This is a genomic window from Roseovarius ramblicola (assembly GCF_042430665.1).
Classification (GTDB): Bacteria; Pseudomonadota; Alphaproteobacteria; order Rhodobacterales; family Rhodobacteraceae; genus Roseovarius; species Roseovarius ramblicola.
The window spans coordinates 556,798-604,811 of the sequence record NZ_JBHMEC010000017.1 but is presented as its reverse complement, the minus strand read 5'-3'; the positions used below and the strand labels follow the sequence as shown (position 1 = coordinate 604,811).

51 protein-coding genes (1 of these 51 running past the window's edge) are annotated in these 48,014 nt (G+C 66.9%); 39 read left to right on the top strand and 12 right to left on the bottom strand.

Annotation, left to right across the window (positions count from 1 at the left end):
- The first annotated feature begins 166 nt into the window (after positions 1 to 166).
- From ACFFU4_RS13660 to ACFFU4_RS13650, 3 genes are read left to right on the top strand one after another with little or no spacing between them, the layout of a single operon-like run.
- Complete coding sequence (locus ACFFU4_RS13660; protein ID WP_377070325.1) at positions 167 to 1,330, top strand: isovaleryl-CoA dehydrogenase; 1,164 nt, start codon at positions 167 to 169, stop codon at positions 1,328 to 1,330.
- A gap of 4 nt (positions 1,331 to 1,334) precedes the next feature.
- Positions 1,335 to 1,619: a hypothetical protein gene (locus ACFFU4_RS13655; RefSeq protein ID WP_377070324.1), complete on the top strand. Its 285-nt coding sequence runs from the start codon at positions 1,335 to 1,337 to the stop codon at positions 1,617 to 1,619.
- On the top strand, positions 1,616 to 3,184 hold the full coding sequence (locus ACFFU4_RS13650; protein ID WP_377070323.1) for an AMP-binding protein: 1,569 nt from the start codon (positions 1,616 to 1,618) through the stop codon (positions 3,182 to 3,184). The genes ACFFU4_RS13655 and ACFFU4_RS13650 overlap by 4 nt, the downstream gene beginning before the upstream one ends.
- A gap of 71 nt (positions 3,185 to 3,255) precedes the next feature.
- Here ACFFU4_RS13650 and ACFFU4_RS13645 read toward each other — a convergent pair whose 3' ends face one another.
- Positions 3,256 to 3,861, bottom strand: a complete 606-nt coding sequence (locus ACFFU4_RS13645) for an OmpW/AlkL family protein (RefSeq protein WP_377070322.1) — start codon at positions 3,859 to 3,861, stop codon at positions 3,256 to 3,258.
- Positions 3,862 to 3,998: 137 nt separating this feature from the next.
- Here ACFFU4_RS13645 and ACFFU4_RS13640 point away from each other — a divergent pair, with 137 nt between their 5' ends.
- From ACFFU4_RS13640 to rnd, 34 genes are all read left to right on the top strand, one after another.
- Positions 3,999 to 5,603 carry a carboxyl transferase domain-containing protein gene (locus ACFFU4_RS13640; RefSeq protein ID WP_377070321.1) on the top strand — a complete coding sequence of 535 codons (1,605 nt, stop codon included), beginning with the start codon at positions 3,999 to 4,001 and terminating at the stop codon, positions 5,601 to 5,603.
- A 57-nt stretch (positions 5,604 to 5,660) separates the two neighbouring features.
- Positions 5,661 to 7,598: an acetyl/propionyl/methylcrotonyl-CoA carboxylase subunit alpha gene (locus ACFFU4_RS13635; protein ID WP_377070320.1), complete on the top strand. Its 1,938-nt coding sequence runs from the start codon at positions 5,661 to 5,663 to the stop codon at positions 7,596 to 7,598.
- Complete coding sequence (locus tag ACFFU4_RS13630; RefSeq protein WP_377070319.1) at positions 7,595 to 8,251, top strand: glutathione S-transferase family protein; 657 nt, start codon at positions 7,595 to 7,597, stop codon at positions 8,249 to 8,251. Before ACFFU4_RS13635 ends, ACFFU4_RS13630 begins: the two co-directional genes overlap by 4 nt.
- Before the next feature lie 2 nt (positions 8,252 to 8,253).
- On the top strand, positions 8,254 to 9,120 hold the full coding sequence (locus ACFFU4_RS13625; protein WP_377070318.1) for a hydroxymethylglutaryl-CoA lyase: 867 nt from the start codon (positions 8,254 to 8,256) through the stop codon (positions 9,118 to 9,120).
- A gap of 53 nt (positions 9,121 to 9,173) precedes the next feature.
- Positions 9,174 to 9,959, top strand: a complete 786-nt coding sequence (locus tag ACFFU4_RS13620) for a crotonase/enoyl-CoA hydratase family protein (protein ID WP_377070317.1) — start codon at positions 9,174 to 9,176, stop codon at positions 9,957 to 9,959.
- Between the two features lie 218 nt (positions 9,960 to 10,177).
- Positions 10,178 to 10,543 (top strand): NADH-quinone oxidoreductase subunit A, encoded by a 366-nt coding sequence (locus ACFFU4_RS13615; protein ID WP_104018769.1) that lies wholly within the window; start codon positions 10,178 to 10,180, stop codon positions 10,541 to 10,543.
- Positions 10,534 to 11,154: a NuoB/complex I 20 kDa subunit family protein gene (locus ACFFU4_RS13610; protein WP_377070316.1), complete on the top strand. Its 621-nt coding sequence runs from the start codon at positions 10,534 to 10,536 to the stop codon at positions 11,152 to 11,154. The genes ACFFU4_RS13615 and ACFFU4_RS13610 overlap by 10 nt, the downstream gene beginning before the upstream one ends.
- A complete protein-coding gene (locus ACFFU4_RS13605) occupies positions 11,151 to 11,756 on the top strand; it encodes an NADH-quinone oxidoreductase subunit C (protein WP_377070315.1) in 606 nt (201 codons plus the stop codon). The genes ACFFU4_RS13610 and ACFFU4_RS13605 overlap by 4 nt, the downstream gene beginning before the upstream one ends.
- On the top strand, positions 11,753 to 11,959 hold the full coding sequence (locus ACFFU4_RS13600) for a hypothetical protein (RefSeq protein ID WP_377070314.1): 207 nt from the start codon (positions 11,753 to 11,755) through the stop codon (positions 11,957 to 11,959). Before ACFFU4_RS13605 ends, ACFFU4_RS13600 begins: the two co-directional genes overlap by 4 nt.
- Positions 11,959 to 13,176 (top strand): NADH-quinone oxidoreductase subunit D, encoded by a 1,218-nt coding sequence (locus tag ACFFU4_RS13595; protein ID WP_377070344.1) that lies wholly within the window; start codon positions 11,959 to 11,961, stop codon positions 13,174 to 13,176. Before ACFFU4_RS13600 ends, ACFFU4_RS13595 begins: the two co-directional genes overlap by 1 nt.
- Positions 13,173 to 13,538, top strand: a complete 366-nt coding sequence (locus tag ACFFU4_RS13590) for a hypothetical protein (protein WP_377070312.1) — start codon at positions 13,173 to 13,175, stop codon at positions 13,536 to 13,538. The genes ACFFU4_RS13595 and ACFFU4_RS13590 overlap by 4 nt, the downstream gene beginning before the upstream one ends.
- Positions 13,539 to 13,540: 2 nt before the next feature.
- On the top strand, positions 13,541 to 13,819 hold the full coding sequence (locus ACFFU4_RS13585) for a hypothetical protein (protein WP_377070311.1): 279 nt from the start codon (positions 13,541 to 13,543) through the stop codon (positions 13,817 to 13,819).
- A 1-nt stretch (position 13,820) separates the two neighbouring features.
- Entirely contained in the window at positions 13,821 to 14,975 is a 1,155-nt protein-coding gene (locus ACFFU4_RS13580) for an NADH-quinone oxidoreductase subunit E (RefSeq protein WP_377070310.1), read from the top strand.
- Between the two features lie 36 nt (positions 14,976 to 15,011).
- Entirely contained in the window at positions 15,012 to 15,794 is a 783-nt protein-coding gene (locus ACFFU4_RS13575) for a helix-hairpin-helix domain-containing protein (protein WP_377070308.1), read from the top strand.
- A 12-nt stretch (positions 15,795 to 15,806) separates the two neighbouring features.
- Complete coding sequence (locus ACFFU4_RS13570) at positions 15,807 to 16,028, top strand: DUF5337 domain-containing protein (protein ID WP_377070307.1); 222 nt, start codon at positions 15,807 to 15,809, stop codon at positions 16,026 to 16,028.
- A 4-nt stretch (positions 16,029 to 16,032) separates the two neighbouring features.
- Positions 16,033 to 17,331: an NADH-quinone oxidoreductase subunit NuoF gene (gene nuoF / locus ACFFU4_RS13565; RefSeq protein WP_377070306.1), complete on the top strand. Its 1,299-nt coding sequence runs from the start codon at positions 16,033 to 16,035 to the stop codon at positions 17,329 to 17,331.
- A 32-nt stretch (positions 17,332 to 17,363) separates the two neighbouring features.
- Complete coding sequence (locus ACFFU4_RS13560) at positions 17,364 to 17,684, top strand: hypothetical protein (protein ID WP_377070305.1); 321 nt, start codon at positions 17,364 to 17,366, stop codon at positions 17,682 to 17,684.
- Positions 17,681 to 18,109 carry a DUF5333 domain-containing protein gene (locus tag ACFFU4_RS13555; protein ID WP_377070304.1) on the top strand — a complete coding sequence of 143 codons (429 nt, stop codon included), beginning with the start codon at positions 17,681 to 17,683 and terminating at the stop codon, positions 18,107 to 18,109. The genes ACFFU4_RS13560 and ACFFU4_RS13555 overlap by 4 nt, the downstream gene beginning before the upstream one ends.
- A 6-nt stretch (positions 18,110 to 18,115) precedes the next feature.
- Positions 18,116 to 20,128 (top strand): NADH-quinone oxidoreductase subunit NuoG, encoded by a 2,013-nt coding sequence (gene nuoG, locus ACFFU4_RS13550; RefSeq protein WP_377070303.1) that lies wholly within the window; start codon positions 18,116 to 18,118, stop codon positions 20,126 to 20,128.
- Positions 20,129 to 20,130: 2 nt separating this feature from the next.
- Complete coding sequence (locus ACFFU4_RS13545; protein ID WP_377070302.1) at positions 20,131 to 20,508, top strand: YNQ4 family lipoprotein; 378 nt, start codon at positions 20,131 to 20,133, stop codon at positions 20,506 to 20,508.
- 13 nt (positions 20,509 to 20,521) lie between these two features.
- The gene (gene nuoH, locus ACFFU4_RS13540; protein ID WP_377070301.1) at positions 20,522 to 21,559 is read left to right on the top strand and encodes an NADH-quinone oxidoreductase subunit NuoH; all 1,038 of its coding nucleotides are present in this window, start codon (positions 20,522 to 20,524) and stop codon (positions 21,557 to 21,559) included.
- Positions 21,560 to 21,562: 3 nt separating this feature from the next.
- Positions 21,563 to 22,057 carry an NADH-quinone oxidoreductase subunit NuoI gene (nuoI, locus tag ACFFU4_RS13535; RefSeq protein ID WP_377070300.1) on the top strand — a complete coding sequence of 165 codons (495 nt, stop codon included), beginning with the start codon at positions 21,563 to 21,565 and terminating at the stop codon, positions 22,055 to 22,057.
- Positions 22,054 to 22,467, top strand: coding sequence for a carboxymuconolactone decarboxylase family protein (locus ACFFU4_RS13530; protein WP_377070299.1), 414 nt, complete (start codon positions 22,054 to 22,056; stop codon positions 22,465 to 22,467). Before nuoI ends, ACFFU4_RS13530 begins: the two co-directional genes overlap by 4 nt.
- Positions 22,464 to 23,072: an NADH-quinone oxidoreductase subunit J gene (locus ACFFU4_RS13525; protein WP_377070298.1), complete on the top strand. Its 609-nt coding sequence runs from the start codon at positions 22,464 to 22,466 to the stop codon at positions 23,070 to 23,072. The genes ACFFU4_RS13530 and ACFFU4_RS13525 overlap by 4 nt, the downstream gene beginning before the upstream one ends.
- A gap of 89 nt (positions 23,073 to 23,161) precedes the next feature.
- The gene (nuoK, locus tag ACFFU4_RS13520) at positions 23,162 to 23,467 is read left to right on the top strand and encodes an NADH-quinone oxidoreductase subunit NuoK (RefSeq protein WP_129433354.1); all 306 of its coding nucleotides are present in this window, start codon (positions 23,162 to 23,164) and stop codon (positions 23,465 to 23,467) included.
- A 5-nt stretch (positions 23,468 to 23,472) separates the two neighbouring features.
- Entirely contained in the window at positions 23,473 to 25,545 is a 2,073-nt protein-coding gene (gene nuoL, locus ACFFU4_RS13515; RefSeq protein WP_377070297.1) for an NADH-quinone oxidoreductase subunit L, read from the top strand.
- Entirely contained in the window at positions 25,545 to 27,092 is a 1,548-nt protein-coding gene (locus tag ACFFU4_RS13510; protein WP_377070296.1) for an NADH-quinone oxidoreductase subunit M, read from the top strand. The genes nuoL and ACFFU4_RS13510 overlap by 1 nt, the downstream gene beginning before the upstream one ends.
- Before the next feature lie 17 nt (positions 27,093 to 27,109).
- The gene (gene nuoN, locus ACFFU4_RS13505) at positions 27,110 to 28,543 is read left to right on the top strand and encodes an NADH-quinone oxidoreductase subunit NuoN (RefSeq protein WP_377070295.1); all 1,434 of its coding nucleotides are present in this window, start codon (positions 27,110 to 27,112) and stop codon (positions 28,541 to 28,543) included.
- A gap of 37 nt (positions 28,544 to 28,580) precedes the next feature.
- Positions 28,581 to 29,339: a biotin--[acetyl-CoA-carboxylase] ligase gene (locus ACFFU4_RS13500; protein WP_377070343.1), complete on the top strand. Its 759-nt coding sequence runs from the start codon at positions 28,581 to 28,583 to the stop codon at positions 29,337 to 29,339.
- A 14-nt stretch (positions 29,340 to 29,353) separates the two neighbouring features.
- Positions 29,354 to 30,124: a type III pantothenate kinase gene (locus ACFFU4_RS13495; RefSeq protein ID WP_377070294.1), complete on the top strand. Its 771-nt coding sequence runs from the start codon at positions 29,354 to 29,356 to the stop codon at positions 30,122 to 30,124.
- 6 nt (positions 30,125 to 30,130) lie between these two features.
- A complete protein-coding gene (locus tag ACFFU4_RS13490; protein WP_377070293.1) occupies positions 30,131 to 31,798 on the top strand; it encodes a ribonuclease J in 1,668 nt (555 codons plus the stop codon).
- 97 nt (positions 31,799 to 31,895) lie between these two features.
- Positions 31,896 to 32,951, top strand: a complete 1,056-nt coding sequence (purM, locus tag ACFFU4_RS13485) for a phosphoribosylformylglycinamidine cyclo-ligase (RefSeq protein WP_377070292.1) — start codon at positions 31,896 to 31,898, stop codon at positions 32,949 to 32,951.
- Complete coding sequence (gene purN / locus ACFFU4_RS13480; protein WP_377070291.1) at positions 32,948 to 33,541, top strand: phosphoribosylglycinamide formyltransferase; 594 nt, start codon at positions 32,948 to 32,950, stop codon at positions 33,539 to 33,541. The genes purM and purN overlap by 4 nt, the downstream gene beginning before the upstream one ends.
- Positions 33,542 to 33,621: 80 nt before the next feature.
- A complete protein-coding gene (rnd, locus tag ACFFU4_RS13475; RefSeq protein WP_377070290.1) occupies positions 33,622 to 34,788 on the top strand; it encodes a ribonuclease D in 1,167 nt (388 codons plus the stop codon).
- A gap of 7 nt (positions 34,789 to 34,795) precedes the next feature.
- Here the strand turns inward: rnd and ACFFU4_RS13470 are convergent, their stop codons facing one another.
- The 6 genes from ACFFU4_RS13470 to ACFFU4_RS13445 all read right to left on the bottom strand — a co-directional run bounded on the left by ACFFU4_RS13470 (position 34,796) and on the right by ACFFU4_RS13445 (position 40,847).
- Positions 34,796 to 36,334, bottom strand: a complete 1,539-nt coding sequence (locus ACFFU4_RS13470) for a trimethylamine methyltransferase family protein (protein ID WP_377070289.1) — start codon at positions 36,332 to 36,334, stop codon at positions 34,796 to 34,798.
- 461 nt (positions 36,335 to 36,795) lie between these two features.
- Complete coding sequence (locus tag ACFFU4_RS13465; RefSeq protein WP_377070288.1) at positions 36,796 to 37,965, bottom strand: molybdopterin molybdotransferase MoeA; 1,170 nt, start codon at positions 37,963 to 37,965, stop codon at positions 36,796 to 36,798.
- Positions 37,962 to 38,438 carry a cyclic pyranopterin monophosphate synthase MoaC gene (moaC, locus tag ACFFU4_RS13460; RefSeq protein ID WP_377070287.1) on the bottom strand — a complete coding sequence of 159 codons (477 nt, stop codon included), beginning with the start codon at positions 38,436 to 38,438 and terminating at the stop codon, positions 37,962 to 37,964. The genes ACFFU4_RS13465 and moaC overlap by 4 nt, the downstream gene beginning before the upstream one ends.
- Positions 38,438 to 39,253 carry an indole-3-glycerol phosphate synthase TrpC gene (gene trpC, locus ACFFU4_RS13455; protein WP_377070286.1) on the bottom strand — a complete coding sequence of 272 codons (816 nt, stop codon included), beginning with the start codon at positions 39,251 to 39,253 and terminating at the stop codon, positions 38,438 to 38,440. The genes moaC and trpC overlap by 1 nt, the downstream gene beginning before the upstream one ends.
- Entirely contained in the window at positions 39,250 to 40,269 is a 1,020-nt protein-coding gene (gene trpD / locus ACFFU4_RS13450; protein WP_377070285.1) for an anthranilate phosphoribosyltransferase, read from the bottom strand. Before trpD ends, trpC begins: the two co-directional genes overlap by 4 nt.
- On the bottom strand, positions 40,266 to 40,847 hold the full coding sequence (locus ACFFU4_RS13445) for an anthranilate synthase component II (protein WP_377070284.1): 582 nt from the start codon (positions 40,845 to 40,847) through the stop codon (positions 40,266 to 40,268). The genes trpD and ACFFU4_RS13445 overlap by 4 nt, the downstream gene beginning before the upstream one ends.
- A 141-nt stretch (positions 40,848 to 40,988) precedes the next feature.
- Between ACFFU4_RS13445 and ACFFU4_RS13440 the strand changes: the two genes are divergently transcribed.
- Complete coding sequence (locus tag ACFFU4_RS13440) at positions 40,989 to 42,389, top strand: divergent polysaccharide deacteylase family protein (RefSeq protein ID WP_377070283.1); 1,401 nt, start codon at positions 40,989 to 40,991, stop codon at positions 42,387 to 42,389.
- Between the two features lie 404 nt (positions 42,390 to 42,793).
- Here ACFFU4_RS13440 and ACFFU4_RS13435 read toward each other — a convergent pair whose 3' ends face one another.
- From ACFFU4_RS13435 to ACFFU4_RS13415, 5 genes are all read right to left on the bottom strand, one after another.
- A complete protein-coding gene (locus ACFFU4_RS13435) occupies positions 42,794 to 43,540 on the bottom strand; it encodes an ABC transporter ATP-binding protein (protein ID WP_377070282.1) in 747 nt (248 codons plus the stop codon).
- Positions 43,537 to 44,316: an MlaE family ABC transporter permease gene (locus tag ACFFU4_RS13430; RefSeq protein ID WP_377070281.1), complete on the bottom strand. Its 780-nt coding sequence runs from the start codon at positions 44,314 to 44,316 to the stop codon at positions 43,537 to 43,539. The genes ACFFU4_RS13435 and ACFFU4_RS13430 overlap by 4 nt, the downstream gene beginning before the upstream one ends.
- Positions 44,317 to 44,318: 2 nt before the next feature.
- Complete coding sequence (gene alr, locus ACFFU4_RS13425) at positions 44,319 to 45,356, bottom strand: alanine racemase (RefSeq protein ID WP_377070280.1); 1,038 nt, start codon at positions 45,354 to 45,356, stop codon at positions 44,319 to 44,321.
- A gap of 98 nt (positions 45,357 to 45,454) precedes the next feature.
- Positions 45,455 to 45,568 (bottom strand): entericidin EcnA/B family protein, encoded by a 114-nt coding sequence (locus ACFFU4_RS13420; protein WP_377070279.1) that lies wholly within the window; start codon positions 45,566 to 45,568, stop codon positions 45,455 to 45,457.
- Positions 45,569 to 45,595: 27 nt separating this feature from the next.
- On the bottom strand, positions 45,596 to 47,431 hold the full coding sequence (locus ACFFU4_RS13415; RefSeq protein WP_377070278.1) for an extracellular solute-binding protein: 1,836 nt from the start codon (positions 47,429 to 47,431) through the stop codon (positions 45,596 to 45,598).
- Between the two features lie 281 nt (positions 47,432 to 47,712).
- Between ACFFU4_RS13415 and ACFFU4_RS13410 the strand changes: the two genes are divergently transcribed.
- A protein-coding gene (locus ACFFU4_RS13410; protein ID WP_377070276.1) for a 3-hydroxybutyrate dehydrogenase crosses the window boundary here: on the top strand, positions 47,713 to 48,014 show its 5' portion. It continues 472 nt past the right edge of the window; only the first 302 of its 774 coding nucleotides appear in the window; the start codon lies at positions 47,713 to 47,715; its stop codon lies off the right edge, out of view.

Sequence of the window (48,014 nt, the reverse complement as noted above, 5' to 3'; positions counted from 1 at the left end):
CTCAGAGCAAAAATCGGTTGCTGCAATCTTCGCTGTAAAACACTGTAAACTTCGCTGTCACGCTACAGCTACAGTCACGCTACAGTCACGCTACAGCGGGATTGACGTGGGTGGTGGCTTGTGGCTATAAAATGAACAATCGTTCAATAAATGTCGGAGGCCAGGGATGTTCAATGCCGTGATGCAGTTTGATCTGGGCGAGGATGTGAACGCCCTGCGCGAGATGGTGCATCGCTGGGCGCAGGAGCGCGTCAGGCCGATGGCGGCGGAGGTGGACCGCGGCAATGTCTTTCCCCACGAGCTGTGGCGCGAGATGGGCGATCTGGGCCTGCTGGGGATCACCGTGCCGGAGGAGTATGGCGGCGCGGGGATGGGCTATCTCGCCCATGTCGTCGCCGTAGAGGAGATCGCCCGCGCCTCGGCCTCGGTGTCGCTCAGCTATGGCGCGCATTCCAACCTCTGCGTCAATCAGATCAAGCTCAACGGCTCGCCCGAGCAGAAGGCGAAATACCTGCCCGGGCTGGTCAGTGGCGAACATGTCGGCGCACTGGCCATGTCAGAGTCGGGGGCGGGCAGCGACGTGGTCAGCATGATGCTGCGCGCCGAACGGCGCAACGATCACTACCGGCTCAATGGCAACAAGTACTGGATCACCAACGGCCCGGATGCCGACACGCTTGTTGTCTATGCCAAGACCGACCCGGAGGCGGGCGCGAAGGGCATCACCGCGTTCCTGATCGAAAAGACGATGATGGGCTTCAGCACCTCGCCGCATTTCGACAAGCTGGGGATGCGCGGCTCCAACACCGCCGAGCTTATCTTCGAGGATGTCGAGGTGCCGTTCGTGAACGTTCTGGGCGAAGAGGGCAAGGGCGTGCGCGTGTTGATGTCCGGGCTCGATTACGAGCGCGTGGTGCTGGCGGGGATCGGCACCGGGATCATGGCAGGCTGTCTTGACGAGATCATGCCCTACATGGCCGAGCGAAAGCAGTTCGGCCAGCCGATCGGCTCGTTCCAGCTCATGCAGGGCAAAATGGCCGATATGTATACGGCGATGAACTCGGCCCGCGCCTATGTCTACGAGGTGGCCAAGGCCTGCGACCGAGGCGAAGTGACGCGGCAGGACGCGGCGGCCTGCTGTCTCTATGCGTCCGAGCAGGCGATGGTGCAGGCGCATCAGGCGGTGCAGGCGATGGGCGGGGCGGGCTTTCTCAACGATTCACCGGTGGGGCGCATCTTTCGCGATGCGAAGCTGATGGAGATCGGCGCGGGAACGAGCGAGATCCGGCGCATGCTGATCGGGCGCGAGATGATGGGGGCGATGGGGTGAGTCGATGCCGCGCCGCCTGATCCTTTTCCCGGTTCTGATCCTCGCCGCCGCGGTGATGGTGCTGGGACTCGTTCTTGGCGGGCGTGCCGCGACGACCACCGAGACGGAGGTGATTGACCGGGTGGCCGCCCGCTACGCGCGCGAGACCGGCTCGGCGCGTGACGACTGCGCCGCGCGGCCCGCCGTAAGCGCGGAACTGTGGCTGGTGGTGACGTGTGCGGAGTACGAATACTTCGTCGATGCCTTTGGTCGGGTGGTGGATGTGGCGCAACCGGGGAAGACGTCATGACCGCGGCGCGCCCCCTCCTGCGGCGCGCGCCCTACGCGACGTTATGCGACGGATTCCGCTGGGACATCCCGGCGCGGCTCAATATGGCGGCACAGGTCTGCGATGACTGGGTGGCGCGCGCGCCCGGGCGGCTGGCGATCCGCGATCTTTCGGACGCGGAGGCGCATGACGTGAGCTATGGCGCGCTGCGGCGCATGGCCGACGGGCTGGCGCAGGCGCTGGTGGCGCGGGGCGTGGCGCGTGGCGACCGGGTGGGTGTGCTGCGCAGCCAGGGCGCGTGGTGCGCGGCGGCGCATATCGCAATCTGGAAAATCGGCGCGATTTCAATCCCCTTGTTCAAACTCTTCCGGCAGGATGCGCTGGTCAGCCGAGTGGGGGACGCGGGCGCGAGGATCGTGATCACCGATGCCGAGGGCGTGGACATGCTGGCTCCGCTGGACGGTGTGACGGCGCTCGTCCCCGAGGCAACCGCGTTACCCGAGGGGCGTTTCGAGACCGTGAAGACCGGGCCCGAGACGCCCGCCGTTCTGATCTACACGTCCGGCACGACCGGCAGCCCCAAGGGCGCGCTGCACGGCCACCGGGTGCTGACCGGCCACCTGCCGGGCGTCGAGATGAGCCATGATTTTCTCGGGGAACCGGGCGATTGCCTGTGGACGCCTGCCGACTGGGCCTGGATCGGCGGGCTGTTTGACGTGCTGATGCCGGGGCTGGCCATCGGCGTGCCGGTGGCGGCGGCGCGGATGGCTCGGTTCGATGTCCAAGAGTGCATCAGGATCGTCCGAAAAGGTGCTGTCAGGAATGTATTTTTTCCACCAACCGCGCTGCGGATGCTGCGCGCCGAGGAGGCGCGGATCGAGGGTTTGCGCAGCGTCGCGAGCGGCGGCGAGCCGCTGGGACCCGAGATGCTCGACTGGGGGCGGTACGCCTTTGGCCTGACGATCAACGAATTCTACGGGCAGACCGAGTGCAACATGGTGGGATCGTCCTGCGGGGCGCTTTTCGAGCCGCGCCCCGGTGCCCTGGGGCGGGCCGTACCGGGTCATGAGGTGGCGGTGATCGACGGGGAGGGTCGTGAAACAGCCGGTGAGGGCGATATCGCGATCAGGCGAGGTTCGGCCTCGATGATGTTGGAATATTTCGGAAAACCGCGCGAGACGGCAGAGAAGTTCAGGGGCGATTGGCTGCTCACCGGCGACCGGGGCGTGATCGAGGACGGATACATCCGGTTCATCGGTCGTGAGGATGACGTGATCACGAGCGCCGGCTACCGGATCGGGCCTGCGGAAATCGAGGATTGCCTGCTCGCGCATCCCGATGTCTCCACGGTGGGAGTGGTGGGCAAGCCCGACCCCCTGCGCACCGAGATCGTCAAGGCCTATGTGGTGCGGCGCCCGGGGACCGGGGTGCGCGCCGCAGAGCTTCAGGCATGGGTCAGGGACCGGCTTGCAAGCTATTCCTATCCAAGGGAAATTTCATTCGTGGACGCGCTGCCGATGACCGTGACAGGCAAGGTGATCCGCAAGGAGCTAAAGGCCCGCGCCGCAGCAGAGGGTTCACCATGATGGTGCCCCGGCATGAAAAGGGGGCCGACACGCTGGCCGACCCCCAAATCGTGATCCTGATCGCGCGCGGATCAGAACCGCAGCACATAGGCGACGTTGAACACCCACGGGCTGATATCGACATCGCCGATATCGTTGCCACCGACCTCGGCGTCGGTTTCGATATCGATATAGCGGACATCGGCGCGCAGGGCGGATTTCTCGGAGAGCGCGAAATCGGCACCGGCATGCAGGGCGAGGCCCCAGGAATCATCGAGCTTGAGATTGGGGGCACCGGGACCGTCAAGCTCTTCATCGAAGAAGTAGGTGTAGTTGATCCCAGCCCCCACGAAGGGGGTGATCGTGCTCTTGTTGGTGAAGTAGTACTGCAGCGAGAGCGTCGGCGGCAGGTGCTTGGTCTCGCCCGCGTCGTTCCCGTTGATGTTCAGGTCATGGGTGAACGGCCACGAGGCCAGCAACTCGAGTCCGATGCGGTCGGCGATGAAATATTCGAACGTGATGGTCGGGCTGAGCGCACCATCGGCATCGATCTTGCCGGCAGCGGTGTTGCTGCCGTCATCCGGCTCGATCCAGCCGAGGCCGAGGCCGAGCAGCATGTCACCCTGTTGCTGGGCGAGGGCCGGGGCGGCGGTGGTGCTCATAAGGGCGGCGAGGGTGAGGGCTGTGATTTTTTTCATGGTCTTTCCACTTTCATACTGACGCTGCCGGGTATGCAGCGTGTCGGGGCAACTCACCTTGACGTGAATCAAATACGCGCAGCTCTGCCGCGCTGCGGCAATTTTGCAACAGATAACCCGCTACAGGAGGAGCAGCCATGCGTCTGACATCATCGGCGCTGCCGTCATCCGAAGGCTTTCGCGCCAATCAGGCCGCCAATCTCGAGGCGCTGCGCGTGGTGGAAGAGGCCGCCGTGGCCGCGGCCGAGGGGGGCGGCGAAGCGGCGCGCGAGCGGCACAAGGCGCGCGGCAAGATGTCCCCCCGCGACCGTGTGGCGGGGCTGCTCGATCCCGGCAGCCCGTTTCTGGAGGTGGGGGCCACGGCGGCGCATGGCCTCTATGACGGGGCGGCGCCCTGTGCGGGGGTGATCGCGGGCGTGGGCCGCGTGCAGGGGCGCGATTGCATGGTCGTGTGCAATGACGCCACGGTGAAGGGCGGCACCTATTACCCGATGACCGTCAAGAAGCACCTGCGCGCGCAGGAGATCGCCGAGGAGTGCCATCTGCCGTGCATTTACCTCGTGGATTCGGGCGGTGCGAACCTGCCCAATCAGGACGAGGTGTTCCCCGACCGCGACCATTTCGGGCGGATTTTCTACAATCAGGCGCGGATGAGCGCGAAGGGTATCGCGCAGATCGCCGTGGTGATGGGGTCCTGCACGGCAGGCGGCGCCTATGTGCCCGCGATGAGCGATGTCACCATCATCGTGAAGGGTCAGGGCACGATCTTTCTCGCCGGGCCGCCGCTCGTGAAGGCCGCGACCGGCGAGGTGGTCAGCGCCGAGGATCTGGGCGGCGGCGATGTGCATACGCGCCTTTCGGGCGTGGCGGATTATCTGGCCGAGGATGACGCGCACGCGCTGGCCTTGGCAAGGCGGGCGGTGGGCAATCTGGGGGGTGGGTTGGCACCCGTCCGGGGCTGGCAGACCCCGGAGGAGCCTGCCTATGATCCGGCGGAATTGCTCGGCGTGGTGCCCGCCGATCTGCGCACGCCCTATGACATTCGCGAGGTCATTGCGCGGCTGGTGGATGGCAGCCGCTTTGACGAATTCAAGGCGCGGTTCGGCGAGACGCTGGTCTGCGGCTTTGCCCATGTGAAGGGCTGCCCGGTGGGGATCATCGCCAATAACGGCGTGCTGTTTTCCGAGGCGGCCTCAAAAGGCGCGCATTTCGTCGAACTGTGCTCGCAGCGCCGCATCCCGCTGGTGTTCCTGCAGAATATCACCGGCTTCATGGTGGGGCGCAAATACGAGAACGAGGGCATCGCGCGGCACGGGGCCAAGATGGTGACGGCGGTAGCGACGACGAGCGTGCCGAAGATCACCATGTTGGTGGGCGGCTCGTTCGGGGCAGGTAATTACGGCATGGCGGGGCGCGCCTATCAGCCGCGATTCCTGTGGACATGGCCCAATTCCCGGATTTCCGTGATGGGCGGCGCGCAGGCGGCGGGGGTGCTGGCCACGGTCAGGCGCGACGCGATGGAGAAACGCGGCGAGACGTGGTCGGCGGAAGACGAAGAGGCGTTCAAGCGGCCCACTATGGAGATGTTCGAGCGGCAGGCGCATCCGCTTTATGCCAGCGCCCGGCTCTGGGATGATGGCTGCATCGACCCGCGCAAGAGCCGCGATGTGCTAAGCCTCAGCCTGCGCGCCGCTTTGAATGCGCCGGTGGAGGAGACACGCTTTGGCGTCTTCCGGATGTGAGGGTGGTGATGTCGGGATTTGGATATTTTTGGCAAGATGAAGCAGGGGGCGCGGGCCATGTTTGAGCGGATTCTGGTGGCCAACCGGGGCGAGATCGCGTGTCGCGTGATGCGGACGGCGCAGGCGATGGGGGTCGAGGTGGTGGCGGTCTATTCCGATGCTGACCGCGGCGCGGCGCATGTGGCGATGGCGGACGTCGCTGTGCATATCGGCGGGTCGGCCCCCTCGGACAGCTATCTGAAGGGCGAGGCGATCATCGCGGCGGCGCTCGAGACGGGCTGCGGCGCGATCCATCCCGGCTATGGTTTCCTGAGCGAGAACCCCGATTTCGTTGAGGCGGTTGAGGCGGCGGGGCTGGTATTTATCGGCCCGTCGGCGGCGGCCATTCGGGCCATGGGCCTCAAGGATGCCGCCAAGGCGCTGATGGAGGAGGCGGGCGTGCCGGTGGTACCGGGTTATCACGGCAGCAATCAGGACCCCGAGCATCTGTCGGGGGCGGCCGACACCGTCGGCTATCCGGTGCTGATCAAGGCCGTTGCCGGGGGTGGCGGCAAGGGGATGCGGCTGGTGGGGCGGCCACAGGATTTTGCCGATGCACTGGAGAGCGCCCGAGGCGAGGCGTGCACCGCCTTTGGCAACTCCGACGTGCTGATCGAGAAATTCGTCGAAAAGCCGCGCCATATCGAGGTGCAGGTGTTCGGTGACGGCACCCGCGCGGTGCATTTTTTCGAGCGCGACTGTTCCCTGCAGCGCCGTCATCAGAAGGTGATCGAGGAGGCCCCGGCACCGGGCATGACGCCTGAGATGCGCGCCGCGATGGGGCAGGCTGCGGTACGGGCTGCCGAGGCGATCGGCTATAGCGGGGCGGGCACGGTGGAGTTCATCGTCGATGGCTCGGACGGGCTGCGCCCGGATCGCTTCTGGTTCATGGAGATGAACACGCGGTTGCAGGTCGAGCATCCGGTGACGGAGGCGATCACGCGCGTCGATCTGGTTGAGTGGCAGGTGCGCGTGGCCGCCGGAGAGGGGCTGCCCGCGCGGCAGGAGGAGCTGAGCATCACGGGCCATGCCTTCGAGGCGCGGCTTTATGCCGAGGACGTTCCCAAGGGGTTTCTGCCCGCGACCGGCAGGCTGTCGCATCTGACCTTTCCGGCAGGCTGCCGCGCCGATAGCGGGGTGCGCGCGGGCGACGAGATCAGCCCGTTCTATGATCCGATGATCGCCAAGGTGATCACCCATGGCCCGACGCGCGATGTGGCGCTGCGGCGGCTGTCGCGCGCGCTGGAGCGGTGCGAGGTGGCCGGGACGGTCACCAATCTCGGATTTCTCGGTGCGCTCGCGCGGCATGAGGGGTTTGCGCGCGGCGATGTTGATACCGGGCTGATTGCGCGGGATATCGAGGCGCTGGTGGTGGTCCCGATGGCGGGACCGGGCGAGGTCGCGCTGGCGGCCTTGGCCGGGTTGGGGCTGTTGGAAGACGCGCCGGAGGCGGCGGGCTTTGTCCTGTGGCAACCGCTGGAGCGCGACGTGGTTTTGATCCATGCGGGCGATGAGATCACGGTGCGGTTGCGCACCCTCTCGGCGACGGCCCATGATCTGCGGGTGGGCGAGACATGGGTCGCGGCGCGGCGCGTGGACGGGCAGTGGCGGCTCGATGGCGCGCCCGCGCCCGGGGTGGCGGTGGACGGCGCGCGGATCACGGTCTTTGCGCGATACGGGCTGGCCTTCGATCTGGTTGACCCGCTGGCGCGGGACAGTGTGGCGGGCGGCGATGCGGCCTTGATCGAGGCGCCGATGCCGGGGCTGGTCAAGGCGGTCTTTGCCAAGGCGGGGCAGGCGGTGAGCAAGGGCGACCGGCTGGCCGTGCTGGAGGCGATGAAGATGGAGCACAGCCTGCTGGCCGCGCGCGACGGCGTGGTGGCCGAGGTGCTGGTCGCGACAGGCGATCAGGTCAGCGCGGGGGCGGCGCTGGTGCGGCTGGAGGACGACGCATGATCCGGCTTCACCATGTGCCGCTGGCGCGCTCGCTGCGGGTGCTTTGGCTGCTGGAGGAGCTGGGGCCGGAGTATGAGGTGGCCTATTACTCGATCCGCGACGGCTCGATGCGCGCGCCCGAGTTCCTGGCGCTGTCGCCGGCGGGCCGGGTTCCTGTGCTGGAGCACGAGGGGACGGTCTGGGTGGAGAGTGCGGCCATCGTGCAGATGCTGTGCGAGACCTATCCCGATGCCGGGCTGATGCCGCCGCCGGGTCATCCGGAGCGCGCGCGGTTTCTGGAAATGCTGAGCCTGTCGGAGACGGTGGGTTGTCTGCTGGAAAACCTCAACCTCAATCAGGTGTTCCTGCGCCCGCCCGCCCGCCCGTCGCCCACGGTGGTGAAGCTGTTGAATGCGCGGCTGCGGGCGGTGCTGGCTGCAATGGAGGCGCGGCTGGACGGCAATCATCTATTGCCCTCTGGATTTTCGGCGGCGGATATCATGTTTGCCTACGGGTTCGAGCTGGCGCGGTATTATGTTGATCTGAACGCCTATCCGCGTCTCATGGCCTATTGGGACCGGCTGCGCGCGCGGCCCGCCTACAGACGGGCCAAGGTGCGGGACGGGGAGCAGGATATCTATGCACAGGAATTCTATCCTGTGCCGGAGGAATGAAGATGGCCGAGAGCGTTGAAATCTTCGAAGTCGGCCCGCGCGACGGGTTGCAGAACGAGGCGGCGCGGATCGCCACGCGCGACAAGATCGCGCTTGTGAACCTGCTGAGCGAGGCGGGGTTCTCGCGCATCGAGGTGGCGAGTTTCGTAAGCCCCAAATGGGTGCCGCAGATGGCCGACTCGGGCGAGGTGTTGCGCGGGATCAGGCGCGCACCGGGGGTGCGTTATGCAGCACTTACGCCGAACATGCGGGGTCTGTCCGATGCGCTCGAGGCCGGGGCGGATGAGGTGGCGATCTTCGGGTCGGCCTCGGAGGGGTTCTCGAAGGCCAATATCAACGCCACGATCGACGAGAGCCTTGCACGGTTTGCCCCGGTGCTGGAGGCGGCCGGGGCCGAGGGGCTGCGGGTGCGCGGCTATGTCTCCTGCGTAGTTGAGTGCCCCTATGACGGGCCGGTGGCCCCGGCGGCGGTGGTGCGCGTGGCCGAGGCGCTGTGGCAGATGGGATGCTACGAGATCAGCCTCGGCGACACCATCGGGCAGGGCAGGCCCGAGGCGGTCGATGCGATGCTGGCGGCGATCTGCGATGCGCTGCCGGCGGAGCGACTGGCCGGGCATTTCCACGACACGGCGGGCCGGGCGCTCGACAATATCGAGGTCGCACTGACGCGCGGGGTGCGGGTGTTCGATGCCGCGATCGGGGGGCTGGGGGGCTGCCCCTATGCGCCCGGCGCGGCGGGGAACGTGGCGACGGAAAAGGTGCATGAGCGTCTGACGGCGCTTGGATACGAGACCGGTCTCGATCCCGATATATTGTCCGAGGCGGTGGATATGGCGCGGGCGATGCGGGGTGAGGCGCAAAAATCTTGACAAGATTTTTGGCAAATTTCTTGTGAAGAAATTTGGCGCGAGGAGGAGAGAGCATGACCGAGACGATCAGCATCGAACGGGATGCGCGCGGCGTGGTGACGCTGTGGCTGGACCGGGCCGAAAAGCACAATGCCATGTCGGCGCAGATGATCGCCGAGTTGCATCAGGCGGCCACGGATCTGGGGGCTGACGATGCTGTGCGGGTCGTGGTGCTGGCGGCCAGAGGCAAGACATTTTGCGCGGGCGGTGATCTGGGCTGGATGCGCGAGCAGTTCGACGCCGAGCCGGAGACGCGCAGCCGCGAGGCCGCCAAGCTGGCGCATATGCTGCAGGCGCTCAATACCTTGCCCAAGCCGCTGATCGGACGCGTGCACGGCAATGCGTTTGGCGGCGGTATCGGGCTGATGAGCGTGTGCGACGCGGTGACCGGGGCAGGAGAGGCGCAATTCGCATTGACCGAGACGCGGCTGGGACTGATCCCGGCAACGATTGGGCCCTACGTCGCCGCACGCATTGGCGAGGCCAAGGCGCGGCGCGTGTTCATGTCGGGCCGTCGGTTCGACGCGGATGAGGCGGTGGCGCTTGGCTTTCTCGCGCGGGCGGTTTCGGAGGCTGAGCTTGACGCGGCCATTGAGGAAGAGGTCTTGCCCTACCTCTCATGCGCGCCGGGTGCCGTGGCGCGGGCCAAGGCGCTGCTCAGGGGCTTCGGGCCGCGCATCGACGACACGGTGATCGCCGAGACTATCGGGGCGCTCGCCGAGACCTGGGCCGGGGGGGAGGCACCGGAAGGCATCGCCGCCTTTTTCGAGCGCCGCAGACCCGGCTGGCAGCAGGGGTGAGTCGCCCCCGCTTGCCGCGGCGCGGCAAGAGCTGGTCCGGTTTTCCGACCAATTGCGGCACAATACCGCATACTGCTGCATACCAAACCCAAGATTCCGGCCCCGACGGCGGGCAAACCGGCGCGGCTTCGGTTGACCGGGCAGAGGGGCGGGTTTAAGTCAGGATCATATGCAGCCAACTTGATGCGCGCGGGGCCGCGCATGAAAGGAGCCATCCCGTGGAAGAGATGCTGAGGGAATATCTCCCGATCCTGGTCCTTCTCGCGGTCGCCATCGGCCTGGGGCTCGTCCTGATCCTCGCCGCCGTGGTGCTCGCGGTGCGCCATCCCGATCCCGAGAAGGTGAGCGCCTATGAATGCGGCTTCAACGCCTTTGACGATGCACGGATGAAATTCGACGTGCGGTTCTATCTGGTGTCGATCCTGTTCATCATATTTGACCTCGAGATTGCCATGCTGTTTCCTTGGGCCGTCGCGTTTCAGGATCTGAGCATGGCGGCCTTCTGGTCGATGATGGTGTTCCTGGCGGTCTTGACCGCGGGCTTTGCCTATGAATGGCGCAAGGGGGCGATGGAATGGCAATGAATGATCGCGAAGACGCGCTGGTGACCGAGACGCTGGGCCACGGTGCCCAGAGCCCCCGGGTCAAATCCGGCCCCTCCAGCCTCGCGCCGGCCGAGGCCTATGACGCCGGCAAGGAGCTGGACCCGGCCTCGCAGGCGCTCAATGCCGAGTTGCAGGACAAGGGCTTTCTCGTCACCTCGACCGAGGACATCATCAACTGGGCGCGCACGGGCAGCCTGCACTGGATGACGTTCGGCCTTGCGTGCTGCGCCGTGGAGATGATGCACACCTCGATGCCGCGCTACGATATGGAGCGCTACGGCACCGCACCGCGTGCGAGCCCGCGCCAGTCGGACCTGATGATCGTGGCCGGAACCCTCACCAACAAGATGGCGCCGGCGCTGCGAAAGGTTTATGACCAGATGCCGGAACCGCGCTATGTGATCTCGATGGGCAGTTGCGCCAATGGCGGCGGCTATTACCACTACAGCTATTCGGTGGTGCGCGGCTGCGACCGCATCGTGCCGGTCGACATCTACGTGCCGGGCTGTCCGCCGACCGCCGAGGCGTTGATGTACGGAATCCTGCAACTGCAGCGCAAGATCCGCCGGACAGGGACGATCGTGAGATGAGCAAGGCACTCAAGGAACTGGGCGAGTACATCGAGGCCAAGCGCGCCGATTGCGTGCTGGGCTGGCAGATCGCGAATGACGAGCTCACCATCGACGTGGCACTGTCGAACATCGCCGGGCTGGCCGAGTTTCTGAAAACCGACCAGAACTGCGCCTTTTCCACGCTGGTGGACATCACCGCCGTGGACTGGCCCGAGCGCCCCAAGCGGTTCGACGTGGTGTATCACCTGCTCAGCATGTATCAGAATCACCGCATCCGCCTGCGCGTACCGGTGCGCGAAGAGGACATGGTGCGCTCGCTCTGCGGGATGTACCCGGCGGCCAACTGGTTCGAGCGGGAGGTGTTCGACATGTTCGGCATCATCTTCATCGGCCATCCGGACATGCGCCGCATCCTCACCGATTACGGCTTCCGCGGCTACCCGCTGCGCAAGGATTTCCCGACAACGGGCTATACCGAAGTGCGCTATGACGAGGTGCAGAAGCGCGTCGTCTACGAGCCTGTGAACCTGGTGCAGGAATACCGGCAGTTCGATTTCATGTCGCCCTGGGAAGGGGCCGACTATATCCTTCCCGGCGACGAGAAGGAGGACGCGAAATGATGGGCGCAGGCTATGGCATGGGTGGCGGCGGTCTGATCTTCATGCTGATCTTCGCGGTGCTGATGGTGGTGCCCTTCTGGCGGCTGCTGCCGCAGTTCGGCATCCCCAACTGGGTATCGCTGGCGGCGATCATCCCGCTGGGGGCGCTGATCCTGCTGTGGGTGATGGCGTTCCGCGACAAGTTTGACGGAGGCAGGTCATGATGGACGGCTCCAAGTTCGACGACGCCCTCACGGGCGAACAGAAAATCCGCAATTTCAACATCAACTTTGGCCCGCAACACCCTGCGGCGCACGGTGTTCTGCGGCTGGTGCTGGAGCTTGACGGTGAGCTGGTCGAGCGCTGCGATCCGCATATCGGTCTGCTGCATCGCGGCACCGAGAAGCTGATGGAGAGCCGCACCTACCTGCAGAACCTGCCGTATTTCGACCGGCTGGATTACGTGGCTCCGATGAACCAGGAACACGCCTGGTGCCTCGCAATCGAAAAGCTGACCGGCACGCCGGTGCCGCGCCGCGCGAGCCTGATCCGGGTGCTCTACTCGGAAATCGGCCGCATCCTCAACCACCTCCTGAACGTCACCACGCAGGCGATGGACGTCGGCGCGCTCACCCCGCCGCTGTGGGGCTTCGAGGAGCGCGAGAAGCTGATGATCTTCTACGAGCGGGCCTGCGGTGCGCGGCTCCACGCCGCCTATTTCCGCCCCGGCGGCGTGCATCAGGACCTGCCGCCGGAGCTGCTCGATGATACCGAAGCCTGGGCCAATGATTTCCCGCGGGTGATCGACGATATCGACGGGCTCCTGACCGAGAACCGCATCTTCAAGCAGCGCAACGTCGATATCGGCGTGGTCAGCCAGCAGGAGGCGCTCGACTGGGGTTTTTCCGGCGTGATGGTGCGCGGGTCGGGCATGGCGTGGGACCTGCGCCGTGCGCAGCCCTACGAATGCTATGACGAGTTCGACTTCCTCGTGCCGGTGGGCAAGAATGGCGACTGTTTCGACCGCTATCTTTGCCGGATGGAGGAGATGCGCCAGAGCCTGCGCATCATCCATCAGTCCATCGAGAAACTGCGCGCGCCCGAGGGGCAGGGCGATATCCTCGCCCGCGGCAAGGTAACCCCGCCCAAGCGCGGCGAGATGAAGCGCTCGATGGAGGCGCTCATTCACCACTTCAAGCTCTATACCGAGGGGTTCCACGTTCCCGAGGGCGAGGTCTATGCCGCCGTCGAGGCCCCCAAGGGCGAGTTCGGCGTCTACCTCGTGGCCGATGGCAGCAACCGGCCGTACCGGGCCAAGCTGCGCGCGCCGGGCTTTCTGCATCTTCAGGCGATGGATCATATCGCCAAGGGGCACCAGCTTGCCGACGTGGCGGCGATCATCGGCACGATGGACGTGGTGTTCGGGGAGATCGACAGGTGATCGAGCTGGGCCGTCTGAGCGCGGGGCTTGCCGGGGCCGGGGGCGTGGCGCTCGCCGTGCTGGGGCTGGCGTTCCTGCGCGACCCGGCGGCGGCGCTGCGGCTCAGCGGCCACCGTGCCGAAAACCTGCCTCCGGTGATGGCCAACCGCTATCTCGCACTTGCCGCGCTGGCGGTGCTGGCGATGTTGCACCGCGACGCGGGCGTGATCGCCGCGCTGTTCGCGGTGCTGGGTCTGATGGGCCTGCACGATGCCGCGATTTACGCCCGCGCCGGGCATGGCTGGGGCCGCCACGCGGCGGCGGGCTGTGCGGCGCTGGGCGTGGCGGGGTTGGCGTGGCTGGCCCGGGCCGGGGGGGCATGAGGATGCTGCGCCCTGCGATCCCGCTTTGCGCGCTGGGCGCGCTTGCGGCCTGCGCCGCGCTGCCGCCGGGGACCACGGAGGCGGATCTGGCGCGTTTTGATGCCGCCGCCGACAGCCTCGGTTGCACCCTGCGCGACGAGGGGGATTACCTGGCCATGGAGATCCAGACCGGGCTGGCGCGCCAGCAACTGCTGGAGCTCGCGGCCTACCGTCTGACCACCGGGGGCGCCGAGCGGCTGCCCGACGGGGGCGTGAAACTGACCACAGGAGCCTGTGCCTGAGATGCTACGCCGTCTTTACCACGAGCAGCCCGAGAGCTTTGCCTTTACCCCGGCCAACCAGGCCTGGGCCGAGGCGCAGATCACCAAGTATCCCGAAGGGCGTCAGGCGAGTGCGATCATCGCGCTTCTGTGGCGCGCGCAGGAGCAGGAGGGCTGGCTGAGCCGCCCGGCGATCGAGCATATCGCCGCGATGCTGGACATGGCCTATATCCGTGCGCTGGAGGTGGCGACCTTCTACTTCATGTTCCACCTGCATCCCGTGGGCAGCGTGGCGCATTTCCAGATTTGCGGCACCACGCCCTGCATGTTGTGCGGCTCCGAGGACCTGATCGGCGTATGCCGTGACAAGATCGCGGCGGAGCCGTTCCAGCTCTCCGAGGATGGCAGGTTCTCGTGGGAAGAGGTCGAGTGCCTCGGGGCGTGCTCCAACGCGCCGATGGCGCAGGTGGGCAAGGATTACTACGAGGATCTCACCCCCGAAGGCTTTGCCGCGATGATCGACGCTATGGCGGCGGGCGAGGTGCCGCGCCCGGGGCCGCAGAACGGGCGCTATGCCAGCGAGCCCGCGTCGGGATTGACCAGCCTCAAGGAATTCGAGAGCGGGCGCGCGCCCCACAATGCCAGCGTCGCCCGTGCGCTCGATCTTGGCGACACGATCAAGCGCATCGACGGCACCGAGGTGCCGCTTGCCGCGCCCTGGCGCGACCACGGGGCCAATCACGCGCCCGCGCCCTCGGCGGTGGTGCAAAACGAAGAGCCGGTGGCCATCACCGCGAAGGGGGCGAGGCCCGGGGGGGCCGTTCCCGCGCCGGAGTCCGAGGTTACCAAGACCGAAGAGCGTGGCAAGGCCGGGAGTGCGCCCGCCGGCGGCACCCGCCCTGCGACGCTGGACGGACCGCGCGCGGGCAAGGCCGACGATCTCAAGAAGATCAAGGGCGTGGGACCGAAGCTGGAAAAGCTGGCCAACGAAATGGGGGTCTACCATTTCGATCAGATCGCGAACTGGACCGAGGCCGAGATCGCCTGGGTCGATGACAATCTCGTAGGCTTCAAGGGGCGCGTCAGCCGCGACGCTTGGGTCGAGCAGGCCAAACTGCTGGCCGAGGGCAAGGAGACGGAGTTCTCCACCCGGGTCAAGAAAGGCGAGGTCTATTGACCGCGCCCTATTGAGAACCAACGGGGGGATACGCACATGTCCGACACGTCCAAACTGAGCACTTGCCAGATCGTCTGCTGGGGCCTTTCGGGGCTCGCGGGGCTCATCGTCCTGTGGTCCGCTGCAGGCGCGGTGGGTTTTCTGGCGGCGCTGTTGCTGGCCATCGCCTTCGCGGCGCTGCTGGGACTGGTCTCGACGCGGCTGGTCTGCACCGGCTACGGTCCCGAAGATCGCGGTATCGAGGCGCGCGACGTGGAGAACACGCTGCGGCAGGCCACCGGGGTGACCGGCTACAAGGCCCCTGACCCGGACGAGGACGACAGCCCGGCTCCGGCGCCGCCGACGGCATCTGCCGACGAGGTCGCCCCCGCCCCGTCCGCCGCCGAGCCGACCGCGACCGCGGCAACGGCAGAGACTTCGGCGGCGGTGCGCACGGGCACGACGCTTGCCGGCGAGGAGGAACTGGCCGCGCGCAAGGGCGCGTGGCGCTACGGGGACGAGGACGATGCAAAGGCCGCGCCCGACGATGCGGGCACGCGCCCTGCGGCGCTGGATGCCCCGCGCGAAGGCAAGGCCGACGATCTCAAGAAGATCAAGGGCGTCGGGCCCAAGCTGGAAAAGCTCATCAACGAGATGGGGTTCTACCATTTCGACCAGATCGCGGGCTGGACCGAGGCCGAGATCGCCTGGGTCGATGATAACCTCAAGGGGTTCAAGGGCCGGGTAAGCCGCGACAACTGGGTCGCGCAGGCAAAAATTCTCGCCGAGGGCGGCGAGACCGAGTTCTCGCATCGCGTGGACGAGGGCGACGTTTACTGAGCATGGGAAAAGATGCCGCAGCAGGATGCAGAAATCGCGCGCAAGGGGCGGCTTGCCGCGCTGGTGATCGCGGGGACGGGGGCCTTCTGGATCCTCGCCACGATCATGGGCGGGGTCATGGCGCTCGATCATCGGGTGCGCGCGCTGTTCGACCTGATGGCGCTGGGCGGCTTCGTCTTCGCGCTCGTGCTCATCTATCAACTCTGGCGGATGCGTCAGGGCAACCGGAGGTAACGGGATGCTGAAAGACGAGGACCGTATCTTTACCAATCTCTACGGGATGCACGATCGCAGCCTCAAGGGTGCGATGGCCCGTGGTCATTGGGACGGAACGGCGAAAATCCTTCAGAACGGACGGCAATGGATCGTCGATCAGATGAAGGCGAGCGGGCTGCGCGGGCGCGGCGGTGCCGGCTTTCCGACGGGTCTCAAGTGGTCCTTCATGCCCAAGGAGAGCGACGGACGGCCCGCCTATCTGGTGGTCAATGCCGACGAATCCGAGCCCGGCACCTGCAAGGACCGCGAGATCATGCGCCACGATCCGCACACGCTGATCGAGGGCTGCCTGGTCGCCAGTTTCGCGATGAACGCGCATGTCTGCTATATCTACATCCGTGGCGAATACATCCGCGAGAAAGAGGCGCTCCAGGCCGCCATCGACGAGGCTTACGAGGCCGGGCTGGTTGGCCGCAATGCCTGCAAGTCCGGCTGGGATTTCGACATCTACCTCACCCACGGGGCCGGGGCCTATATCTGCGGCGAGGAGACCGCGCTGCTGGAAAGCCTCGAGGGCAAGAAGGGTATGCCCCGGATGAAGCCGCCCTTCCCGGCGATGGCCGGGGTCTATGGCTGCCCGACCACCGTCAACAACGTCGAATCCATCGCCGTCGCCCCCACCATCTTGCGGCGCGGCCCGGAATGGTTCGCGGGCTTCGGGCGGGCCAACAACACGGGGACGAAGATTTTTGCCGTCTCGGGCCATGTGAACCACCCCTGCGTCGTCGAGGAGGAGATGTCGATTTCCTTTGAGGAACTGATCGACCGCCATTGCGGCGGCATCCGCGGCGGCTGGGACAACCTCAAGGCGGTGATCCCCGGCGGCAGTTCGGTGCCATGCGTGCGCGGCGAGCACATGCGCGATGCGATCATGGATTTCGACCACCTCCAGAAAGAGCTGAAATCCGGCCTCGGCACCGCCGCGGTGATCGTGATGGACAAGGATACCGACATCATCAAGGCGATCTGGCGGCTGTCGAAATTCTACAAGCACGAAAGCTGCGGGCAATGCACGCCCTGCCGCGAGGGCACCGGCTGGATGATGCGGGTGATGGACCGTCTGGTGCGCGGCGAGGCGTGCGTCGAGGAGATCGACATGCTGTTCGAGGTGTCCAAGCAGGTCGAGGGCCACACGATCTGTGCGCTTGGCGACGCCGCAGCCTGGCCCATCCAGGGCCTGATCCGCAACTTCCGCGACGAGATCGAGGACCGCATCCGCGCACGCGAGCGTGGTCGCGCCTCGGCGGTGGCGGCGGAATGAGGCGACCGGGTGCATACCGGGTGGGCGGCGCCGTGGCGCTGCTCGTTGTCGCCCTCGCGGCGGGCTGTACCGAGCGCAGCGAGCGCGTGCTTTTTGATGGCAATTACTATCCGGCCAAGGCGCGCGGCGAGCGCGAGGACCGCAGCGAGTTCACCGCCACCGTGCGCCGCGCGGACAACGGCATCGAGGGCGCGCAGAAGGCCGCGGTGCACGAGGCGACGCGCTATTGCCTGCGCAATTTCGGCACCTCGGAAATCACCTGGGCCGGTGTGCCGGCGGGCGAGGACGACCCCGCTTATATCCGCTCCGGCGATCGCCTGTCGGTATCTGGACGCTGTGCCATATGGGAATGATCCGGGTCATATCGCGGGACTGTCCCGCGCTGGCGGGAGCGTGGATCGTGGCGCTGGCGGTTCTGTGCGGCACGGAGGTGCGGGCGGGCACGCTCGCGCAGGAGACCGGCATCAACCAGCGGCTGGTCGAGATGTCGGTGGCCGATGAAATCCGCAAGCGCTGTGACAGCATCTCGGCACGGTTCTTTGCCGGGCTGAAGCTTATGATGGCGCTCCGCTCCGAGGCGCGGGAGCGCGGCTATACCGCAGCCGAGATAGAGGATTACGTGTCCGACAAGGAAGAGAAGCGCAAGATACGCGGGCGCGCCGACGCCTATATCCGCGCGCACGGCGCCGAACCGAATGACGGGCCGAGCCTGTGTGCTCTCGGCCAGAGCGAAATCGCGAAGCAGAGCCGGATCGGCGCGCTTCTGAGAGCAAGGTGAGGACTGATGGCTGACCTACGCAAGATCATCATCGACGGCCAGGAGGTCGAGGTCGAGGGCGCGATGACCCTCATCCAGGCCTGCGAGCAGGCGGGGGTGGAAATACCGCGCTTCTGCTATCATGAGCGGCTCAGCATCGCGGGCAACTGCCGGATGTGCCTCGTCGAGGTGCAGCCCGGCCCGCCGAAGCCGGCGGCAAGCTGCGCGATGCAGGTCAAGGACATGCGCCCCTTCCCCGATGGCAGCCCGCCGCAGGTCTCGACCAAATCGCCGATGGTGAAAAAGGCGCGCGAGGGGGTGATGGAGTTCCTGCTCATCAACCACCCGCTGGATTGCCCGATCTGCGATCAGGGCGGCGAATGCGACCTTCAGGATCAGGCGATGGCCTATGGCGTCGATTTCTCGCGCTTCCGCGAGCCCAAGCGCGCCACCGAGGACCTCGACCTCGGTCCGCTGGTCGAGACGCACATGACGCGCTGCATCTCCTGCACCCGCTGCGTGCGCTTTACCACCGAGGTGGCGGGCGTGCATGTCATGGGACAGACCGGGCGCGGCGAGGATGCCGAGATCACCACCTACCTTGGCGAGATCGTCGATTCGAACCTGCAGGGCAACATCATCGACCTGTGCCCGGTGGGCGCGCTGGTCAGCAAGCCCTACGCGTTTACCGCCCGTCCCTGGGAGCTGACCAAGACCGAGACCATCGACGTGATGGACGCGCTCGGCAGCAGCATCCGCGTCGATACCAAGGGCCGCGAGGTGATGCGCATCCTGCCGCGCAACCATGACGGCACCAACGAGGAATGGATTTCCGACAAGACGCGCTTTGTCTGGGACGGGCTGCGCCGGCAGCGGCTCGACCGGCCCTATATCCGCGAGGATGGCCGCCTGCGTCCCGCCACATGGCCCGAGGCGCTGACCGCCGCGTCCAAGGCGATCAAGGGTGCGAAAAAGCTCGCCGGGCTGGTGGGCGATCTGGCCCCCGTGGAGGCCGCGTTCTCGCTCAAGCGCCTTGTCGAGGGTCGGGGCGGCGTGGTCGAATGCCGCACCGACGGCGCGGCGCTGCCCTCGGCCAACCGGTCTGCTTACATCGGTACCGCGCGGATTGACGAGATCGACACCGCGAAGCATATCACCCTGATCGGCACCGACCCGTGCACCGAGGCCCCGGTGCTCGGCGCGCGCATCCGCAAGGCGTGGCTCGCGGGTGCCGAGATCACCCATGTGGGCCAGCCCGCCAATCTGACGTTCGAGGCGACGCAGATGGGTGCGCGCAACAAGTTCCTCGCGCGTCTCGTCAAGGACGCGGCCCCTGCCGAGGGCGCGCTGGTCATCGTCGGGCAGGGCGCGCTGCGCGGTGCGGGCGGCCCGGCTGCGCTCGGTGCCGTGATGCAACTGGCCGAGGCGCAGGGCGCGGGCCTGCTGGTGCTGCACACGGCGGCGGGCCGCGCGGGCGCGATGGACGTGGATGCCACCTGCGAGGGTGGGATCGACGCGGCGCTCGACGGCGCGGATGTGGTCTGCAACCTCGGGGCCGACGAGATCGACATCCCCGAGGGACCTTTTGTCATTTACCAGGGCAGCCACGGCGACCGCGGTGCGCACCGTGCCGACGTGATCCTGCCGGCAGCGGCCTGGACCGAGGAACAGGGGCTCTTCGTCAACACCGAGGGGCGCCCGCAGCTTGCGCTACGCGCCGGGCACCCGCCGGGCGAGGCCAAGGAAAACTGGGCGATCCTGCGCGCGCTCTCGGGCGAGCTTGGCGAGGCGCTGCCGTGGGACAGTCTTGCGCAATTACGTCAGGCGCTGGTCAAGGCGGTGCCGCACCTCGCGTCGATCGACACGGTGCCGGAAAACGAGTGGCAGCCGGTTGCCGCCGCCGATATCGGGGCGGGGCAGATCGAGACGGCGGTCGCGGATTTCTACCTGACCAACCCGATCGCGCGCGCCAGCGAACTGATGGCGGAACTGAGCGCCAATGCCAGGGCACGCCGCGAGCGGCCGGTGGCGGCGGAGTGAGAATGGCGGCTGCCCTCATATCCACGCTGGCGCTGTCGGGCTGCGCCGAAGGCGGCACGGAGCACGCCTTCGCGCCGGACTATCAGGGCATCGAGACGCGGCTCCTTGATGGCGAACTGGTAAATTTCCGGGTTGCCATGCGCGGCGCACGCGACGAGAGCGATGTCGAGCGCTATGCCGAATGCGCCGCCGCGCAATACGCGCTCATCCGCGGCTATGGATTCGCGCGCCATGTGCGCACGCTCGTGAGCGAAGAGGGTGGAAACTGGCGCGGCGATGCGGTTTACACGATCTCGGCGGCGCTGCCGCGCGGGCTCAGGACGATAGACGCCGAAGTGACGGCCGCCGATTGCGCGGAAAACGGAATACCGATGGTGTGAGGACACGGACCCCATGGCAGATTTCTTGACAACCCCGTTCGGCACCTTCGTGCTGATCCTCGCGCAGTGCCTTGCCGTGGTCGGCTTCGTCATGGTGTCGCTGCTGTTCCTCGTCTACGGTGATCGCAAGATCTGGGCGGCGGTGCAAATGCGGCGGGGGCCCAACGTGGTGGGCGTCTTCGGCCTGCTCCAGACCGTTGCCGACGCGCTCAAATACGTGGTCAAGGAGGTGGTCGTGCCGGCGGGCGCCGACAAGACCGTGTTCATGCTGGCGCCGCTTACCTCCTTCGTGCTGGCGGTTCTGGCCTGGGCGGTGATCCCGCTGAACGAGGGCTGGGTGCTTTCGGATATCAACGTTGCGATCCTCTTCGTGTTCGCGATCTCCTCGCTTGAGGTCTACGGCGTGATCATGGGCGGCTGGGCGTCGAACTCGAAATACCCGTTCCTGGGCAGCCTGCGTTCGGCGGCGCAGATGATCTCCTACGAGGTGTCCCTGGGGCTCATCATCATCGGCGTCATCATCTCCACCGGGTCGCTCAATTTCGGGGCCATCGTGGCGGCGCAGGATACCGCCTACGGCTTCTTCGGCTGGTACTGGCTGCCGCACCTGCCGATGGTGTTCCTGTTCTTCATCTCGGCGCTGGCCGAGACCAACCGCCCGCCCTTTGACCTGCCCGAGGCGGAATCGGAGCTGGTGGCGGGCTACCAGGTAGAGTACTCGGCAACGCCCTTCCTGCTGTTCATGGCGGGCGAATACATCGCCATCTTCCTGATGTGCGCGCTGACCTCGCTGTTGTTCTTCGGCGGCTGGCTGTCGCCGATCCCGGGGTTGCCGGATGGCGTGGTCTGGATGATCGCCAAGATGGGGTTCTTCTTCTTCCTCTTCGCGATGGTCAAGGCGATCACGCCCCGCTACCGCTACGACCAGTTGATGCGCATCGGCTGGAAGGTGTTCCTGCCGCTGTCGCTTGGCTGGGTGGTGATCGTATCTTTCCTTGCGAAATTCGAAGTGCTGGGCGGGTTCTGGGCCCGTTGGGCGATTGGAGGCTGACCCATGACGAAGATCGACTATGGCCGCGCAGCGGGATATTTCCTGCTCAGCGATTTCATCAAGGGCTTCCGGCTCGGCTTCAAATACTTCTTCGCGCCCAAGGCCACCTTGAACTATCCGCATGAAAAGGGCCCGCTCTCGCCCCGCTTTCGTGGTGAGCATGCGCTGCGCCGTTATCCCAATGGCGAAGAGCGGTGCATCGCCTGCAAGCTCTGCGAGGCGATCTGCCCGGCGCAGGCGATCACCATCGACGCCGAGCCGCGCGACGACGGCAGCCGCCGCACCACGCGCTACGATATCGACATGACGAAATGCATCTATTGCGGGTTCTGCCAGGAGGCGTGCCCGGTGGATGCCATCGTCGAGGGCCCGAATTTCGAGTTCGCCACCGAGACCCGCGAGGAGCTGTTCTACGACAAGGCAAAGCTGCTTGCGAACGGCGACCGCTGGGAGGCCGAGATCGCCCGCAACCTCGAGATGGACGCCCCCTACAGATGACCGACAATGGCAACCCCTTCGAGATGATGATGCGGCAGGCGCAGGAGATGGCCAAGGCCATGAATCCCGCGCTCGAGAGCTTTTCGCCCAAGGGGTTCGAGAAGCTGTGGCCGACCATGCCCAAGGAATTCATGGAAATGAGTTTCGGACGCGGCCTGAGCAAGGAGGGGCTTGATGCCAAGACGCGGCTGCTGCTCACGCTGGCGGGGCTCACCATGCTGGGCGCGCAGAGCGATACGCAGATCCGCCTCACCGTGCGCCACGCGCTCGAAGCGGGGGCGACCAAGGATGAGATCGCCGAGACCATCGCGCAGATGGCGATGTTTGCCGGCGTGCCCTCGATGACCCGCGCGATGGATTTCGCCCGCGAGGTGATGGACGAGGACGACGAGAAAGGATCGGAAAAATGACAATTGCGGCGATGTCCTTCTATCTCTTCGCCACCGCACTTCTGGCCGGGGGGCTGCTGACCGTCATCAGCCGCAACCCCGTGCATTCGGTGCTGTGGCTGATCCTGTCGTTCATCAGCGCGGCGGGGCTCTTCGTGCTTCTGGGCGCGGAGTTCGTGGCGATGCTCCTCATCATCGTCTACGTCGGCGCGGTGGCGGTGTTGTTCCTCTTCGTGGTGATGATGCTCGACGTGGATTTCGCCGAGTTGAAGGCGGAGATGGCGAAATACATGCCATTGGCGCTGCTGATCGGGGTGATCCTGCTGATGCAGTTCGGCATTGCCTTCGGCAACTGGCAGATGGCCGATGGCGCGATGAACGCGCGCGCGGCGGTGACACCCGAGGGCGTGCAGAACACGGCGGCGCTGGGGATGCTGCTCTATGACAAATACTTCATCCTCTTTCAGCTTGCCGGGCTGATCCTGCTGGTGGCGATGATCGGGGCCATCGTGCTGACGCTGCGCCACCGCGAAGGGGTCAAGCGGCAGGACGTGCTGGCACAGATGTACCGCGACCCCGCCAAGGCGATGGAGTTGAAGGACGTGCGGCCGGGGCAGGGCCTCTGACCGCCGCGTGAGCGGATAGATACCGCGCGGGGCGCACATGCCTTGCGGGACCAAAGACGACAATCGGGCAATGGCTCGGAGGGACAGACATGATCGGACTTGAACATTACCTGACGGTGGCCGCCGCGCTCTTCGTCATCGGCATCTTCGGCCTCTTTCTCAACCGAAAGAACGTGATCGTGCTGTTGATGTCGATCGAGCTGATGCTGCTCTCGGTCAACGTCAACCTCGTCGCCTTCTCCGCCCACCTGGGCGATCTGGTAGGGCAGGTCTTCACCCTCTTCGTGCTGACCGTCGCCGCTGCCGAGGCGGCCATCGGCCTCGCGATCCTCGTGTGCTTCTTCCGCAACCGCGGGACCATCGCCGTCGAAGACGTCAACGTGATGAAAGGCTGATCCCGATGATCTACAAGATAATACTCTTCGCGCCGCTCATCGGGGCGATCATCGCGGGCTTCGGCTGGCGGATCATCGGCGACAAGGGCGCGCAATGGCTGACCACCGGCCTGCTGTTCCTCGCCATGGTCCTGAGCTGGGTGGTGTTCCTGCAAGGCGCATCCGAGGCGCAGGCGGTGCACGTCCTCGACTGGGTGCAATCGGGCACGCTCTATGCCGACTGGTCGATCCGGGTGGATCGGCTCACCACGATCATGCTGATCGTGGTCACCACCGTCTCGGCGCTCGTGCATCTCTACTCGGTGGGCTACATGGCCCATGACGCGAATTTCCGCGAGGACGAGAGCTACCGGCCCCGTTTCTTTGCCTACCTGTCGTTCTTCACCTTCGCGATGCTGATGCTGGTGACGTCCGACAACCTCGTGCAGATGTTTTTCGGCTGGGAGGGCGTCGGCGTCGCCTCCTACCTGCTCATCGGCTTCTACTATCGCAAGCCAAGCGCCAATGCCGCCGCGATCAAGGCATTCGTGGTCAACCGCGTCGGCGATTTCGGGTTCGCGCTGGGGATCATGGCGCTCTATTTCCTGACCGACTCGGTGCGCTTCGACGACATCTTCGCCGCAGCCCCCATGCTGGCCGAGACGCAACTTGCCTTCCTGTGGACCGAGTGGAACGCTGCCAACCTGATCGCCTTCCTGCTGTTCGTGGGGGCGATGGGCAAGTCGGCGCAGCTTTTCCTGCACACCTGGCTACCCGACGCGATGGAGGGCCCGACGCCGGTGTCGGCGCTCATCCACGCGGCGACGATGGTGACGGCGGGGGTGTTCCTCGTCTGCCGCATGTCACCGCTGATGGAGTACGCCCCGGAGGCCACGAATTTCGTGGTGTTCATCGGGGCATCGACAGCGTTCTTCGCCGCCACCGTGGGTCTCGTGCAGAACGATATCAAGCGCGTGATCGCCTATTCGACCTGCTCACAGCTTGGCTACATGTTCGTGGCTGCGGGCGTCGGCGTCTACTCGGTGGCGATGTTCCACCTCTTCACCCACGCCTTCTTCAAGGCGATGCTGTTTCTGGGCGCGGGGAGCGTCATCCACGGGATGCATCACGAGCAAGACATGCGCCACTATGGCGGCCTGCGCAAGAAACTGCCCTACACGTTCTGGGCGATGATGATCGGCACGCTGGCCATCACCGGCGTTGGCATCCCGCTTACCCATATCGGCTTTGCCGGCTTCCTGTCGAAGGACGCGGTGATCGAGAGCGCATGGGCGGGCACCGAAGGAGGCTATGCCTTCTGGATGCTGGTGATCGCGGCGCTTTTCACGTCGTTCTATAGCTGGCGGCTGATGTTCCTCACCTTCTTCGGCGAGGCGCGCGGCGAAAGGCACACCCATGAGCACGCGCATGAGAGCCCGATGGTGATGGTCGCGCCGCTTGGTGTGCTGGCGCTTGGCGCGGTTTTTGCCGGCATGATCTGGTACGGCAGCTTTTTCGGCAGCCATGCACAGGTCAACAGTTTCTTCGGGATGCCGGAGCATCACGCCGAGGCATCCGAGACCCACGGTGAGGCCGCGACAGAAGAGACCGCAACGCATGACGCGCCCGTGGCTCATGCCGAAGCCCCGCAGGGGGCGATCTTCATGCATCCCGACAGCACCGTACTTGATGACGCGCATCATGCGCCGACATGGGTCAAGATCAGCCCGTTCATCGCCATGCTGATCGGCCTGATCACGGCGCTGTGGTTCTATGTCTGGGATCCGGCGATGCCGGGGCGCGTGGCCGCAACGAACCGTCCGCTTTACCTCTTCCTCCTCAACAAGTGGTATTTCGACGAGATATTCGATTTTCTCTTGGTTCGCCCCGCCAAGGCGCTGGGGCAACTGCTGTGGAAGCGCGGCGACGGTGATGTGATCGACGGCTCGATCAATGGCGTGGCGATGGGGCTGATCCCGCGGCTGACGCGCGCCGCCGGGCGGGCGCAATCGGGCTACATCTTCACCTATGCCTTTGCCATGGTGCTCGGGATCGCGCTCCTTGTCACCTGGATGACCATGTTCGGGGGGGCCAACTGATGGACAACCTGCTTTCCATTGTGACCTTCATCCCCGCGGTGGCGGCGGCGATCCTCGCCGTGTTCCTGCGCGGCGAGGACGAGGCGGCGCAGCGCAACGCCAAATGGGTGGCGTTGATCGCGACCACGCTCACCTTCGTGGTGTCGCTGTTCATCCTGTTCGGGTTCGACCCGTCGGATACCGGGTTTCAGTTCGTCGAGGAGCGCGAGTGGCTGCTGGGTCTGAAATACAAGATGGGCGTCGACGGCATCAGCGTGCTGTTCGTCATGCTCACCACCTTCATGATGCCGCTGACCATCGCCGCGTCGTGGAACGTGACGAGCCGCGTCAAGGAATACATGATCGCGTTCCTGATCCTCGAGACGCTCATGCTCGGTGTGTTCATGGCGCTCGACCTGGTGCTGTTCTACCTGTTCTTCGAGGCGGGGCTCATTCCGATGTTCCTCATCATCGGCATCTGGGGCGGCAAGGAGCGAATCTACGCCTCGTTCAAGTTCTTCCTGTATACTTTCCTTGGCTCGGTACTGATGCTGGTGGCGATGGTCGCGATGTTCTCGGATGCGGGCACCACCGATATCCCGTCGCTTCTGCGCCACGAGTTCGCCTCCGAGAGCTTCTCGCTGCTGGGTATCCACATCGTCGGCGGGATGCAGACGCTGATGTTCATCGCCTTCTTCGCCTCCTTCGCGGTCAAGATGCCGATGTGGCCGGTGCATACCTGGCTGCCCGATGCGCACGTGCAGGCGCCGACGGCAGGCTCGGTCGTGCTGGCGGCGATCCTGTTGAAAATGGGCGGCTACGGCTTCCTGCGCTTTTCACTGCCGATGTTCCCGGTGGGGTCCGAGGTGCTGACGCCGCTGGTGCTGTGGATGAGCGCCATCGCGATTGTCTATACCTCGCTGGTCGCACTGGCACAGGAAGACATGAAAAAGCTCATCGCCTATTCGTCGGTGGCCCATATGGGCTATGTGACGATGGGGATTTTCGCGGCCAACCAGCAGGGGCTCGACGGCGCGATCTTCCAGATGATCAGTCACGGCTTCATCTCGGGCGCGCTGTTTCTCTGCGTCGGCGTGATCTATGACCGGATGCACACCCGCGAGATCGACGCCTATGGCGGCCTCGTGAACCGGATGCCGGCCTATGCGCTCATATTCATGTTCTTCACCATGGCCAATGTTGGCCTGCCGGGCACCTCCGGGTTCATCGGCGAGTTCCTGACGCTGGTGGGGATCTTCCAGGTCAACACCTGGGTGGCGGCGGTGGCCACCTCGGGCGTGATCCTGTCGGCGGCCTACGCGCTCTGGCTCTATCGCCGGGTGGTGTTCGGCGATCTCATCAAGGAGAGCCTCAAGACCATCTCCGACATGGGCACCCGCGAGCGGGCGATTTTCGCGCCGCTGGTGGCGATGACGCTGCTCTTGGGCGTCTATCCCCGCCTCGTCACCGATATCACCGGCCCCTCCGTCGAGGCGCTGATTTCCAATGTCGAACTTGCCCAGTCGATCGCGCACAACGCGGCCGCGGTGGCGCAGGTCGCACACTGAACCGGAGGCCCTGAACCATGCAGGCTGATCTCAACGTCATCCTCCCGGAAATCGTGCTCGCGGTCTATGCGATGGCGGCACTCCTGGGGGCGGCCTATAGCGGACGCGACCGGCTCGCGGTGCCGCTCGTCTGGGCGACGGCGGGGCTTATGGCGCTGCTTGCCGTCTGGATCGGGATGGGCGGCGCAGGTACGCGCACGGCCTTCGATGGCATGATCAACGATGACGGTTTCGCCCGTTTCGCCAAGGTGACGATCCTGCTGGCGGCGGCGGCGGTGCTGGTGCTGGGGCAGGATTACATGGCCCGCCGCGGCATCCTGCGGTTCGAGTATCCGCTGCTGATCGCGCTGTCGGTCGTCGGCATGATGGTGATGGTGAGCGCGGGCGACCTGATGGCGCTCTACATGGGGCTCGAGCTGCAATCGCTGGCGCTTTACGTGGTGGCGTCGATGCGGCGAGACAGCGTCAAGTCCACCGAGGCGGGGCTCAAGTATTTCGTGCTCGGCGCGCTGTCGTCGGGGCTGTTGCTGTTCGGCGCGTCGCTGACCTACGGCTTTGCCGGCACGACGCTCTTTTCCGGCATCCTTGCTGCGGCGGACGGGCAGGCACCCGTGGGGCTGCTGATCGGGCTGGTGCTGGTGATCTCCGGCCTTGCCTTCAAGGTCTCGGCGGTGCCGTTCCACATGTGGACACCCGACGTCTACGAGGGTGCGCCGACGCCGATCACAGCCTTCTTCGCCACCGCGCCCAAGGTGGCGGCCCTGGGCCTGTTCGCGCGCGTGGTGCACGACGCCTTTGGCGGCGTGGTGGGAGACTGGCAACAGGTGCTGGCGGCGCTCAGCCTCCTGTCGATGTTCCTCGGTGCGGTGGCGGCGATCGGGCAGACCGACATCAAGCGGCTGATGGCCTATTCCTCGATCGCGCATATGGGCTATGCGCTGATGGGGCTGGCGTCGGGAACCGCCTTCGGCGTGCAGGCGATGCTGGTCTACGTGGCCATCTACGTGGCGATGAACGTGGGCACCTTCGCCTTCATCCTCAGCATGGAGCGCGGTGGCCAGCCGGTGACCGACATCCGCAGCCTCAACCTCTATTCCAGGGCTGAGCCGGGGCGGGCGCTGGCGATGCTGATCCTCCTGTTCAGCCTCGCAGGCGTGCCACCGCTGCTGGGGTTCTTCGGCAAGCTCTACGTGCTGCGCGCGGCCTACGAGGGCGGGCTTGCCTGGCTCGCGGTTGCGGGCGTGATCGCCAGCGTCATCGGTGCATTCTACTACCTGCGCATCGTCTACTACATGTATTTCGGCGAGGAGGGCGAGGCGCTCGAGACCGGGCGTTCGCCGGTGCAGTGGGGCTTTCTCATGGCCTCGGCGGCGGTGATGGTGTTTGGCATCGTCAACATGTTCGGCGTCGAGACCATGGCGCAGGCGGCGGCGGCGACCCTTGTGCACTAGGGCGGTGTCCGCCTCCGGCGGGGATATTTCGGGCAAGATGAAGCCGGGGGCGGGCTGGCCCGAGGGCTATGGACGGCGCGTTCTGGCCTCGGTGGACAGCACCAATGCCGAGGCCGCGCGCCGCGCCGCCACGCTTGCCGGGCCGGAATGGATCCTCGCCCTTGAGCAGACGGCGGCGCGCGGGCGGCGGGGCCGGGCGTGGGCGAACCCGTCGGGCAATTTCGCGGCGACGCTGGCGATGCGCCCGTCGGAGAGCCCCGACCGCGTGGCGCTGCGCTCTTTCGTGGCGGCGCTCGCGCTTTACGACGCGCTGGCGGCGGCGACCGGGCGGGTGGACGGGCTGGCGCTCAAATGGCCCAATGACGTGCTGCTGAACGGCGGCAAGCTGGCGGGTATCCTGCTGGAGAGCGCGGGCAGCGGCACGGGACTCAGCCATTTCGCCATCGGCATCGGCGTCAACCTCGTGGCCGCCCCCGACAAGGCAGAGGTCGAACCCGGCGCGGCGCGCCCTGTCTCGCTCTTGTCCGAAACCGGGGTGGCGATCGACCCGGAGGCGTTTCTCGACCTGCTCGCGCCCGCCTATGCGCGCCACGAGGCGCAATTCGTTACCTACGGATTCGCCCCCGTCCGCACGGCCTGGCTTGCGCGGGCTGCAAAACTGGGCGAAACCATCGTGGCGCGCACGACGCGCGATACCCATGAGGGGCGGTTCGAGACGGTGGACGAGGCCGGAAACCTCGTTCTCGTCACCGCAAAGGGCCGCACCAGCATCGCAGCGGCCGAGGTGTTTTTCTGAACAGAGGGACCGGCATGCTTCTGGCGATAGATTGCGGCAATACCAACACGGTGTTTTCCATCTGGGACGGCACGCGGTTCCTGTGCACCCTGCGCACCGCCACCGAACATCAGCGCACCGCCGATCAGTATTTCGTCTGGTTCTCCACGCTGCTCGGGCACCACGGCATCCGCGCGGACATCACCGATGTCATCATCTCGTCGACCGTGCCGCGGGTCGTGTTCAACCTGCGCGTCTTTGCCGATCGCTATTTCGGCTGCCGCCCGCTGGTCGTGGGCAAGCCCGAATGCCGGCTGCCGGTAGACGTGCGCGTCGATCCCGGCACGCAGGTGGGCCCCGACCGGCTGGTCAACACGGTGGCGGGTCACGATCTCTATGGCGGCGACCTCATCATCGTGGATTTCGGCACCGCCACCACCTTCGATGTGGTGGCGTGCGACGGCGCCTATATCGGCGGCGTGATCGCGCCCGGGGTGAACCTGTCGCTTCAGGCACTGCACGAAGCGGCGGCGGCGCTGCCCCATGTCGACGTGACCAGGCCGGAACGGGTGATTGGCACCAACACCGTGGAGTGCATGCAATCGGGCGTGTTCTGGGGTTATGTCGGCCTCATAAACGGGATATGCGAGCGAATAAAGGCCGAGCGCGGCCGCGCCATGACAGTGATCGCAACCGGGGGGCTGGCCCCGCTGTTCCAGCAAGGCGACACCCCTTTCGACGGTGTCGAGGAAGATCTGACAATGCACGGGCTGACCGTGATCCATGAGCATAACAAGGAGGGCTGACGCCCCATGAGCAGCGACAGACTAATTTACCTGCCCCTCGGGGGGGCGGGCGAGATCGGTATGAACGCCTATGTCTACGGCTATGGCAAACCGGGCAAGGAGCGGCTGATCCTCGTCGATCTGGGCGTGACCTTTCCGGACATGGACACCACGCCGGGGGTGGACCTGATCCTGCCCGACATCACCTGGCTGGCGGAGCGGCGCGACCGGCTGGAGGGGGTGTTCATCACCCATGCCCACGAGGATCATGTCGGCGCCGTGGCGCATTATTACGAGCAGTTGGGCGCGCCCATCCACGCGCGTGCCTTCACCGCCAACATCGCGCGCGCCAAGATGGCCGAGCACGGCCACCCCGACACGGCGGTGCGCGTGGTCTCGCCCTGGCCGGAGACGGTGACTGCCGGGCCCTTCACCGTGGGCTTTGCGCCCATTTCGCATTCCATCCCCGAAAGCTCGGGGCTGGTGATCGACACGCCCGGGGGGCGGCTGGTGCATACCGGCGATTTCAAGATCGACACCGATCCGGTGGTGGGCGAACCCTTCGACCGCGAGATGTGGGAGAGCATCGGTGCGGACGGCATCAAGGCGATGATCTGCGATTCCACCAACGTCTTCAGCGAGCACGCGGGCCGCTCGGAAAGCAGCGTGGGCGCGCCCATCACCGAACTGATCCAGGGTCGCCCCGGCATGGTCGTGGCCACCACCTTCGCCAGCAACGTGGCCCGCGTCAAGACGCTCGCCGAGGCGGGCGTGCGCGCCGGGCGCTCGGTCTGTCTGATGGGCCGGGCGATGAACCGCATGGTCGAGGCGGGCAAGCAGACCGGCGTGCTCACCGGCTTTCCCGCCACCATCCCGCCCGAGGAAGCGAGCAAGCTTGCCCGCGAGAGCGTGATGCTGATCGTCACCGGCAGCCAGGGCGAACGCCGCGCGGCCAGCGCGCAGCTTGCCAATGGCAAGTATAACGGCATCACCATGAAGGAGGGCGACACGTTCCTGTTTTCCTCCAAGACCATCCCCGGCAACGAGCGCGGCGTGATCCGCATCATGAACCAGTTCTCGGAACAGGGCGTCGACGTGATCGAAGGCGACGACCGATACCACGTCTCGGGCCATGCCAACCGGCCCGATCTCGATGCTATGCACAAGATCCTGCGCCCGCAGATCCTGATTCCGATGCATGGCGAACACCGCCACCTGCGCGAGCATGTCAAGCTCGCCAAATCCAACCGCATCGAAGGTGTGGTGGCCGTCAACGGCATGATGATCGACCTTGGCGGCAATGCCCCCAAGGTGGCCGAGTATATCGAGACCGGGCGCACCTATCTCGACGGCAGCGTCAAGATCGGTGCGATGGACGGCATCGTGCGCGACCGTATCCGCATGGCGCTCAACGGGCATGTGATGATCAACGTCATCATCGACGAGGACGACGCGCCGCTGGGCGACCCCTGGGTCGAGATCATGGGCCTGCCCGAGACCGGACGCGCGCGCGCGCCGCTCGTCGATGTGCTGGAGGAGGATCTCGCGCAGTTCATGGGCCGTGCGGGGGACAAGACGCTGGCCGACGATGACAAGCTCGAACAGGGGCTGCGCCGCGTGGCACGCCAGAGCACGCAGACCGAGACCGGCAAGCGCCCCGAGGTCACCGTGGTCATCAGCCGCCTGACCGAGTGACGGCCAGGCGCGGAGGCCCGCGTGGTCCGGCTTTGCGATTGCGCGGGGCGGGCCGATGCACTACTGCACGGCGCGTGCAAACCGAGGACGGATGACCATGACCGAGACCGGCAAACCGAGCGGGATGACCTATGCCGAGGCCGGCGTCGATATCGACGCCGGCAACGCGCTGGTCGAGCGGATCAAGCCCGCAGCCGCTGCCACAAGGCGGCCCGGGGTGATGTCCGGCCTCGGCGGTTTCGGCGGGCTGTTCGACCTCGGGGCTGCGGGCTTCACCGACCCGATCCTCGTCGCCGCGACCGATGGCGTCGGCACCAAGCTGCGCATCGCCATCGACACCGGGCTGGTGGACGGCGTTGGCGTGGATCTCGTCGCCATGTGCGTCAACGATCTGGTCTGCCAGGGGGCCGAGCCGCTGTTCTTCCTTGACTATTTTGCGACCGGCAAGCTCGATTCCGAGCAGGCCGCGCGTATCATCGAGGGCATCGCGCGCGGTTGCGCGGGGGCGGGCTGCGCGCTCATCGGCGGCGAGACGGCGGAAATGCCGGGCATGTACCCGGCGGGCGATTTCGATCTCGCGGGCTTTGCCATCGGCGCGATGGAGCGCGGCACCGATCTGCCGCGCGGCGTGGCGGTGGGCGACGTGCTGATCGGGCTGGCCTCGGACGGGGTGCATTCCAACGGCTACAGCCTCGTGCGGCGGATCGTCGAACGCTCCGGCCTGGGCTGGGACGATCCCTGCCCGTGGGACGGGGGCCGGACGCTGGGCGCGGCGCTGCTCGCGCCCACGCGGCTCTACGTGCGCCCCGTGCTCGACGCGTTGAAATCGGACGGTGTGCACGGCCTTGCCCATATCACCGGCGGCGGGCTGACCGAGAACCTGCCGCGCGTCCTGCCCGAGGGGCTGGGGGCCGGGATCGACCTCGGGGCCTGGCCGCTGCCGCCGGTCTTCGGCTGGCTGGCCGGGCAGGGCGGGCTGACCGAGGCCGAACTGCTCAAGACCTTCAACGCCGGAATCGGCATGGTCGTGGTCGCCGCGCCCGACAGCGCAGACGCGGTCGAGGCGGCGCTCGCGGAGGCGGGCGAGACAACACACCGCCTCGGCCACGTCACCGCCGGGGAGGGCTTGCGCTATACCGGACGACTCGCTTGAGCAAGCGGGTCGCGATCTTCATCTCCGGCGGCGGCTCCAACATGCGCGCGCTGGTGCGCAGCATGACCGGCGATCACCCCGCCCGGCCCGCGCTGGTGCTATCTAATACCGCCGATGCGGGCGGTCTCGAATGGGCGCGGGCCGAGGGCATCCCCACCGAAGTGGTCGATCACCGCCCGTTCAAGGGCGACCGCGCGGCGTTCGAGACCGCACTCGCCGAATGCGTCGCGCCGCACGCCATCGACATCATTGCCCTCGCGGGGTTCATGCGCGTGCTCACCTCGGGATTCGTCACGCCGTGGCGGGGGCGGATGCTCAACATCCACCCGTCGCTGCTGCCGAAATACCGCGGGCTCGACACCCATGCCCGCGCGCTGGCCGCTGGAGAAACCGAGGCCGGCTGCACCGTCCACGAGGTCACCCCGGCGCTCGACGATGGCCCGGTCCTCGGGCAGGCGCGGGTGCCGGTACTGCCGGATGACACGCCCGAAAGCCTCGCGGCGCGGGTGCTGGAACAGGAACACATCCTCTACCCGATCGTTTTGAGACGCTTCGCCGGGGGGGACCGGCGACCTGTGATGTTGCCCTGAGCGGGGCATTTCCTTTGCTCCGGTCGCAGGATATACCCGGCCAAAGGGCAGGATCGAGAGACCGGAGAGCAACACCCCACATGCAGACCATCACCACCACCGAAGATCTCGCCGCCTTTTGCGAGGCGGCGCGCGCACATGATTACGTCACCGTCGATACCGAGTTCATGCGCGAGCGGACCTACTACGCCAAGCTTTGCCTCATTCAGCTTGCCATGCCGGGCACCGGTGACGAGACGGCGGTGCTGGTCGATCCCGTCGAGGGGGGCGAGGCGCTGTCGCTCGCGCCGCTCTACGATCTGTTTCGTGATCCGTCCGTGGTCAAGGTGTTTCACGCCGCCCGGCAGGATCTCGAGATTTTCGCCGTTGCCGAAGGCGTCATTCCCGCGCCGCTCTTCGATACGCAGGTGGCGGCGATGGTCTGCGGTTTCGGCGATCAGGCGGGCTACGAGACGCTGGTGAAGCGCATCGCGCGCGCTTCGGTGGACAAGAGTTCGCGCTTCACCGACTGGTCGCGTCGCCCATTGTCGGATGCACAAAAGACCTATGCGCTGGCCGATGTCACCCACCTGCGTCAGATCTACGAATATCTCGCCGCGCGGCTGGACGAGACCGGGCGCAGTGCCTGGGTCGAGGAGGAATTGAAGACCCTCGCCGATCCCGCAACCTACCGCACCGATCCGGCGGAGGCATGGCGGCGCATCAAGACGCGCAACACCGCGCCGCGCTTTCTCGCCATCCTGCGCGAGCTGGCGCGGTTCCGCGAGAGCCATGCTCAGGCGCGCGATGTGCCACGCAGCCGCGTTTTCAAGGATGACGCGTTGCTTGAGCTGGCCGCGACCAAGCCGCAGACCATGCAGGACCTCGGGCGCGCGCGCCTCCTGCTGCGCGAGGCGCGCAAGGGCGAGATCGCCGAGGGCATCCTCGCCGCCGTCAAGGCGGGGCTCGACTGTCCGCAGGGCGATCTGCCGCGCGTGGCGCAGGACACCCACGGCAAGGTCCAGGCCAACCCGGCGATCGCCGACATGCTGCGCGTCCTGCTCAAGGCGCGCAGCGACCAGAGCGGCGTGGCCGCGCGCCTGATCGCCAGCGCCGCCGATCTCGATCACCTCGCCGCCGGCGGGCGCGAGGTGCCCGCGCTCTCGGGCTGGCGCCGCGAGGTTTTCGGCGAGGACGCGCTGCGCCTCTGCCGGGGCGAGATCGGCCTCGTTGTGCGCGGCGAGGACGTGGCAGCGGTGCCGCTCTGACTCCGCCTCACGCCCCGAGGTGAATGGCAAACCGCGCCCGGATGGCCGCGTCCACGTCCGCCGCAAAGCGCGCGGGCGCGCGGGTGGCGAGGACGCGATCCTTGCGGGCGGTGGCGGTGGCGACGAGATCGGGCTGGCCCTGCTCGACCCATTCCTTGGGCGAGGCGCGGTTGGCGCAGGCGGGATAGAGGTAATCGGTCTGCATCCGCGCCAGCGTCTGGCCCGCACCAAGGTAATGGCCCGGGCCGCCGATGCAGGCCTCGCGGATCACCTCGAGGCTGAGTGTGTCCTCGTCCACCTCGATACCGCGCACGCAGCGCAGCGCCTGCCCGATCAGATCATCGCCGAGGATGAGCGACTCGTGGCAGAAGCCCAGCAGCGAGGCGTGCATCCCCGCCGCCTCGTAGACCATGTTGAGGCCAGAGAGCCCCGCCATGACGTTGGAGGTGGCCTGCTCCCACCCGGCCTGCATGTCGGGCAGCTTCGAATCGGCGATGCCGCCCACGGCGCCGCCGGGCAGGCCGTAGAACTTGTGCATCTGCGCGCAACCCGCCGACAGGAGCGCCTGTTCGCCCGAGCCGCCGGACATCGCACCGGTGCGCAAGTCGCTGACGAAGGGCCAGGTGCCGAAGATCGCCGGGTGGCCCGGTTTCACGGCGTTGACGTAGACCAGCCCGGCGAGGCATTCGGCCACCGCCTGCACGATGGCCCCGGCGATGGGGGCGGGGGCGGTGGCGCCGGCCTGGCCTGCCGACAGGAGAAGCACTGGCATGCCGCCGCGGATCACCTCCTCCATCACGCGGCAGGATTCGGTGGCGAATTTCATCGGCGGGACGACGAAGCAATTGGAATTGCTGACGAAGGGGCGCGCGCGCCATGCCGCCTCGCCGCCCGCGATCAGGTGCAGCATCTCGAGCGCGTCGGCGACGAATTCCGGCTCGGTAAAGGACACGCCGACATGCTTGGTGGTGCCCGCGCAGCAGGCGTAGAGCGTGTTGAGGTCCATCTCGCGGTTGTCGGGGATGTCGCGGCAGACCATCGGGCGCTGCACGAAATGGATGTTGTCGAGCGTGTCGGCGATGCGCGCGGCGTCGTGCAGATCCTGCACGGTGCTTTCGCGATACTCGCCCGTGGCCGCGTCCACCAGATGCACCGCCGCACCGGCGGTGCCGTAATGCACGCGGTTGCCCGACAGGCTCAGATCGTGGCGCGGGTCGCGCCCGTGCAGGGTGATCGCGCGGTTGGCGCGGGCGACGGTGTCCTCGATCAGCGCGCGGGGAAAGCGCAGCCGCCCGTCGGTGCCGAGGGTGGCACCCGCGCGGGTCATGTACTCGACGCCCGAGGGCGGTGCGTCGGCCAGCCCGATCTGTTCGAGAGCGTCGAGCGCGGCGGCGTGGATGCGGTGCATCTGTGCCTCGGTCAGCGGGTGGTAGAGCCCGCCGTCGAGGCCCGGGCGGACTGGGCGGAGGGTGTCGGCGAGGGGGGCGGCGCGTGCGTCACGGCGCGCGGCGCGGCCGCCGGAGCGGCGCGGGGCGGTGGCTGTCATCGGGAAGTGTCCTTGGCAAGATCGCAGGGTCGGCGGGCGCGGCGGTTGGCGTGCCCTCAGGGTCGCCCCCGCGGCGCGAGGCCGCGTTCCGCCCCGATGGTGCGGCACACGAGCGCGATCTTGCTGCGTTGGGCCATGACCGTTCCTCCTCCGGGGATCGAATCCCGAATCGGCCCAGCCTGTCTGTCGCGTTTGCGACCGGTGTCGCAAACGGGCTATGAAGCGGCGTCTTGTGCCTGCAGATTGATCCGCAGGGCAACCTGAACCCAGGGCGGCAAGAGGCAGGGTCCGGCTTGCTGCGGCCCTTCGGACGTTCCGTCGCGCGCCCGACATGGACGATACGGTGCGCAATGTACGCGCACCCCGTCCGGTGCCGTGTCCGTAGCGTGCGCATCCCTCGCGCATCCGCCGGGGGCCAATTCGCCGGTGTCCCAACGACGGCTCATGGCCAGCCATGCCGCTCAGAGCGGCAGATAAGCCACAACCTCGCCCGCCTCCCGCGCCGGGTCGTGGGGCGGGCGCACCAGCAGGGCGTCGGAATGGGCGAGGATGCTCAGCAGCGAGCTGTCCTGCTTTTCCTCCGCCGCAATCCCCGCCTCCGAAAGCCGTGCGCGCATGTAGTGCTCGCGCGGGCCATTTGCGGGCAGCGGGGCGGCGAGCGGGGCGGTACTGCGGGGGGCGGGGGCGGTCCCGAGCCCAAGCATGACGTCGATCATTGGCGCCACAAAGACATGGCCGCAGACCATCGCCGAGACCGGGTTGCCCGGCAGCCCGACCATCGCCGCATTCCCCATCCGGCCCGCCATCAGCGGCTTGCCGGGTCGCATCGCCACCGTGTAGAACGCGCGCTCCAGTCCCAGCTCCGACCCCAGCCGGGCCACCAGATCGTGATCGCCCACCGATGCGCCGCCGATGGTCACCATCATGTCGCAGCCCTCGGCCAGCCCCAGCACCGTCTCCAGCGAGGCGCGGGTGTCGCGCGCGATCGGCAACAGCCGCGCCCGCGCCCCGCGCGTCTCCAGCAGCGCCTTGAGTCCAAAGGCGTTGGAAGCGATGATCTGGTCGGGGCCGGGATCCTCACCGGGCATCACAAGCTCGTCGCCGGTTGCGATCAGCGCCACCTCGGGGCGGCGGCGCACGGGGACGGTGGCCGCGCTCATCGACGCCAGCAGCGCGATATCGGCGGGACGCAGGCGGCGCGGCGCGCTCATCGCCTGCCCCTCGCGAAAGTCACAGCCCGCAGGGCGGATATTGTCGTTCGGTCCGATGCCGTCGCCGAGGGTGATGGCACAGCCGTCGCGCGTCGCGTCCTCCTGCATCACCACGCGGGTCGCGCCCTCCGGCACCGGCGCGCCGGTGAAGATGCGCACCGCCTCTCCAGTGCCCACGCGGCCCGTAAAACCATGCCCGGCCGCCGCCTCGCCAATCACGGTCAATACCGTGCCGGGGGCAGGGGCCTCGGCGATCGCATAGCCGTCCATCGCCGAGGCGGCGAAGGGTGGCTGATCGCGGGTGGCGGCCACGTCGCGGGCCAGAACGCGGCCCGCAGCCTCGGCGAGGGGGACTTCCTCGGTCCCGGTCGGGCCGACCAGCGCGAAGAGTTGGCCCAGGGCCTCGGCAACGGTGATCATGTCGCCTCGTATCGCCCCGATTTGCCGCCATCCTTGAGAACCACCCGGATGCCGCCGATCTCCATCGCGCGGTCCACGGCCTTGGCCATGTCATAGACCGTGAGCGCCGCCACCGACACGGCGGTGAGCGCCTCCATCTCGACGCCGGTCTGCCCGGTGGTCTTGACCGTGGCCTCGACCCTCACGCCCGGCAGGTCGGGATCGAGGGTCAGGTCCACCGCCACGCGGGTCACCGGCAGCGGGTGGCACAGCGGGATGAGATCCGGTGTCTTCTTTGCGCCCATGATCCCCGCCAGCCGCGCCACCGACAGCACATCGCCCTTCTTCGCGCGGCCTTCGGCAATGAGATCAAAGGTTTGCGGGGCCATCTTGATGTGGCCTTCGGCCACGGCCACCCGCGCGGTCACGTCCTTGTCGGACACGTCCACCATATGCGCCGCGCCGCGCTCGTCGAAATGGGTCAGCCCGGCCATCAGATGCCTCCGGCGGTGAGCGGGTTGGCCAGCAGCGCGCGGGTTGCGGCGGCCACGTCATCGGCGCGCATCAGCACCTCGCCGATGAGAAAGGAGCGCGCGCCGTAGCGGGCCATCTCGGCAAGATCGTCGGGCGTGGCCAGCCCGCTTTCGCTGACGATCATGCGCTCGGGCGGCACGAATTTCGACAGCTTGCGGGTGGTGTCGAGGCTGGTCTCGAAGCTGTGCAGGTCGCGGTTGTTGATGCCGATCATGCGCGAGCTGAGCGCCGCCGCGCGATCAAGCTCTTCGCGGTTGTGCACCTCGATGAGCGTATCCATTCCCCATTCGGTCGCGGCCGTCTCCAGCTCAAGCGCCTGCGCGTCGGATACGCTGGCCATGATGACGAGGATGCAATCGGCGCCCCAGGCCCGTGCCTCGGCCACCTGGTAGGGATCGTACATGAAATCCTTGCGCAGCACGGGCAGATCGCACGCCTCGCGGACCGCGCGCAGATACTCCGGCGCGCCCTGGAAACTCGGACCGTCGGTCAGCACCGACAGGCACGCAGCCCCGCCCTCGGCATAGGCCCGCGCCAATGCCGCTGGGTCGAAATCCTCACGGATGAGGCCCTTGGAGGGGCTCGCCTTCTTGATCTCGGCGATGAGGCCATAGCCGGTCTTCGACGCTTGCAGCAGCGACCCGGCAAAGGGGCGCACGGCGGGCGCGTCGCGGGCCTCGGTCTCGATCTCGTCGAGCGGCTTTGCCGCCTTGGCGGCGGCGATCTCCTCGAGCTTGTAGTCCTTGATCTTCTCCAGAATGGTCGGTGCGGTCATGAAACCTCCGATGTGGCTTTGGCAAGCGCGGCGAGCCGCGTGCGCGCCGCGCCAGAGTCGATGCTCTCGGCGGCGATTGCCACGCCCTCGCGCAGGTCGTCCGTGCGCCCTGCGACGGTGAGCGCGGCGGCGGCATTCAGCAGCACGGCGTCGCGATACGCCCCCGGCGCGCCGTCCAGAAGCGCCTTGAGCGCGCGGCCGTTCTCCTCGGGCGTGCCGCCGAGAATGGCCTCGAACGGGTGGACGGGCAGGCCGAAATCCTCGGGATGCAGCTCCGCTTCGCGGATGCTGCCATCCTCTTCGAGGGCGGCCAGCCATGTCACCCCGGTGATGGTCATCTCGTCGGTGCCGTCGCTGCCATGCACGAGCCACGCGCGCTCGGACCCCAACTGCCCCAGCGTCTCGGCCATCGGGCGGATCAGATCGCGCGAGAACGCACCGGTAAGCTGCCGCTTCACGCCTGCCGGGTTGGTCAACGGCCCGAGTATGTTGAAGATCGTGCGCGTGCCAAGCTCGGCGCGCACCGGGCCGACATGGGCCATCGCCGGGTGGTGCATCGGCGCCATCATGAAGGCGATACCAACCTCTGCGAGCACCCGCTCCACTGCCTCGGCGCCGATCATTACCTTGACACCCAGCATGCCGAGCGCGTCCGCCGCGCCCGATTTCGAGCTGAGGTTGCGGTTGCCGTGCTTGGCCACCACGACACCCGCCCCTGCCACCACGATGGCGGTGGCGGTCGAGATGTTGAGCGTGCCCTTGCCGTCGCCGCCGGTGCCGACGATGTCCATCGCGCCTTCGGGCGCGCGTACCTTGTGGCATTTCGCGCGCATAACGGCGGCGGCGGCGGCGTATTCGTCCACCGTCTCGCCCCGCGTGCGCAGCGCCATGAGAAAGCCGCCGGTCTGCGCGGGCGTGGCCTCGCCCTCGAACAGGATGGTGAACGCGGCCTCCGCCTCGGACCGCGTCAGCGCCCGGTCGGCGGCGGCGGCGATCAGCGGCCGGATGTCGCTCATGCGGGCACCTGCATCATGTTGAGGAAGTTGCGCAGGAGCGCGTGGCCATGCTGCGAGGCGATGGATTCGGGGTGGAACTGCACGCCGTGGATCGGGTGTTCGCGGTGGCGCAGGCCCATGATGGTGCCGTCGGCAAGCTCTGCCGTTACCTCCAGACAGTCCGGCAGGCTGTCGCGCTCGACCACCAGCGAATGATAGCGCGTCGCCTCGAACGGTGAGGGCAGCCCGGCGAACACGCTTGCCCCGGTATGGCGGATTTCGCCCATCTTGCCGTGGACGATCTCGGAATGGCGGATGACGCGGCCGCCAAAGGCCTGACCGATGGCCTGATGCCCGAGGCACACGCCGAGAAGCGGGATGCTTGCGTCCGCCGCCGCACGGGTCAGGTCGAGGCAGATGCCCGCCTGGTCCGGGTCGCACGGGCCGGGCGACAGCAGGATGCCTGCGGGGCGCAATGCGATCGCTTCGGCCACGTCCATCGCGTCGTTGCGCACGACGCGGGTTTCGGCCCCCAATTCGCCCACGTAATGTACGAGGTTGTAGGTGAAACTGTCGTAATTGTCGATCAAGAGCAGCATGACGCCTGTCCTTTGGCAACGGGGCTGTTGGCCGTGGGGCCGGTCGCGGTATACTTGTTCAGGCTTGCGCCGGACCGTCAAGGGGCGCTAGGCCGGAAACGCGGGCGAACGGGCACGAGAAATCAAGGGGTGAGGGCAGCAATGCGCGGGGTTCTGGCGGGAATGATGACGGGCCTTGTGGTGTCGGGCCTCGTTCTGGGCACCGCGTCGGTGGTGGTCGACCTCGCCGACAGGACGGCGCAGCGCGAGCAGGCGCCCGATGCCGGTGCCGTCGAGGTGCCGCCAGGCTCGGGATTTGACGCGGTGCGCGAGGATCGCGAGGCGGCGCTGCCGGATGTGGGCGACGGGCCCGATTCCGGCGCCGCGCCGCGCGTGCCCGCGCCGGAGCCTGACGATACGCGCGGGCTCAGCGCCGCCGACACCGCCCCGCCCCCCGATACCGGCGGCGCGTCCTCTCTCGCTGCGCCGCCCGCCGATGGGCCGGACGCGGGCGGCGTCGCGGTGCAGAGCGACAGTCCGGTGCTGCCCTCGCCGCAGGCCCCGGCCCCCGCGCAGCCCGAAGGCGAGACGCGTCTGACGATCTCGACCGAGCCGGCCCAGCCCCCGAGCCCCGACCCCGGCGAGAGCGATGCCGGTCTGAGAACGCCTGATGAGCCGCGACAGCCCCCCGCCGACGACAGCATCGCCACCATGGCCCCCGAAGAGGGCACACCCGAGACTGCCCCCGGCCCCCGAAGGATCGAGCCGGAGGGCGGTGACACGCTGCCCGGTGATGGCGGCAGCGACCGGCTGCCGCGCATCGGTGACGCGCCCACGGTGGACGAGGCGGCGGACAACGACGCCCGGCCCGCGCCGCCGCAGGGCGCGCTCGCACGCAACGCGGTCGCGATCGACCCGCCGCCCGACAAGCCGCTGATGGCCGTCGTGCTGATCGACGGGGGACAGAACGCGCTCGGGATCGAGGCGCTGGAGGCATTCCCCTATCCCCTGAGCATCGCCATCGCCGCCACCCACCCCGACGCGGCAGGGGCGGCTGCGCGCTACCGCGACGCCGGGTTCGAGGTGCTGCTTGCCGCCGACCTGCCGCCCGACGCCACGCCAGCGGAGGTCGAGACCGCGATGGCCGCCATGCTCAGCCGTGTGCCGCAGGCGGTGGCGGTGATCGAGGGTGACGGCACCGGGCTGCAGGGCAGCCGCGCGGCCGGCGCGCAGCTAGCCCCGATCCTGTCAGAGAGCGGCCACGGCCTCGTGATGCGGCCCAACGGGCTCGACACGACGCGCAAGCTCATCGCCCGCGAGGGCGTGCCCTCGGCCACGCTGTTCCGCGATTTCGATGCGCAGGGGCAGGATGCAGCCGCCGTGCGCCGCTTTCTCGATCAGGCGGCGATGCGCGCCAATCAGCAGCAGGACGGCGTCATCATGCTGGGCCGCCTGCGCGCCGACACGATCAGCGCGCTGTTGCTCTGGGGCCTGCAGGACCGCGCGGCGAGCGTGGCACTGGTGCCGGTCTCCGCGGTGCTGCGGCGGGGGGCGGCGAACTAGGGCGTGTCGCTCAAAAGCGGGAAGCGGCTTCGATCTTCCCGAACATGCGAGATCAAGCAGTCGGAGCGGGGCGCGTGACCGCGAATGAACGTGGGCACGTTCCGGGCTGACCGACGTCGGACCCTCGGCGACCGGGCAGGTGCCGCGCGTCGATGCCTCACCGGTGGCAAGTGGCCTGGAGGGGACTTCCGGGTGAGCCGCGCATCGACGGGCCGCGGTGCGGCGATCCAACGTCAGTTTGGCAGTGCTTTATGCCAGCCAAACCCGAAAAACATCAGAGATCAGAGCAGGTTGCAGCCAAATCGCCGTGCCGGGGGGCGGCCCGGCGATGCGCGGCGGGCTTCGCCCTTGATTCCGCGCATGGGTATAGACGTCAATGTCCCCTTCAAGGCCATTCGCCGCCGTCACCGCACCGCCGCGATCGGTCCCTCGGCGCGGCCGTGGATGAACTGATCGAGATACGGATCGCCCGAGTTATCCATCCCCGACACCGGTCCGGTCCACTTGATCACCCCGTCATGCAGCATCGCCACGTTGTCGGCGATGGCGCGGACGCTGGTCATGTCGTGGGTGATGGTCATGGCCGTGGCCCCCATCTCCACCACGATCTCGCGGATGAGCTCGTTGATGACGCCCGACATGATCGGGTCGAGCCCGGTCGTTGGCTCGTCGAAAAAGATGATCTCGGGCTCGGCGGCGATCGCCCGCGCCAGCCCCACGCGCTTTTGCATGCCGCCGGACAATTCCGCCGGGAACTTGTCGGCCACGTCGGGCGTCAGCCCGACGCGGCGCAGCTTTTCCACAGCGACCTCGCGCGCCTCGTCCCTGGGCCGCTTGAGCGAGCCACGCAGCAGGCGAAAGGCGACGTTCTGCCAGACGGGCAGCGAATCAAAGAGCGCACCGCCCTGAAACAGCATCCCGAAGCGCGCGAGAAACGCGTCGCGGTCGCCGCGGGTCACGTCGTCACCGTCGAGCGTGATGGTGCCGCTGTCGGGGCGGATCAGCCCGAGAATACACTTGAGCGCCACCGACTTGCCGGTGCCCGAGCCGCCGATGATCACCATGGAACTGCCGGACCCGATGGTCAGGTTCAGCCCGCGCAGCACGCGGTTGTCTCCAAAGGTCTTGTGAACGTCGCAAAGCTCGATCATGCCGAAAAGAACACCTCTGTCAGCACGTAGTTGGAGGCGAGGATCAGCACCGACGAGGCCACCACCGCGCGCTTGGTGGCGCGGCCCACGCCCTGCGCGCCGCCGCGCGAGCGCATTCCGTGATAGCAGCCGGTCACCGCCACGATGAAGCCGAACACCGCCCCCTTGACGAGACCCGAGACCACGTCGCGCGCCTCGAGGAAGTCGACCGTGTTCTGCAGATAGGCGTTCGCCCCGAAATCGAGCCGCCCGATGCCGACGAGGAAGCCGCCCATGATCCCGATCGCGTCGCCCACGGCCACCAGCACAGGAACGCTGAGCGTGGCGGCCAGCACGCGGGGCAGGGTGAGGTATTTCATCGGGTTGGTCGAGAGCGTGGTCAGCGCATCGATCTGTTCGGTCACCTTCATGGTGCCGATCTCGGCGGCGATGGAGGAGGCCACGCGCGCCGCCACCATCAGCCCGCCCAGCACCGGCCCGAGCTCGCGCGTCAGCCCGATGGCGACGATCGAGGGCACCACCGTCTCGGCGTTGAAGCGCGCGCCGCCGGCATAGATTTGCAGGGCCAGCGCGCCGCCGGTGAACAGCGCGGTCATGCCGACAACGGGCAGCGAAAACCAGCCGATCTGCATCAGCGACACGCCCAGTTCGCGCCAGTAGAAGGGCGGGCGCGCGAGGTGGCTGACGGTAGCGGCGGCGTAGAGGGCGAATTCACCCACCCCGGCCAGACCGGTGATCACCGCGCGCCCCAGGCTCGCGAGGAGGCGCAGGAGCACGCTCACGCGCCGATATGGCGCCGCGTGTAGCGCGCCCCCAGCGAGGTGAGGATTTCGTAGCCGATGGTGTCCGCATTACCGGCGAGAACGTCGATGCCCTGCTCGGGGCCCAGCAGCCGCAGGCTCGACGGATCGTGGCCCAGATCGGTGATGTCCACGCCAATGAGATCCATCGAGATGCGGCCCGCGATGGGGCAGGGCGTGTCCTCGGCATAGAGCGAGGTGCGCGGTCCCATGCCCCGCAGGATGCCATCGGCATAGCCCGCCGAGACGGTGGCGATGCGGGTGGGCCGCGCCGCCACGAAGGCGTTGCCGTAGCCCACGGTTTCGCCCTCCTGCAGGTCGCGGCACTGGATCACGGGGATGTCGAGCGTGACCGCCGGCCGCGCGTCGGTGAAGGGCGCGCCGCCATAGAGACCGATGCCGGGGCGCGCGAGGTCGAAATGGTAATCGCGGTGCATCAGGATGCCGCCGGTATTGGCGAGGCTGAGCGGGACATCCAGCCCCTCTGTCATGTCGCGGAAGGCGTGCAACTGCTGCGCGTTCATCGCGTGATCGGCCTCGTCGGCGCAGGCGAGATGCGACATGATGAGGCGCGGCCCCTGCGCCAGCGCGATCTCGCGCACCGCCTGCCACTCGGCGGGTTCCATCCCCAGCCGGTTCATGCCGCTGTCGAGCTGAATGCCAAAGCCATGGCCGGGCAGCGCCTCGGCCTGGCGGATCATCTGATCGACCGAGTTGATCATCGGCACGAGGTGGCAATCGGCGATCATGTCGGCATCGCCGGGCATGTGACCCGAGAACACGTAAATGGCCGCCTCCGGCCCCACCACCTCGCGCAGGGCCGCCCCCTCCTCGGCGATGGCGACGAAGAAGCTGCGCGCGCCTTCGCGCATCAGCCTGCGCGCCACGCGGGTTGCGCCCAGCCCGTAGGCATCGGCCTTGACCACCGCCGCCGTCTCGCCGGTGTTGGCGGCGTCGAGCGCGCGCCAGTTGGCGGCGATGGCGTCGAGGTCGATGGTGAGGGTGGCGGTGCTCATGACCTTGGGTTTTGACAGCCGGGGCGGGGGCGTCAAGGGAAAAGCGGACCCCGCGCGCCCCGCTGCGGGGGACGCGCGCCGCGCCGCCTGCGACCGCGTCAGAACCAGCTCTGGACGCCGCGCGCGGCACCGGAAATGTCGCGTCCGATGCCATCGACGGTGGCGCACCCGGTCAGCCCGGCGATGAGGGCGAGGGCGATGAGTTTGCGCATGTGCTTGCCTGCTCTGCTCGTGTGACGTTATTGATTGTCGTTCTTTTTCTCCCACCAGACCGTCGGCAGGAAATGAATCCCGTCACCGTAGATCGGCAGGTTATCCACAGGATAGGTCAAATCCGCCTTGTGGGCAATACGGCCCACGGCATAGCGATGGATCGGGATGACATAGCGCCCGGCGCTCAGCACCCGGTCGAGCGCGCGGGTGGCGGCGACGAAGCCCGCGCGGTCGGGCGCGGCGAGCATGGCGTCGATCATCGCCCCGGCGGCCTCGGACCGCATCCCCATCAGGTTGCGGCTGCCGGGCTCGTCGGCATGATCGCCCCCCCAGTAAAAGCGCTGCTCGTTGCCGGGGCTGAGGGACAGGGACCGGCGCATCATCGTCAGGTCGAAATCGAACTGCGCCGCGCGCTCGGCATATTGCGCCTTGTCCACCGACTCGATGGTCAGCGCGATACCCAGCCGCGACAGCGCGCGGGCGTAGATGTCCATCATCGCGCCCGCCTGCGCGATCAGCCCGTCCTGTTGCAGCAGCACGGTCAGCTCCAGCGGGCGGCCCGCGTCGTTCACCAGCCGCCCCTCGCGCACCTGCCAGCCCGCCTCACCCAGCAGCCGCATCGCCCGGCGCAGGCCCTTGCGATTGCGCGCCGTGCCATCGCTCACCGGCAGATCATACCCCTGGAGCGTGCCGGGCAGGAGGCTGTCGGCAAAGGGCAGCAGCAGTTCGCGCACCCGCCCCTCGGCGGGGCCGGGACGCATGCCCAGCTCTGAGCCCGAGAAATACGAGGTAATGCGCGGCTGCCGCCCGCCGGTGAGTGTGTCGTTGACATGCTCGAAGTTGAACGCGGTGATGAGCGCCTCGCGCACCCGCCAGTCATCCAGCGGCGCGCGCCTTGTGTTCATGACAAATCCGGTCATGCCGGAGGGCTTTCGGTGCGGGATTTCCGACAGCACGATCTCGCCGCGCTCAACGGCCGGAAAATCGTACTGATTGGCCCAGGCCTCGGCGTTGAACTCGCGTACATAGCTCAGCAGCCCGCCCTTGAACGCCTCCTTGAGCACGGTATCGTCGCCGTAGAACTCGATCCGGATCTCGTCGAAATTATGCGTGCCGCGGCGGAACGCGAGATCGCGGCCCCAGTAATCCGGGTCGCGCCGCAAATACACGAAACGGCCGGCCTCGTATTCCTCGACCACATAGGGACCGGTGCCCAGGGGCACGTCGGCAAGACCGCCCTCGGCGATGTCGCGCCCCTGCCATTGCGCCTTTTGCAGGATCGGACGCATCCCGGCCAGCAGCGCCAGCTCGCGGTCGGTCTCGTTGAAGGTGAGCCGCAGCTTGCGCGGGCCGGTCGCCTCGATCGAGGCGACCTTGTCCCAGAAGCCGCGATAGCGCGGATGGCCGCGCGTGCCGAGCGCCTCGAAGGACCAGATCACATCCTCGACAGTGACCGGCGTACCGTCCGAGAATCGGGCCTCCTCGCGCAGGGTGAACTCCACCCACGAGCGGGCCGCATCCGTCTCGACCGATTCGGCAAGAAGACCGTAAAGCGTGAACGGCTCGTCGAAAGATCGCCCCATGAGTGTCTCGTGCGTGAGGTGCGCGATCTGCCACGGTGCGGTGCCGCGCAGGATGAAAGGGTTGAGCGAATCGAAGCTGCCGACATTGCCGGTGACGATGCGCCCGCCCTTGGAGGCATCCGGGTTGGCATAGGGCAGCGACACAAAATCAGGTGGCAGGGCAGGGGGGCCATACATAGCTATGCCATGTGTCGGCTCTGCGCGCGCCGGTGCCGCTGTCAGCCCGAGCGCGAGCGCCGCGAGTGCGGCGCGCCATGTGGAGAAAAAATCCGGTGCCATATCGGCGACAATTCCTGCTCTGCCTTGTTTTCCTGGTGCCGAGCCTAAGACCGGATTCACGCCTTTTCAAACTTTTAGCTTGGACAGCGGCTCAGGATTGCTTATAAAGAAACCACTGCTCGATAGGTTTCTTGCCTGTATGAAACCTGCCTCAATGACTGGACCCCGGCCTTGTGCCGGGGCTTTTTTTGTCCGCTCTCCGCGACGTGATCGCAAGACCCGCGTGCAATTCCGCAATGCAGCATCTATGCTGCGCGCGCAATGCATATGGGAGACACAGCATGAGCGTGAAGGGCAAGACCGCCGTCATCACCGGCTCCAATTCCGGTATCGGATTGGGCATCGCCGAGGAACTGGCACGCGCGGGCGTGAATGTGATTCTGAACTCGTTCACCGATTCGGACGAGGATCACGCGCTCGCCGCCCGAATCGCCGACGAGACCGGCGTGCAGGCGCGCTACATCAAGGCCGACATGTCGAAACCCGACGAGTGCCGGGCGCTGATCGCACAGGCGGGCGCCTGCGACATCCTCGTCAACAACGCGGGCATTCAGCATGTCGCCCCGATCGACGAGTTTCCACA

Excerpts from the sequence above, each read along its gene's own strand:
- purM (WP_377070292.1), top strand. The coding sequence starts at position 31,896 with ATGACCGAGACCGGCAAACCGAGCGGGATGACCTATGCCGAGGCCGGC.
- nuoG (WP_377070303.1), top strand. The coding sequence starts at position 18,116 with ATGGCTGACCTACGCAAGATCATCATCGACGGCCAGGAGGTCGAGGTC.
- nuoI (WP_377070300.1), top strand. The coding sequence starts at position 21,563 with ATGACGAAGATCGACTATGGCCGCGCAGCGGGATATTTCCTGCTCAGC.
- ACFFU4_RS13490 (WP_377070293.1), top strand. The coding sequence starts at position 30,131 with ATGAGCAGCGACAGACTAATTTACCTGCCCCTCGGGGGGGCGGGCGAG.
- ACFFU4_RS13465 (WP_377070288.1), bottom strand. The coding sequence starts at position 37,965 with ATGATCACCGTTGCCGAGGCCCTGGGCCAACTCTTCGCGCTGGTCGGC.
- ACFFU4_RS13445 (WP_377070284.1), bottom strand. The coding sequence starts at position 40,847 with ATGCTGCTCTTGATCGACAATTACGACAGTTTCACCTACAACCTCGTA.
- ACFFU4_RS13435 (WP_377070282.1), bottom strand. The coding sequence starts at position 43,540 with ATGATCGAGCTTTGCGACGTTCACAAGACCTTTGGAGACAACCGCGTG.
- ACFFU4_RS13630 (WP_377070319.1), top strand. The coding sequence starts at position 7,595 with ATGATCCGGCTTCACCATGTGCCGCTGGCGCGCTCGCTGCGGGTGCTT.
- ACFFU4_RS13645 (WP_377070322.1), bottom strand. The coding sequence starts at position 3,861 with ATGAAAAAAATCACAGCCCTCACCCTCGCCGCCCTTATGAGCACCACC.
- ACFFU4_RS13420 (WP_377070279.1), bottom strand. The coding sequence starts at position 45,568 with ATGCGCAAACTCATCGCCCTCGCCCTCATCGCCGGGCTGACCGGGTGC.
- ACFFU4_RS13620 (WP_377070317.1), top strand. The coding sequence starts at position 9,174 with ATGACCGAGACGATCAGCATCGAACGGGATGCGCGCGGCGTGGTGACG.
- ACFFU4_RS13495 (WP_377070294.1), top strand. The coding sequence starts at position 29,354 with ATGCTTCTGGCGATAGATTGCGGCAATACCAACACGGTGTTTTCCATC.
- ACFFU4_RS13605 (WP_377070315.1), top strand. The coding sequence starts at position 11,151 with ATGAGCAAGGCACTCAAGGAACTGGGCGAGTACATCGAGGCCAAGCGC.
- ACFFU4_RS13500 (WP_377070343.1), top strand. The coding sequence starts at position 28,581 with ATGAAGCCGGGGGCGGGCTGGCCCGAGGGCTATGGACGGCGCGTTCTG.
- rnd (WP_377070290.1), top strand. The coding sequence starts at position 33,622 with ATGCAGACCATCACCACCACCGAAGATCTCGCCGCCTTTTGCGAGGCG.
- ACFFU4_RS13650 (WP_377070323.1), top strand. The coding sequence starts at position 1,616 with ATGACCGCGGCGCGCCCCCTCCTGCGGCGCGCGCCCTACGCGACGTTA.
- nuoH (WP_377070301.1), top strand. The coding sequence starts at position 20,522 with ATGGCAGATTTCTTGACAACCCCGTTCGGCACCTTCGTGCTGATCCTC.
- ACFFU4_RS13655 (WP_377070324.1), top strand. The coding sequence starts at position 1,335 with ATGCCGCGCCGCCTGATCCTTTTCCCGGTTCTGATCCTCGCCGCCGCG.
- ACFFU4_RS13530 (WP_377070299.1), top strand. The coding sequence starts at position 22,054 with ATGACCGACAATGGCAACCCCTTCGAGATGATGATGCGGCAGGCGCAG.
- ACFFU4_RS13525 (WP_377070298.1), top strand. The coding sequence starts at position 22,464 with ATGACAATTGCGGCGATGTCCTTCTATCTCTTCGCCACCGCACTTCTG.
- ACFFU4_RS13570 (WP_377070307.1), top strand. The coding sequence starts at position 15,807 with ATGCCGCAGCAGGATGCAGAAATCGCGCGCAAGGGGCGGCTTGCCGCG.
- trpD (WP_377070285.1), bottom strand. The coding sequence starts at position 40,269 with ATGAGCGACATCCGGCCGCTGATCGCCGCCGCCGCCGACCGGGCGCTG.
- ACFFU4_RS13415 (WP_377070278.1), bottom strand. The coding sequence starts at position 47,431 with ATGGCACCGGATTTTTTCTCCACATGGCGCGCCGCACTCGCGGCGCTC.
- nuoF (WP_377070306.1), top strand. The coding sequence starts at position 16,033 with ATGCTGAAAGACGAGGACCGTATCTTTACCAATCTCTACGGGATGCAC.
- nuoL (WP_377070297.1), top strand. The coding sequence starts at position 23,473 with ATGATCTACAAGATAATACTCTTCGCGCCGCTCATCGGGGCGATCATC.
- moaC (WP_377070287.1), bottom strand. The coding sequence starts at position 38,438 with ATGGCCGGGCTGACCCATTTCGACGAGCGCGGCGCGGCGCATATGGTG.
- ACFFU4_RS13545 (WP_377070302.1), top strand. The coding sequence starts at position 20,131 with ATGGCGGCTGCCCTCATATCCACGCTGGCGCTGTCGGGCTGCGCCGAA.
- ACFFU4_RS13595 (WP_377070344.1), top strand. The coding sequence starts at position 11,959 with ATGGACGGCTCCAAGTTCGACGACGCCCTCACGGGCGAACAGAAAATC.
- ACFFU4_RS13640 (WP_377070321.1), top strand. The coding sequence starts at position 3,999 with ATGCGTCTGACATCATCGGCGCTGCCGTCATCCGAAGGCTTTCGCGCC.
- ACFFU4_RS13635 (WP_377070320.1), top strand. The coding sequence starts at position 5,661 with ATGTTTGAGCGGATTCTGGTGGCCAACCGGGGCGAGATCGCGTGTCGC.
- ACFFU4_RS13660 (WP_377070325.1), top strand. The coding sequence starts at position 167 with ATGTTCAATGCCGTGATGCAGTTTGATCTGGGCGAGGATGTGAACGCC.
- ACFFU4_RS13440 (WP_377070283.1), top strand. The coding sequence starts at position 40,989 with ATGCGCGGGGTTCTGGCGGGAATGATGACGGGCCTTGTGGTGTCGGGC.
- ACFFU4_RS13575 (WP_377070308.1), top strand. The coding sequence starts at position 15,012 with ATGTCCGACACGTCCAAACTGAGCACTTGCCAGATCGTCTGCTGGGGC.
- alr (WP_377070280.1), bottom strand. The coding sequence starts at position 45,356 with ATGAGCACCGCCACCCTCACCATCGACCTCGACGCCATCGCCGCCAAC.
- ACFFU4_RS13510 (WP_377070296.1), top strand. The coding sequence starts at position 25,545 with ATGGACAACCTGCTTTCCATTGTGACCTTCATCCCCGCGGTGGCGGCG.
- ACFFU4_RS13625 (WP_377070318.1), top strand. The coding sequence starts at position 8,254 with ATGGCCGAGAGCGTTGAAATCTTCGAAGTCGGCCCGCGCGACGGGTTG.
- ACFFU4_RS13600 (WP_377070314.1), top strand. The coding sequence starts at position 11,753 with ATGATGGGCGCAGGCTATGGCATGGGTGGCGGCGGTCTGATCTTCATG.
- ACFFU4_RS13580 (WP_377070310.1), top strand. The coding sequence starts at position 13,821 with ATGCTACGCCGTCTTTACCACGAGCAGCCCGAGAGCTTTGCCTTTACC.
- ACFFU4_RS13555 (WP_377070304.1), top strand. The coding sequence starts at position 17,681 with ATGATCCGGGTCATATCGCGGGACTGTCCCGCGCTGGCGGGAGCGTGG.
- ACFFU4_RS13470 (WP_377070289.1), bottom strand. The coding sequence starts at position 36,334 with ATGACAGCCACCGCCCCGCGCCGCTCCGGCGGCCGCGCCGCGCGCCGT.
- ACFFU4_RS13585 (WP_377070311.1), top strand. The coding sequence starts at position 13,541 with ATGCTGCGCCCTGCGATCCCGCTTTGCGCGCTGGGCGCGCTTGCGGCC.
- ACFFU4_RS13610 (WP_377070316.1), top strand. The coding sequence starts at position 10,534 with ATGGCAATGAATGATCGCGAAGACGCGCTGGTGACCGAGACGCTGGGC.
- nuoK (WP_129433354.1), top strand. The coding sequence starts at position 23,162 with ATGATCGGACTTGAACATTACCTGACGGTGGCCGCCGCGCTCTTCGTC.
- nuoN (WP_377070295.1), top strand. The coding sequence starts at position 27,110 with ATGCAGGCTGATCTCAACGTCATCCTCCCGGAAATCGTGCTCGCGGTC.
- trpC (WP_377070286.1), bottom strand. The coding sequence starts at position 39,253 with ATGACCGCACCGACCATTCTGGAGAAGATCAAGGACTACAAGCTCGAG.